The sequence below is a fragment of the Sphingomonas colocasiae genome, from assembly GCF_019880585.1.
GTDB lineage: Bacteria > Pseudomonadota > Alphaproteobacteria > Sphingomonadales > Sphingomonadaceae > Sphingobium_A > Sphingobium_A colocasiae.
Map to the genome: position 1 here is coordinate 337,098 of NZ_JAINVV010000004.1, position 54,825 is coordinate 391,922.

A 54,825-nucleotide genomic window follows, 5' to 3' on the forward strand; every position below is an offset into this window, starting at 1 on the left:
GCTTCCTCACGCTCGCGCTGCTGACGCACATGCTGCACGAAGCGGTCGGCACCGCGCCGGAGGCGGAACGGCGCGAGCCGGGGCATTTCCTCAACTACGGCTTCAATCGCGTGCGCTTCATCGCGCCCGTTCGCGCGGGCGACCGCGTTCGCGGCCATTTCCAGATGACCGACAAGGTGCTCGACGATCAGGGGCGCTGGCTCACCACATTCGCCTGCAGGATCGAGATCGAGGGCGGGGAGCGCCCGGCGCTGATCGCCGACTGGCTCTCGATCGCCATCCCGCCTGAAAAGGGCTGAGCGTGACCCCGAATGGAGGGTTCGACGGCCGCGAGACCAGTCTCTACGCGATCGGATCCTTCGGCACGGGCGCCTTTTCCACGGTGCCGAGCGTGCTGCTCCTCTATTTCTGCACGGAGATCGTCGGCATTTCCTCAGGGATGGCGGCGCTGATCGTGTTTCTCCCCAAATTATGGGCGCTGTTCTGGGATCCGTTCGTCGGTGGATGGTCGGACCGCACGGTGAGCCGCTTCGGCCGGCGGCGGCCCTTCCTCGCGTTCGGCGCGGTCGGCACGGGCCTGGCGTTCATTCTGCTGTTCGCGCCGCCCGCGATGGCGCCGGCGGGCCAGGCGCTGTGGGTGGGGCTGGGCTATTTCGCGCTCGTCACCTGCTACGCGCTTTTCGCGGTTCCCTATGTCGCGATCCCCGCCGAATTCGGGGGGACGCCGCTGGATCGGTCGCGCCTTGTCGGCTGGCGCATGGCCGCCGCCATGATCGGCGTGCTGGCGGGCGGCGCGCTCGCGCCCATGCTCGTCGCCGCGGCCGGCGGCGGGCGGACGGGCTATGCCGTCATGGCGCTCTGGCTGGGGGGCGCGTGCGCGGTTGCGATGCTGGCGCCGCTGTTCGTGCTGGGCGGCCGCGACGGGCCGGTGGCGGCGGTCGCGCGGGCGTCCCTGTGGGATCAGGTGGGGGCGGCGCTTCGCGACCGCGCCTTCCGGTGGCTGGTGATCGCCTATGTCCTCATGCTCGCGGCGGCCGGGCTGATCTCCGCCTCCGCGCCCTATCTGATCGTCCATGCGCTTTCCCGAAGCGAGGCGGACATCGGCGTCGCGCTGGGAATCATGCTGGTCGCCACCAGCCTGACCGCGCCCATGCTCGCCTGGGCCGGCCGCCGCTGGGGCGAGGCCCGCGCCCTGACCGTATCGATCATCGCCTATATGCTCGCCGCCGCGATCGTGGCGCTCGCCGCGCGGCATCATCACTGGCCCGCGATGCTGGCCGGGTTCGCGCTGGCGGGGCCGGCCTTCGCCGGGTTGCAGGTTCTGCCCTATACGATCGCGGCGCACCTGATCCATGCGCGCTCGGCGCTGGAGAGCGCGGCGGAAGGGGCGCTGACGGGCATATGGACCGCCGCGGAGAAGATCGGCCTCGCGCTCGGGCCGCTCGCCACGGCGCTCGCCCTCGCGATGGTCGATCGCGACTATGCGGGCGGGCTCGCGGGGTTCGTCATGCTGGCGACGGCGGCGCTCGGCATGCTCGCGATACCGGCGCTGCGGCGGGCGGCGCGGCCATGAGCGGCCTGCCGCCCGAACTGCTCCGCATCAGCGACTATGCCGGCTGGCACGCGCGGCGGCGGCCCGATGCCGTCGCGCTCACGCTGGACGGCCATGGCTGGACCTATGCCGAGCTGGCGGCGGCGGTGGACCGGCTGGCGCGCGCGCTGCTCGCCGCCGGCATCGGCAAGGGCGACCGTGTCGCGACGCTCCAGCCGCCGCACCCGGCCTATCTGGTCGATTTCCTGGCGACCGCGTCGATCGGCGCGATCTGGGTGGGGCTCAATCCGCGCTACCGGCTCGACGAGCTGCTGCATGTCCTCACCGATGCGGAGCCGGCCATCCTCCTGGCGCGCCGGCATATCGGCGATCGCCGCTATGACGAGGAACTGGCGGCGCTCGCCGCCGCCTGCCCCTCGCTCCGCCGCATCGTCCTCCACGACAGCGCCGATGGCCCGCCGGGCAGCGAGCCGATGGCGGCGTTCCTGCAATCGGGCGAGGCGATCGGGCAGGAAAGGCTGGAGCGCGCGCGCGCCGGCTGCGGCGGGCGCGATCCCTGCCTGATCGTCTACACATCGGGATCGACGGGCGCGCCCAAGGGGGCGTTGCTGCACCATGCGGGGCTGGCGCGGTTCAGCCTCGCGCAGAACCGCCTCTGGCCGCTTTCGCCGCTTCGGGTGATCAACTATTTCCCGATCAACCATGTCGGCTCCGTCGTCGATTGCAGCCTGCCGTGCCTCGTCGCCGGCGGGACGACGATCTTCATGGAGAAATTCGACCCGGCGGAATGCCTGCGGCTGATGGCGCGGGAACGCGTCACCCTGTGGGGCTCGGTGCCCAGCACCTTCCCGATGATCCTCGATCTTCCCGATTTCGCGGATCACGATCTTTCGGCGGTGGAACTGATCATCTGGGGCGGCGCGGCGATGGGCGAGGAGATGATCGCGCGCCTCGCGGCGTTGGGGCCGGCGCTCGCCACCAATTACGGGATGACCGAAACCACCAGCGCGATCACCGCCATCGCGCCGACGCGCGATCTGGAACGGCTCGCCAATTCGGTCGGCCCGGCGTTTCCGGGCGTCGAGATCAGGCTGAGCGGCGCTGATGATGCACCGGTCGGGCCGGGCGAGGTCGGCGAGGTGCAGACGCGATCGGCGCTCAATTTCCTGGGATATTGGCGCAGGCCCGATGCGACGGCGGAGGCGTTCACCAGCGACGGCTATTTCCGCACCGGCGATCTGGCGGTGCTGCGGCCCGACGGATGCTACCGGATCGTCGGCCGCATCAAGGAGATGTACAAGTCCGGCGGGTACAACGTCTATCCGCGCGAGGTGGAGGCGGTGCTCGAATCGCATCCCGCGGTGGAGGAGGCGGCGGTGGTCGCCATGCCGGATCCGATCTGGCAGGAAATCGGCGTCGCCTTCGTCACGCTCCGCGCGCCCGCCGATCCCGCCGATCTCTACGTCTGGTGCCGCGCGCGGCTTGCCAATTACAAGCTGCCCAAGCGCATCGAGATCGAACAGGACCTGCCGTTGCTGCCGATCGGCAAGATCGACAAGGCGGCGCTTCGGCGGCGGCTGGGCTGAGCGGGCCTCCGATTGCCCGCTCACATCTAACGTCATTCCGGCGAAAGCCGGAATCTCACTGCCTGTTCATCAGCACAGAAGAAGAAGTGAGATCCCGGCTTTCGCCGGGATGACGGGCAAAAGGACTCTATCGGGCACTCGCACCGCCCATCAGAAATTCACCCGATATTCCACGCCATAGGTGCGCGGTTCGCCCAGTGTGATCAGCTTCTGGCCGTTGAGCGTGTTGTCGTACAGGTCGAACAGCCTGGTCATATAGGTCTTGTCGGTGACGTTCTTGCCGAACAGCGAGACGCGCCAGCGATCGTTGCCGGAGGCCAGCGTCATCCGCAGGTTGAGCAGCCCATAGGCCCCGACGCGGCCGTCGGGATCGTTGTTGGTGGTCAGATAGCTGCGGCCGCGAAGCTGGTATTCCGCCTGGAACGCCAGCGGGCCGATGCCCGTGGGCACGCTGTATTCGGCGTTGACGTTGCCGGTATAGGACGGGGCGAAGGGAATGAAGCGCAGCGGCCGCCCGTTCGGCAGCAGCCCTTCCTCATATTTCGCGTCCTGCACCGCGAGGTTGCCGCCCAGCCGCAGCCGATCGCTGATCCGCGCGTCGATCTCGATCTCGATGCCCCGGCTATGGGCGCGGCCGGCGTTGAGGATGATCGGGTTGAAGAAGGTCGTCGCGGGATTCTGCGTGGTGATCTGGATGTCGTTCCAGCGCATCGCATAGACGGCGGCGTTGACCGAAACGCGGCGGTCGAACAATTCGGCCTTGAGCCCGGCTTCGTAGTTCCAGAGCGATTCCGGCCCGAACGCGATGCCGTTGGCGTCGCCCAGCGCATCGTTGAAGCCGCCGCTCTTGAAGCCCTTCGACGCGGTCAGATACGTCATCAGCGTCGGCGAGATGCGGAAGCGGATATTGGCGTTGGGCGTCAGCCGGCCCCAACTGTCCTTCGCGACGATCGTGGCGCTGCCGCCGAGGATCGAGAGCGGGTCCGTCTGGACATAGCGGATGCGCTTGCTGTCATGCGTGTATCTGGCGCCGATCGTGACGTCGATGCGGTCGCCCAGCGCCAGCGTGCCGCTGGCGAAGACCGCCTTGCTGATCGTCTTGAGCCGCCCGGTCGAGCCGATGATCGAGCCGGTCAGGCTGGGGTCGCCGAAAATGGCCGCGGTCGCGGAGCCGAGTTCGATGAAGCTCTGATTGTCGGTGTCCTGATCGAGATAATAGAGGCCGCCCAGCAGGCTGAGCCGCCCGATTTCGCCGCTGACGCGCAGTTCGTTGGAGAAGCGCTTCACCCGCTCCGGATCGCCGTCATAGGTGATGGCGAGCTGGCACCGGCACGTGTCCGTGCGGCTGTAATAATCATGTTCGCGATAGGCGGCGATGTTGACGATATCGATGCCGCCCAGCCGGGTCTTGAAATTCGCCGATACGCCCGTGGAATGCAGCCGTTCCTCGCTGGGCGCGTTGGCGATGACGCGCCGGTCGAACGGATCGGCGTTGAGCGCGTAGCCCTGCGCCTGGAGCAGTTGCGTCACCAGCGCCGCCGGATTGTAGCGCAGCGTTTCGAACACCAGCGTTTCCTGATGCGCTTCGGCATGGTCGACGCTCAGCAGCAATTCGGTATCGGGCGCGGGCGTGAAGAGGAGCTGCGCGCGGCCGGACCAGACGTCGTGATCGTTGACGTCGCGGTTGAGGAAGATGTTGCGTTCATATCCGTCGCGGACATCGCGGACCAAAGCGATCTTGGCGCTGAGCAGCCCCTCCACCAGCGGCCCGGAGAGCGAGCCGGCGAGCCGCATGCGATCGTAATTGCCGAAGATTCCGCCGAACGAGGCCTTGAGTTCGTCGCCCGGCCTTTCGGTGGTGATGTTGACGACGCCGCCGATCGTGTTGCGCCCGTACAGCGTGCCCTGCGGCCCGCGCAGCACTTCGACCTGCGCGATATCGTACAGGTCCAGATTGGCGCCCGCGCCCTGCCCGACAAAGACCTCGTCGACATAATAGCCCACGGCGGGATCGGCGCCCGCCGAGCCCGCCGAGCCGACCACGCCGCGCAACGAGGTGGGGGAGAGTTTGAGGTCTCCGAACTCGCCATAGTTCAGCCCCGGCGTGACCTTCGCCACGTCCGCCAGGCTGTCGATCCCGCGCCGTTGCAGTTCCGTGGCGGTCAGCGCGGTGATCGAGATCGGCGCATCCTGCAACCGTTCGCGGGTCTTGCGCGCGGTGACGATGATGTCCTCGTTCGCGTCGATCCCCGCCGCCTGATCCTGTCCCTCCTGCGCTGCCGCCGGTCCGCCGAGTGCGCAGGCCGTGGCGATGGCGGCGGTCGAAAACCAGAAGTGGCGCATGATCTTGGTCCTCCCATTTATAGAAGTTGAGATCATACTCATTTTTTCCTTGACTGAAAGCGGTAATCGCCGTTCCATTGCGCCCATGCCGAGCAGGGTTTCTCCCGGCCGACCGGAACCGCCGGCGGCTGCCGCTCGGATTGGGGGGGTTCAGACAATGAGGATCGCGAACATGGTGCGTTTGGGCGGAAGCTGCCTTGTCCTGGCCATCGCCATGACATCCGGGCCTGCGTTTGCGCAGGAACGGGCGGGGCTGGCCGGCGGCGCGGATAATGAGCTGGAAGAGATATTGGTGACCGCGCAGCGGCGCACCCAGGGCCTTCAGGATACGCCGCTTTCGATCAGCGCGCTCACCGCGAAGACGCTGGAGAATGCGGGCGTGGGGCGCGTCGAGGATATTTCGAACGCGCTGCCCAACGTCTATGTCGCGCCGCGCGAGCTGCGCACCACCGCGATCGCGATCCGCGGCATTTCCGCGGACCTCAACAATCCCGGGCTCGACCAGAGCGTGGGCGTCTATGTCGACGGCGTCTATATGGGGCGCGCCGCGACCATCAATTCGAACCTGTTCGATCTTGAGCGGATCGAGGTTCTGCGCGGGCCGCAGGGCACGCTTTACGGCCGCAACACCATCGCCGGCGCGGTCAATATCCTCACCCGCCGCCCGAATGCCGATGCGCGCGCGGCGGCCAGCATCAGCTATGGCGATTATGACGCGATCCGCGCGAACGCGGTGGTCAGCGGCCCCCTGTCCGGCGCGCTCTTCGCCAGCGCGGCGGTGTCGCTCGATCGCCGCGACGGCATGGTCCGCAACATCGCCACCGGCACGCGGCTCGACGATCTCGACGGCCTCGGCGGGCGGCTCACCCTGGTCTATGATCCGGGCGGCGACTGGGATTTCGCGCTGCGCGGCGACATCTCGCGCGATCGCACGCATTCCGGCGCCTATGATATCTACAATAATGGCGCCTTCACCGGCGCGCCCTTCGCCGATGCCGATCCCTTCGACCGCAGGGTCGCCCAATCGACCGACACCACGCAGAACCGCGACGTCCATGGCGCGTCGGGCGAGTTCAACCTGCGGACCGGCGGCGGCACGCTGACCTCGATCACCGCGATCCGGGGCTATAAGTGGAACAATATCCAGGACAATGACTATACCGTGCTCGACATGCTCGACACGGGCATCCGCGAGCGCCAGAGCCAGTTCTCGCAGGAACTGCGCTTCGCCAGCGATGTCGCGGATCGGTTCAGCTATGTGGCGGGCCTTTATTATTATCATCAGTCGCTCGACACGACGTCGCTGGTGGTGATCGGCCCCGATCTCGGCATCTATCCGGCGCGCACGAACGCGACGATCCAGGCCGATGTCGATACCGACAGCTATGCCGCGTTCGGGCGCGCGGTCTATCGCTTCACCGACCGGCTGAGCCTGGCGGCGGGCCTGCGCTACACGCACGAACGCAAGACGCTCGATTTCGAGCAGACCGGCGATCCGTTCGGCGTGATCGCCGCGAACATCGCGCCGCGCCGCCTGAAGCGCAGCGAAGGCAAGGTTTCGCCCTCCGTCAGCATGGAATGGCGCCCGCGCGAGAAGCTGCTCGCCTATGCGACGTTCAGCCAGGGCTATAAATCGGGCGGCTTCAACGTCTTTTCCGTCACGCCCACCAACAGCGCGGAATATCGGCCCGAATCGGTCAATAATTACGAACTGGGCCTGAAGAGCGAGTTTCTGGACAGCCGGCTGCGCGTCAACGCGTCGATCTTCTACATGGACTACACCGATCTCCAGCAGAACCAGCTCATCTCCACGGGCGGGGGGATCGCGCAGTTCCAGACCTCGAACGCGGCCAAGGCGCGCAGCAAGGGGTTCGAGATCGAGATTTCGGCGCTGCCGGTCCGCCAGCTTCAGTTGACCGCCAGCTACGGCTATGCCGACGCGGTCTTCAAATCCTATCCCAACGCGACCGCGGCGGGGGCGGACTATACCGGCAACAGGCTGCCGCTTGCGCCCAGGAGCACGATCAGCGGGGCCTTCGAATGGACGCAGCCGCTTGGCGGCGGCCTCCAGCTCTTCCTGCGCGGCGAGGCGAACCATCGCAGCCGGTTCTTCTTCGCATCGGACAACGCCTATGCCTCCGCCGCGCTGACCCTGCTCAATGCGCGGATCGGCATCGGCCCCGAAAGCGGCGCGTGGCGCCTGTCCGCCTGGGCGCGCAACCTGACCGACGAGACCTATGTGACCAACCGCTTCCGGGGCGCCGTGGTGCCCGGCCAGGTCGCGCAGTCGCTGGGGGCGCCGCGCACCTATGGCGCCGAAATGCTGGTCAAGTTCTGAAGGACCGAGACATGACATCAACGACAAGCGTCGCGGCCACGCTGGCCGCGGGCGAGGCGCCGGACCGGTTCAGGGATCCGCTCGCCGAACCGCGCCGGCTGGGGCTGGAGCGTCATGCCGCCGAACTCGACAGCTATGGCTTCACCATCGTCGAGCCGGACCGCGCCGCGCCGCCGGGCTTCGCCGATGCGCTGCTGCGCACGGTGCTGGCGATCGCCGGGCGGCGTGCCGGCCGGACGCTCGACCCCGCCAATGCCGAAAGCCATGCCGGCGGATCGGCCTGGGGCCAGCATCTCTTCTATCTGCTGCTCGAGGATCCGATCTTCGAACAGGCGATGATGAACGAGACGGTGCTGGCGCTGATCACCTATCTGCTCGGCGAAAGCTGCGTGCTGAGCAGCATGAACTCGATCCTCAAGGGGCCGGGCGCCGATCATCTGATCCTGCATTCGGACAGCGCGATGGTGCCCGCGCCCTATCCGGCCTATGCCCAGGTCGCCAACGCCACCTGGCTGCTGACCGACTATGATCGCGACCGGGGCGCGCTCGCCTTCTGGCCCGGCAGCCACAAATTCTGCCGTCCGCCCACCATGCGGGAGACGGCCGATATCGACCGGTTCGCGCCGGTGACCGCACCGGCGGGATCGCTCGTCATATGGCATGGCAACACCTGGCATGGCGCCTTTCCACGGCAGGTGCCGGGGCTGCGCGTCAACCTGATCCTCTATTTCTGCCGCATCTACATGCAGACCCAGGAATGGTATCGCGAACGGGTGAGCGAGGCGGCGCTGGCGCGCAACCCCGTGCGCTTCCGCCATCTGGTCGGGCTCGAAAATCCCTATCCCTTCGGGGCGGAGGGCGCGCCGATCGACCGGATCGGCCATTTCAATTCACGCGCGCGCACGCAGGGGGGCTGAATGGGCACGCTCGCCGGACAGATATGCCTCGTCACCGGGGCGACGCGCGGCATCGGCCTCGGGATCGCCCGCGCGCTTGGGCGCGAGGGCGCCCGCCTTGTCGTGACCGGGCGATCCGCCGAGGGCGCGGCGGAGGCCGAGCACGACTTGCGCGCCGACGGCATCGACGCGCTCGGCCTTGTCCATGATCTGGCGGATATCGACGGCGCGGAGGCGTTCGTCGCCGATATCGGCCGCCGCCTCGGCCCGATCGACGTGTTGTTCAACAATGCGGGCACGAGCTGGGGCGCGCCGGCCGAATCCTATCCGCTGGAAGGGTGGAACAAGGTCGTCCGGATCAACCTCACCGGAACCTGGGCGCTCACCCGCGCCGTCGCGGCGGGCGCGATGATCGATCGCGGCAAGGGCTCGATCGTCATGATCGGATCGATCGCGGGGCTGGGCGGGGTGTCGCCCGATGATGTGCCGACGGTCGCCTATAATGCGACGAAGGCCGCGCAGATCAATCTGGTCAAGAATCTCGCGGCCGAATGGGGGCCGTTGGGATTGAGGGTCAACGCGATCCTGCCCGGCTGGATGCCCACCCGGATGACGCATGCCACGCTGGCGGAACGCGGTGATGTGCTGACCGCGCGCGTGCCGATGCGCCGGCTGGGCGATCCCGACCGCGATATCGCGGGCCCGGCGGTTTTCTTCGCGTCCGATGCGTCCCGCTATGTCACGGGGCAGGCGCTCTGCGTCGATGGTGGCCTGTCGGCGCTGGTCGGCTAGGACCAATCGGCATTCAGCCCATACCGGCCTGCAAATGGCGCTTTTCCGTGCTTCCGGTGCTCACGTACGATAAGTACGCTGCGCTCCGGGTCACGAAAAATCACCATATTGACCGCATGAAGCGGTCGCCTGCGGCCCGACTCGGTCTGAACTGAATGTCGATTGGTCCTGGAAGACGCCTGCTCAGCCCAGCTTGACCGCCGTGCCGGACACCGAGACCATCAGCATCGATCCGTTCTGGCCGATCACTTCATAATCGATGTCGATGCCGATCACCGCGTCCGCGCCCAGATCGCGCGCTTCGGCCTTCAGCTCGCCGAACGCCTCGCGCCGGGCGTCGCGCAGCGCGCCTTCATAGGCGCCCGATCGGCCGCCCACGATATCGCGCACGCTGGCGAACAGATCCTTGAAGATATTGGCGCCGACGATGACCTCTCCGGTCACGATGCCGAGATAGGCGCTGACCGGCCGTCCCTCGATCGCGGTGGTGGTGCTGAGAATCATCGTCGGCTCCTTATGGCTTGGGTTCAGTCGAGCCCGAGCGCCGCCTTGTAGGTATCGAGCAGCGCTTCCATTTCCTGGCGGTCATGGGGCTGCATCTTACGCAGGCGGACGATCTGGCGCATGATCTTGCCGTCATAGCCGTTGCCCTTGGCTTCGGCATAGACGTCGCGGATATCGTCGGCGATGCCCTTCTTTTCTTCTTCCAGCCGCTCGACGCGTTCGATGAACAGCCGCAACTGATCGGCTGCGACATTGTCGCTCATGTGATTCTCCGGTTCGATTGAACGGTGCTGTTAGGCGAGCGCGGGGCCGGGCTCAAGAGTCGTGCGACGGCATCGTCATCGATGGCGGATCGCTGGCGGGAAAGCTGTCGTCCAGCGCCTCGTCCAGCATCTCCTCGCGGTGGTTGCGCTTCATGCTTTCCTCCATCCGCGCGATCTGTTCGGGCGTCGCCTCAAGCTGGTGCGTCGCCTTCCACTGGGCATAGGGCATGCCGTAGACCGCCTCGCGCCCGGCCGCCTTGTCGAACGCGCCGCCGCTCGCTTCCGCCAGCCAGTCGCCCAGGCAGTTGCGGCAGAAACCGCCCAGCCCCATCAGGTCCACATTCTGCGCGTCGGTGCGATGGCGCAGATGGCGCACCAGCCGACGAAACGCCTTGGCCGCCACCGCATCGTCGATTTCGTCGAGTGTCATCGTCTTTTCTCCGCTGTGGCCCATGGCGCGCCGAAACGGGGGCGGCGCGACAAGGGCGTTGATCTCTCGGACATAAGAGCTAAGCCCCATAGCGGACAATCCCGGAGCCCATGTGACCAGCATAATCGCCCCCCGCCAGCGCAAGGTTCGCGTGCTCGCGACGCTTGGCCCCGCCAGCAACACGCCAGAGATGATCCGCAGGCTCTATCTGGCGGGCGCGGACGCCTTCCGCATCAATATGAGCCATGGCAGCCATGACGGCCATGCGAAGGTGATCGCGGCGATCCGCGAGCTGGAGCGCGACCTGGGCCGCCCGATGACGATCCTGGTGGACCTGCAGGGGCCGAAGCTGCGCGTGGGCCGCTTCGCCGGCGGATCGACCATGCTGGAAACCGGCGCCGCCTTCATCCTCGATCGCGACAAGGCGGCGGGCGACGCGACGCGCGTGAACCTGCCGCATCCCGAGATCTTCGCGGCGCTGGAGCCCGGCGCGCGGCTGCTGCTGGACGACGGCAAGCTGGTGCTGCGCGTGCGCGCCGTGGAAAAGGCGCGGATCGAGACGGTGGTGGAAACCGGCGGCAAGCTTTCCGACAACAAGGGCCTGAACGTGCCCGACGTGATCGTGCCGATGGCCGCGCTGACCGAGAAGGACCGCAAGGACCTGAGCTTCGCGCTGGAACAGGGCGCGGACTGGATCGCGCTCAGCTTCGTCCAGCGGCCGGAGGACGTGGCGGAGGCGCGCCAGTTGATCGGCGGCAAGGCGGCGCTGCTCGCCAAGATCGAGAAGCCCGCCGCGATCGAGCGGCTGGACGGCATCTTGGAACTGGCGGACGCGGTGATGGTGGCGCGCGGCGACCTGGGCGTGGAGCTGCCGCCGGAGGAAGTGCCGCCGCTTCAGAAGCGCATCGTCGAATCCGCGCGGCGGCTCGGCCGGCCCGTGGTGGTGGCGACGCAGATGCTCGAATCGATGATCACCGCGCCCACGCCCACGCGCGCCGAGGTCTCCGACGTGGCGACCGCCGTCTATGACGGGGCGGACGCGGTGATGCTCTCCGCCGAATCGGCCGCGGGCGCCTGGCCCGAGGAATCGGTGGCGATGATGGACAAGATCGCGCGCGCGGTGGAGGCGGACCCCGCCTATGCCGACCGCATCCATTTCACCGAGACCCGGCCCGACCCCACCACCGCCGACGCGCTGGCGGAGGCCGCGGGCCAGATCGCGGCCACCGTCTCCGCTTCCGCCGTGATCTGCTTCACCAGTTCGGGCTCCACCCCGCGCCGCATCGCCCGCGAACGGCCGAGCGTGCCGCTGCTGGTGCTGACGCCCAAGACCTCCACCGCGCGGCGGCTGGGGCTGTTGTGGGGCGTGCACGCCGTGCGCACGCGCGACGTCGCCTCGTTCGAGGAGATGGTGGCGAAATCGAAGCGCATGGCGCTGCGCCAGGGCATCGCGGGCGCCGGCGACCGCGTGATCCTGATGGCGGGCGTCCCCTTCGGCACGCCGGGCTCGACCAATGTGCTCCATGTCGTGCGGCTGACGGGCGAGGAACTGAAGAACTACCGGCTCGCGGATTGAGGCGGGGGCGGGGGCGCCGGGCCTGTCGGGCCTGTCGGGATAAAGCGCCAGCCCTCATACTCCGTTCGGGCTGAGCCTGTCGAAGCCCTGTCCTTCTATTGCGGTGTTCAGGAAGGACAGGGGTTGGCCTGCGGCCGACTTCGTCCCGACAGGCTCAGCCCGAGCGGGTGTTGGCCATGGATGCCAATCCCATGCATCACCCACATGTCGCTCCAGCGAAAGCTGGAGCCCATGCGATCTCTCCGTTTCGGTGGCGTTGGCGGCATCGCATGGACCCCGGCTTTCGCCGGGGTGACGCGGGTGGTGGCTTTTGTGGCGGGATGACGGGGCGGGCGGATACCCCCCGACTCACTCCGCCGCTACCACCGCCGCCGCCGCGCGTTTCGGTTGCCGGACCACTTCGAACTCGACGCCGCTGGCCGCCGTGCGGGGGCGTTGGGTGGGGGCGGGCGGGGTGGCGTTCGCCTTGATGCCCGCCTTCGCCAGCGTTTCCACCGCATAGCGGGAGAGCGCGGCGGCGGTTTCCCTGTCCGCGTCCGACGCGTTGGCGCCCGCGAAGCCGGCGACGTTCAGGCCCTGCACGCCCCAGCGCTCGATCGCCCAGACCGCGTCGTCCAGCGCGGCGCCCGGCTGTGGCGCGCCGTCCTTCAGCGCGACGGGCACGGTGATGCGGGGCTGGACGGGCGGGATGACGCGCACGCTCCACCCGCCGCCCGCCTGCGCCGCCGCCTTCTCGATCTCGCGATAATCGCCGAAGCCCCAGCCTTCGGCGGCGAAGGGCACGATCTGGACGGTGCGTTCGGCGCGGTTGGTCCACAGCGCCTGGGTGGGCAGGCCGATCGCCTCGCGGATCGCGGTGAGCGGCGGCACGTCGCGCACGATGCCCGCGGCGGAGGTCTCCACGGCGGCGTCGACGATCGCGCGCGTCTGCGCCTGGAGATCGGCGGCGACCACCTGTTGCAGGTTCAGGCTCGGCCGCTCGCCCCATTCGGCTTCCAGCGCGCGCATCAGCCGATCCTCCGCGTCGTTGGCGTAGCGCGGGGCGACGATCACGGCATCGACCGAGGGGCTGCCCCGCAGCGGCCAGCGCACCTGCAATTGCGCGATATTCACGGGCTTGAGCTTCAGTTCCTGCGCGAGCAGGCGGCGCACCGTCGTCTGCGCCTTGGCCTCCGCCGTGACGCGGTAGAGCGTGACGCCCAGCGGGATCGCCAGCACCGCGAAGGCGGCGAGCCCCGCCAGCACATAGCGCGGCGTGATCTCCACCTTGGCGATCGGCCGCGCCGCGCCGCTCAGCCGCGCGATCAGCGCGAAGGAAAAGGCGATCGCGGCAAGGTTGGTGAGGAACAGCAGGAAGGCGCCGAACGCGAAGCTCATATTGGCGACGCCCAGGCCGTAGCCGACGGTCGCCAGCGGCGGCATCAGCGCGGTGGCGATCGCGACGCCGATCGCCGTCGCTCCCTTTTGCTGGACGGTGGCATAGGCCCCGGCGATGCCCGAAAGCACCGCCACGGCGAGATCGAGCAGCGTGGGTTCGGTGCGCGCGATGATTTCCGGCGTGGCGTTGCGGATCGGGCTGAGCCAGGTGAGCAGGATGCCGGTGAGGATGCCGATGGCGGCGCCCATCGCGATCACCTTCACCGAATCGCGGATCTGGCGGCCGTCGAGCGAGGCGAAGCCGAAGCCCATGCTGGCGATCGGCCCCATCAGCGGCGAGATCAGCATCGCGCCGATCACCACGGCGGTGGAGGATTGCAGCAGGCCGAGCGCGGCGATGCCGGCGGACAGGCCGCACATGAGCATATAGGATTTGGTGAGCTGCCCATCCTCGCGCACCGATTTGCGGAGCGCGCGGCCGGCCTCTCCCTTCAGATCCGGGAACAGGCCGGTCTTGTCGATCTGCGCGCGAAATGCGGCGACGGAGGCGCGCACGGCGCTCCAGCGGGTCTCGCCCGTGGCGGATTCCTGTGTCAACGCTTGCCCTCCCTTGGCGCCTGGCCCGCTATCGTGCCGCTTTGGGGCGCGATCGGGAACCGGTAATTTGCGTGGGGGGAATGACACTCCGTTCGGGCTGAGCGTGCCGGATCGGTGTTGCGGCCGATGACATCCGTTCGGGCTGCTGATGCCCATCCCGGCGGTCACCCCAACACGTCACCCCAGCGCAGGCTGGGGTCTGCCAACCAGATCGCGCTTTATCCTGTGGGAGATCCCAGCCCTCGCCAAAGGCGAGGCCTGTCCTGAGCGCCCGCCCTGGCGGGCAGTCGAAGGGCTGGGATGACGTGTTGGACGGAGGGGAATGGGCCGGTGCCCCCCGATTCGCATTCGGGTCAGGCCGAGTCGAAGATGGTGCCGCCTGAGAACCGGCGCGCAGCGTACTTCAGTCCGTGAGCACCGGAAGCGCAGGGCGGCGCCATTTGCAGACCGTCCTCACCCGAATGCAGGGCGCACAAACGCATCGAGCGCCCGACCCGGTGGGGTGGGGCGCTCGACGAGGATCAGGGACCGGGCGCCTGGGCGCCCGACCGATGCTTCAGCCCTGGCGGGCCTTGAAGCGGCGGTTGATCTTGTTGATCACATAGGTGCGGCCGCGGCGGCGAATCACGCGGTTGTCCCGGTGACGGTCCTTGAGCGACTTGAGTGAATTGCGGATCTTCATGGCGAAACGCTTCCGGCTTATCGATTTATCAGGAAAAACGAGGCGTCGCCCTATGTCGCGGTCAGGCGGAAGTCAAGTCTCGCGCGCGGCTTTTCGCGAGCCTGGCTTCCCAGGCGAGCGCATCGGCGACGATCCTGTCGAGCGAGTCGAAGCGCGGCTGCCAGCCCGCGCGTTCGACCAGCGCCGCGTTGTCCGCCACCATCATCGCGATATCGCCGGGGCGGCGCGCGACGATGCGGTGCGCGACCGGGCGGCCGCTGGCGCGTTCCACCGCCGCGATCACCTGCCGCACCGAATGGCCGCTGCCATAGCCGCAATTGAGCACATGGCTGCGCGCCGGATCCTCCACCAGCAGCTCCAGCGCGCGGACATGCGCGTCCGCCAGATCGCTGACATGGATGAAATCGCGCACGCCCGTGCCGTCCGGCGTGGGATAATCATCCCCGAACACGTCCAGCCGCGCGCGCGCGCCCGCCGCCACCTCGGTCGCGACCTTGATCAGGTTGGTGGCGCCCGCCGTCGACTGGCCGGCGCGGCCGTCCGGATCGGCGCCCGCGACGTTGAAATAGCGCAGTGCGCAATAGTTGATGGCGTGCGCGGCGGCGGTGTCCGCCAGCATCAGCTCCGTCATCAGCTTCGACGTGCCATAGGGATTGGCGGGCCGCGTCGGCCATTCCTCCGTCACCGGATGGTCCGACGGCACGCCATAGACGGCGGCGGTGGAGGAGAAGATGAAGTGCGGCACGGCTTCGGCCACCGCGCTTTCGATGAGCGCGCGGCTGTTGGCGGTGTTGTTGCGATAATATTTGAGCGGATCGGCCACCGATTCGGGCACGATGATCGATCCCGCGAAATGCATGATCGCCGCGATCTTGTGCCGGGCCAGCGTGGCGCGCGTCAGCGCGATATCGCCGACATCGCCCTGGACGAGGGCCGCGCGCGGATCGACCGCGTCGCGAAAGCCCGTAGAAAGATCGTCGAGCACCACCACCGGCCAGCCCGAATCGAGCAGCGCGAGCACGGCATGGCTGCCGATATAGCCCGCGCCGCCGGTCACCAGCACCGGCATGCGGCGCCGCGCCTTCCGCCGCGCGAGAAGCGGGGTCTGCATGTTCATGCCGCGACGCTAGCGGGATTTGGTAAGCAACCCGTGAACCGTTCCGGGCCATATTGGCGCGGCGGCGGGTTTTGAGGCAGAATCGCCGCGCCGTTCGTTGTGGTGGCGGCGAGTCGTGTAAAAAGGAATGCGAAATGACGGCACCGTTCTTCAAGGCCCCGGCGCGGAAGGCCCATATGGCCAAGGCCCTGATGATCGGCGCGGTGCTGGCGCTTTCGGGCTGCGCCACGGCGCTGCCGACGGTGCAGGTGACGCGCTTTCACCTGAACCAGCCGATCGCGCCCGGCGCGGTGCGCGTCGAGCCCTTCGTTGCCGACGACAGCATGGAATTCCAGACCTATGCCAGCGCGGTGCAGGGCGAACTGACGCGGCTGGGCTTTCCGGCGGCGGGCGCGGATGGCGGCCAATATGCCGCGGTGATCCATGTGACGCGCGACACGCGTGAGGCGATGGCGCGGCGTTCCCCCGTATCGGTGGGGATCGGCGGCGGCGGCGGCAGCTATGGCGGCGGCGTTGGCGTGGGCGTGGGCATCACGCTGGGCGGGCGGCCCAAGGGCAGCGTCGTCACCGAATTGCGCGTGCAGTTGAAGCGCCGCGCGGGCGGCGACGTGGTGTGGGAAGGGCGCGCGCAGCTCGACGCGCGCGAAAACGCCCCCGCCGCGCAGCCGGGCATCGCCGCGGGCAAATTGGCGGCGGGCCTGTTCAGGGACTTTCCCGGAGAGTCGGGGCGCACTATCACCGTCAAATGACGTTCAGCATCAGCAGCGATTTCGACGGCGGCAACATCAGGGTTGTCGCCATCGAGGGCGACCGGGCGGATCTCGAGATCGTGCCCGATCATATGTCCGACTTTTACCAATGGTTCTATTTCCGCGTCTCGGGCGCGGCGGGGCGCGATCTGACGCTGCGCATCGTGAACGGCGGGGGCGCCGCCTATCCGGGCGGCTGGCCCGATTACAAGGCGCGCGCCAGCCATGACGACGAGAGCTGGCATCAGGCGGATACCGATTATGCCGACGGGGTGCTGACCATCCGCGTCCGCGCGGAGGGCGACGCGCTGTGGCTCGCCTATTTCGCGCCCTATTCGAGCGACCGGCACGCCGCGCTGGTTTCACGCATGGCGGCGCTGCCCGGCGTTTCGCACAGGGTGCTGGGCCATACGATCGACGGGCGCGCGCTGGACCTGCTGCGCCTGGGCACGGGCGCGAAGCAGGTGTGGCTCTATGCGCGCCAGCACCCGGGCGAGACGATGGCGGAATGGTGGATGGAAGGCGCGCTGGAAAAGCTCGTCGATCCCGCCGATCCGGTGGCGGCGGCGCTGCGCGACAAGGCGACCTTCCATCTGGTGCCCAACATGAACCCCGACGGCGCCGCGCGCGGCCATCTGCGCACCAATGCGGTGGGCGTGAACCTGAACCGCGAATGGCACGCGCCCAGCGCGGAGCAGAGCCCGGAAGTGCTGGCGGTGGTGGCGGCGATGGCCGAAACCGGCGTGGATTTCGCGATGGACGTGCATGGCGACGAGGCGATCCCCGCCGCCTTCATGGCCGGGTTCGAGGGCATCCCTTCATGGACCGAGGCGCAGGGCGGGCTCTATTTCAAGTTCCGCGATACGCTGGCGGCGCGCACCCCCGATTTCCAGACGCGGCTGGGCTATGTGGTGTCGCGGCCCGGACAGGCGAACCTGTCGATGTCCACGCCCTATCTGGCGGAACGGTTCGGCGCGATCTCGATGACGCTGGAAATGCCGTTCAAGGACAATTTCGGCGCGCCCGATCCGGTGCAGGGCTGGTCCCCCGAACGCAGCAAGGCGCTGGCGCGCGCCTGCCTCGACAATCTGGCGGCGATGATCGACGAAATGGGGTGAGGGCCCGGGGGGGGCTGAGCGGGTGTTCGGGCTGAGCCGGTGGTCGGGATGGCGTATGCCATCAACACCGTTCGGGCTGAGCTTGTCGAAGCCCTGTTCTTCTCTTTCGGGGTCAAGGAAGGGCAGGGGTTGGCCTACGGCCGACTTCGTCCCGACAGGCTCAGCCCGAGCGGGTTTTGGGGTTGGCGGGGACTGGTTGAATCCTGTTCCGTCACCAACGCCGGGTGTGCCGGTTGCTTTCGGCCCGAACGGGCACCTCCCCCGGTCAGCCGAACAGTTCCTCCAGGAAATCGCGCATCGCCTTCCAGCTTCGCCGCGCCGAATCGGGCTGATGGACCACGCCGCGTTCGGGCATGTTGGCGGTTTCGTCGGTGAAGCCGTGGGCGGTGCGGCCATAGGCGTGGATCTGCCAGTCGGCGTCGCCGGCGCTGAGTTCTTGGGCCAGCGCCACCGTCGCGTCGGGCGGGGCGATCGGATCGTCCCAGCCGTGGCAGATGAGCAGCTTCGCGCGGATCGGCGAGACATTGGCGAAGGGTGGCGGATCATAGACGCCGTGGAAGCTGACGACGCCCAGCAGGTCCGCGCCGCCGCGCGCCAGATCGATCGCGCATTTGCCGCCGAAGCAGAAGCCGATCGCCGCGGTGCGCGCCGCGTCCACCTCGTCGAGCGCCTTGAGTTCGGCGAGCGAGCGGTGGAGCCGGTCGCGCAGCAGCGCGCGATCGGCGTTCATCTCGTCCATATATCGGGCGGGGGCGGGCGACTGGCGCGTGGTGCGCTTGCCCTGGCCGAAGACATCGGCGGCGAAACCGACATAGCCGAGCGCGGCGAGCCGTTCGGCCACGACGTTGTCCGCCTCCTTCTGGCCCAGCACATTGGGCAGCACCAGCACGCCGGGGCGCGGCGCGGTGGCGGCGTCGTCCCACGCCACCACCCCTTCGAACGGGCCGCCCGGCCCTTCATGAACAAGCGTGCGCCGCTGGATCGCCAAATGCCTTCTCCTCGATGGTGACGGGCGGAGGCTTCCCACGGCGGCGGGCGGCGCGCAACAACATTGCCCTTCGCGCGGCGATCGGTAGAAGGCGCCGGATCGATCCAAGGAGCCTCGTCCCAACATGCCCCAGCTCGTCCTTATCCGCCACGGCCAGTCCGCCTGGAACCTGGAGAACCGCTTCACCGGCTGGTGGGACGTGGACGTGACCGAGAAGGGCGCGGAGGAAGCGCGCGCCGCCGGGCGGCTGATGAAGGAGAAGGGGCTGGATTTCGACCAGTGCTTCACCTCGCTCCAGACCCGCGCGATCAAGACGCTCAACCTGGCGCTGGAGGAAATGGGCCGGCTGTGGCTGCCGGTGGAGAAGGACTGGCGCCTGAACGAGCGCCATTATGGCGGGCTGACCGGGCTCGACAAGGCGGAGACCGCCGCCAAGCACGGCGACGATCAGGTGAAGATCTGGCGCCGCAGCTTCGACGTGCCGCCGCCGCCGATGGAAGCGGGCTCGCCTTGGGATCTCTCGGCCGACCGCCGCTATGCCGGCATCGCCGTACCCGCCACCGAAAGCCTGAAGGACACGATCGCGCGCGTGCTCCCCTATTGGGACGCCCGCATCGCCCCCGCGCTGAAGGCGGGCGAGCGCGTGCTGATCTCCGCCCATGGCAATTCGCTGCGCGCGCTGGTGAAGCATCTTTCCGCGATTCCCGATGACGAGATCACCGGGCTGGAAATCCCGACGGGACAGCCGATCGCGTATGATCTGGATGACGATCTGGTGGCGCTGGACCGCTATTATCTGTCGGAGCGCTGAGGGGGCCGTCCAAGAGGGTTTTCGTTCGGGCATTTCTCGGGATATCAATATCCCTGTCGCTCCAGCGGAGGCTGGAGCCCATGCGATCTTTCCGTTTCGGTGGTGTTGACGGCATCGCATGGACCCCAGCTTTCGCTGGGGTGACGTGGGTTTTGGGGTTGGTGGGAATTCATTGGAATCCCGTCCGACACGTCACCCCAGCGTAGGCTGGGGTCTGCCAACCAGATCGCGCTTTATCCGATGGGAGACCCCAGCTTTCGCTGGGGTGACGGGCCGGCGCTGGCTTTACCCCCGATCGCGCGGATTTCCGCCGCGATGATTGCGTCCGTCGGCCGGCCCCGTTAAGGGGCTGTGCTTCGCGGGCTCTGGACGGGACGGGGAATGGCCGAAGCGCAGCCGATCATCGGCATCATCATGGGCAGTCGATCCGATTGGGAGACGATGCGTCACGCCGCCGAGACGCTGGAGGCGCTGGGCGTGGCGCATGAATGCCGCGTGGTTTCCGCGCACCGCACGCCGGACCGGCTCTATGACTATGCCAAGGCCGCCGCCGGGCGGGGGCTGCACGCGATCATCGCGGGCGCGGGCGGCGCGGCGCACCTGCCGGGTATGACGGCGGCGATGACGCGCGTGCCGGTGCTGGGCGTGCCCGTGGAATCCAAGGCGCTGAAGGGCATGGACAGTCTGCTCTCCATCGTCCAGATGCCCGCCGGCATCCCCGTCGGCACGCTGGCGATCGGCCGGGCCGGCGCGGTCAATGCCGCGCTGCTGGCCGCCGCGATCGTCGCCAATGGCGATGCGGCGCTCGCCGCCCGGCTCGACGCCTGGCGCGAAAAGCAGACCGCGAGCGTGGACGAAGCGCCCGAATGAATCCGCTGAAGCCGGGATCGACGATCGGGATCATCGGCGGCGGCCAGCTTGGCCGCATGCTGGCGATGGCGGCGGCGCAGCTTGGCTATCGCTGCCATATCTATGCGCCGGAGGCCGATTCGGTCGCCGCCGAGGTGGCGGCGCGCTTCACCCGCGCCCCCTATGAGGACGCGGCGAGCCTGGCGGCCTTCGCCGGCGCCGTCGACGTCGTCACCTATGAGTTCGAGAATCTGCCGGTTTCCGCGCTCGCGCCGCTGGCCGATCGGCTGCCCGTGCACCCCGGCTTCGCCAGCCTGAAGACCGCGCAGGACCGGCTCGCCGAAAAAACCTTCATGCGCGATCTGGGCGTGCGCACCGCGCCGTGGCGGGCGGTGTCCGACCAGGCGGACCTGGCGGCGGCGGCGGCGGAGATCGGCCTGCCCGCGATCCTGAAGACGCGCTTCCTGGGCTATGACGGCAAGGGGCAGGCGCGGCTGATGGCGGACGCGGATATCGCCACCGCGTTCGACGCGATCGGCCGCCAGCCCGCGATCCTGGAAGGGTTCGTCGATTTCGAGGCGGAATTCTCGATCCTGATGTGCCGCGCCGCCGACGGCGCCTGCGCCTTCTGGGACGCGCCGACCAATGTGCACAGGAACGGCATCCTCGCCACCTCCATCGTGCCGCCCGGCCCGCTCGTCGCCGCGCAGGCCGAACAGGCGCGGGAGATCGCGCGCCGCGCGGGCGAGGCGCTGGGCCATGTCGGCGTGCTGACGCTGGAATTCTTCGCTGCGCCCGACGGCCCGGTGTTCAACGAAATGGCGCCGCGCGTGCACAATAGCGGCCATTGGACGATCGAGGGGGCGCTGACCTCCCAGTTCGAGAACCATATCCGCGCGGTCTGCGGCCTGCCGCTGGGCGCAACCGATATCGTCGGCCGGCGCGTGACGATGGAAAATCTGATCGGCGCCGAGGCGGAGGGCTGGGCGGAGATCCTGGCCGATCCCACCGCGCATCTCCACCTTTACGGCAAGGACGAGATCCGCGCCGGGCGGAAAATGGGGCATGTGACGCGGCTGGAGGTTTAGGGGGCGGTTCCGTTCCCGCGACAGTCCTTTCTTTTGAATCCTCGTCCCGGTTCGTCACCCCAGCGCATGCTGGGGTCTGCCGACCAGATTGCGCTTTGTCCGGTGGAAGATCCCAGCCCTCGCCTTTGGCGAGGTTCATCCTGAGCGCCCGCCCTGGCGATCAGTCGATGGGCTGGGATGACGTGTGGGGTGGGCATTTTTCGGGATATCAACATCCCTGTCGCTCCAGCGGAGGCTGGAGCCCATGCGATCTTTCCGTTTCGGGGATGTTGGCGGCATCGCATGGACCCCAGCTTTCGCTGGGGTGACGTGCTGGACGGGCAGAGGGAAACCGGCGCGGGTTACGCCCCGCCGCGTTACCGGCCCTGCGAGCGCCAGCGCTTGATCACGCGGCCGAGGATTTCGGCTTCGCCGCCGCTCTGGCGCCAGAGGTTGGTGAAGACGGGGTCGCTGGAGGCCGGGCGGCGGACTTCCTCCAGCGTGTCGAGCGCGACGCGGATGGGGATGGCGACGCCTTCGCCGCAGATGATGCATTCGCGGTTGCGAAGCGCCGGGATGGTGTCGAGGAAACCCTTTGCGCCTTCCGGCATTGCGGCCTTCACGAAGGCCTGGTCGCGTTCGTTGTTCAGGCGCATCGCGATGATCGTGCCGCATTGGGAGAGCACGCCTTCGGCCAGATCGGACGGGCGCTGCGTGATCAGCCCCAGCGAGACGCCGTATTTACGCCCTTCCTTGGCGATGCGGCCGAGGATCTTGCCGACCGAGGAACCGTCCGCGTTCTTTTCGGACGGCACGTAGCGGTGCGCTTCCTCGCACACCAGCAGCACCGGGCGCTGCGGTTCGTTGCGCGACCAGATCGCATAGTCGAACACCATGCGGCTGAGCACCGCGACGACGACGGCGGTGATATCCGAAGGCACGCCCGACACGTCGATGATCGAGATCGGTTTGCCGTCGCCCGGCAGGCGGAAGATGCGCGCCAGGAAATCGGCCATGCTGTCCGCCACCAGCATGCCGGAGAACATGAAGCTGTAGCGCGGATCGGTCTTGATCTCGTCGATCTTGGTCTTCAGCCGCATATAGGGGGCGCTGTCGCCCGCCTTGTCGAGCTTGCCCATCTCGTTCTGGATCAGCGTGGTGAGATCGGAGAGCAGATAGGGGATGGGCGAATCCACCGTCAGCTTGGTGATGCCTTCGGCCGCTCGGTTCTTCATGCGCGCGGCGAGCAGGCACTTGGCCAGGATGTCGCGGTCGAGTTGGCCCTCGCTGCCCCTTGTGTGGACGAAGACCTCGCAATGCTCCTCGAAGTTCATCAGCCAATAGGGCATGGCCAGGTTGCCGACGTCGTAGAGCGCGCCGTTGGTCTTGAACGCCGCCGAATACTCACCGTGCGGATCGATCATCACGATATGGCCCTGCGGCGCCATGTCGCAGATCTTGTGCAGGATGAGCGCGGCAGAGGTCGACTTGCCGGTGCCGGTGGAGCCGAGCAGCGCGAAATGCTTGCCCAGCATCGCGTCCACGAACAGCGCGGCGCGGATATCCTTGGTGGGATAGACGGTGCCGACCTCGACATTCGGGATCTCGTCGGCCGCGTACATCTGCATCATGTCGTCGCTGGTGACGGGATAGACGCGTGTGCCGGGTACGGGATAGCGCGTGATGCCGCGCCGGAAATGGCTGAGCCGGCCAGTGAGGCGCGCCTCTCCGCCTTCGCCGAGGAAATCGATCTGCGCGATGATCAGGTCGCTGTCCGCGCTGTCCAGGCTGAGGTTGCGGACATTGGCGACGATCCAGAGCGGGCCGACCTTCATCTTGATCTGGCTGCCGACCTGGCCGGCCATCGCGATGCTGGGATCCTCGTCATTGCCCAGGCGGCGCAGGATCGGCGCGTCCAGCTCTATGCGCGCGCCGGAACCCGAAACCTCGAACACCTTGCCGATCTCGACGCCCTCGAAGCTTTTCGGACGCGCGGGCGCGCCGGCCTGCTCGTCATCCGCCGGCGCCCGGCCGGCCTGCGTCGCCGCGAAATCGGTCATGCGAAATCCTTTCCCCAAGGCGCAAGCGCCCCCCGCGCCGGCTGTAACGCGGGTGGGTAAAGAATTGTTTTACCGTGAGGCCGCTCAGCGGCGGCGGAACAGCGCGCCGGCCGCCCAGCCGAGCAGCACCGACATCGCCGTGGCGAACAGGCCATAGGCGACGGGGCTGTGTTCCGCCGCGTCGGCGACATAGCCTTCGAATCCGGTCTTGCGGATGGCGACGTCGCGGCTTGCGCCCGCGATGACGCGGCCGTCCTGGATCAGGAAGGTCTCGGCGGTATAGCGGCCCACCGGCACGCGCGCGGGGATGACGAGGCGGGCGCGATAGAGCACGCCGTCGGTGATCTCGACGCCGCTGGTGCGCTGCCCGTAGAGCAGGGTGCGGCGGCGCAGGTCGATCAACCCGTCCTCGAAGCGGCTGAGTTCGCCTGGCGAGCCGACATTGGCGGGCGAGAGCTGGAGATTGCCCAGCCCCAGTTCGAAGATCGCGGCGGTGCGCGCATCAACCATCTGGTCGAGCGGGCGCGACGAGGCGACCGCGTAGAAGGCGGGCGCGGAACGGAAGCGCACGCTTTCCGCGTTCACCCAGATCCCCGCCACCTTCTGCTTTTCGCGCACGACGATCGGCTGCACCGGGCCGCGCAGCACCACCGCCACCTCGGCGGGTTTCGCGGGCACCCTGCCGCCGGGATAGAGGATCGCGCCGAACAGCAGCAGCTCCGCGCCGGTGAAGCTGTAGCGGATCTCCACGTCGCGCTGCGACACGTCCGGGACGAGCACGGGCTTGTCGGCGGCCAGCAGCAGCGGCGCCAGCGCGAACAGCGAAAGGGCGGCGGCGCGTCTCATTCGACGATCACCGAATAGATCTCGTCCGGGCGCCAGCCCAGCCCCAGCGCCATGCGGATCGCGACGAGCAGCACGATCGCCGCGAGCACGCCGCGCAGATATTCGGGCTTCATCTTCTGCGCCAGCCGCGCGCCATATTGCGCGCCGATCACGCTGCCGATCAGCAATAGCCCGGCCAGCACGATGTCCACCGCCTTGGTCGTCGTCGCGTGCACCAATGTCGCCGCCATGGTGACGAACAGGATCTGGAACAGCGAGGTGCCGACCACCACCTGGGTCGGCATGCCGAGCAGATAGAGCATCGCCGGCACCATCACGAAGCCGCCGCCCACGCCCAGCAGCATCGTCAATATGCCCGTGCCGAAGCCGAGCAGCAGCGGCGCGAGCGGCGAGATGTAGAGGCCCGATCGATAGAAGCGCCAGCGCAAGGGAAGGCTGGCGACGAGCGGATGGTGGCGCCGCTTGCGCGCGGCGATCTGCGTGCCGGTGCGCATCGCCACCAATGTCCGCACCGCATCGCGCGCCATCATGCCGCCGATGCCGCCCAGCATCACGACATAGAGCACCGCGATCACCGTATCGATCTGGCCGCTCTCCTGGAGCAGGCGGAAAATGCCCGCGCCCGCGATCGATCCGAGCACGCCGCCCACCACCATCACCGCGCCCATATGGAAATCGATGCCGTCACGCCGGGCATGGGCGAACACGCCGGAGACGCTGGCGCCCGTCACCTGGGTGGCGGCGGAGGCGGCGGCGACGGTGGGGGGGATGCCGTAGAAGATCAGCAGCGGCGTGGTAAGGAAACCGCCGCCCACGCCGAACATGCCCGAAAGCAGGCCGACCAGGCCGCCCAGCCCGATGATGACCAGCGCGTTGACCGAAAGATTGGCGATGGGAAGATAAAGATCCATCTCCCGATCAGCGGGTAGACCGGAATCGTGGCGCGGAAAAGTCCGCAGCGCCGCCCCATAGCGATTTGCAGTTCGATGCAATCATCGAACGATTCGAAAATCGCGGCAAACCGAAGAGCGATTTGCAGTTCGATGGAATCATCGGACGACTCGAAAATCGCGGTAAACCGACTCAACAAAATCGCCGGTGTGGCGTGGCGCTTGGCGCGCATCGCCGCCAAGGGCTTGAATGGATTTCGGATATTCGCTGGATTCGGCGGCGGCTTCGCGTCAGTTTGGGGTGTCTCGCGAGGAGGGCGTTTATGTTGAGTCGGTCGTGGCGCTTCGCCGTGCTTGCCCTTGCGCTCGCGCCCGTCGCGGCGGTGGGCGACCAGACCGCGCAGGTGGTGCTGGCGACTCCGGGCACCGGCGACGGCGCGATCGAGCGGTTCACCATGCGCTTCTCGGACGATATGGTGGCGCTGGGCGATCCGCGCGCGACCGCGCCCGCCAAGGTCACCTGCCCGGTCGGCGGGCAGGGCCGCTGGATCGACACCAAGACCTGGGTCTGGGAATTCGCCAATGCGCTGCCCGGCGGCATTTCCTGCGCCTTCGCGCTCAACGACGACCTGAAGACGCTTGGCGGCGCGGCGATCGGCGGATCGCGCAATTTCACCGTCGATACCGGCGGCCCTTCGGTGCGCGCCGTGCTGCCCGGCAGCTATGACGGCGATATCGAGGAGGATCAGGCGTTCCTGGTCGCCACCAATGTGCGCGCCGATCCCGCCTCGGTCGCCGCCAACGGCTATTGCGCGGTGGACGGCGTCGGCGAGAAGATCGCGCTCGACGTGCTGAAGCCCGAAGTGGCGGGCGAGCTGCTCGCCGGGCTCGGGCCGGACCGGTACGAGGTCACCAATTTCTTGAGCGAGGCCGGCTTGCCGCAGGCGCTGCCCGCCAATGCCGCCGAACGCACCAGGGCGCTGTCGACGGTGATGGCGGTCAAGTGCCGCCGCCCGCTGCCGCCGGGCCGCGACATGGCTTTGGTCTGGGGCCAGAACATCTCCGGCGTGGGGCGGCTCGCCGGGCGCGACCAGCGCTTCGACTTCACGGTGCGCAAACAGTTCGAGGCGCGCTTCGAATGTTCGCGGGTCAATCCGCAGGCCGGGTGCAGCCCGGTGCAGAAGGCCTTTGTCCGCTTCTCCGCGCCGATCGCGAAATCGGCGGCGCAGGCGATCCGCATCACCCTGGCCGACGGCAAGGTGCTGAAGCCCGAAGTGGAGAAGGGCAGCGCGCAGACCGTGTCGCAGGTGAGCTTCGCGCCGCCGCTGCCCGCCGCGACCACGGCGAAGGTGACGCTGCCGGAAAGCCTGAAGGACGAAAGCGGCCGTCCGCTCGTCAACCAGCAGCGCTTCCCGCTCGACGTGCGGTTCGACGCGCCGCCGCCGCTGGTGAAGTTCGCCGCCAATTTCGGGATCATCGAGGCGGGCGACGCCGCCGCGCTGCCCGTCACCGTGCGCAATGTCGAGCCCGAGCTGCAGGGGCGCAACCTGGGCGTCACCGGCGCCACGCTGCGCGTCGCCGGATCGGACGGCCAGATCGCCCGGTGGCTGCGCGACATCGAAAAGGCGAGCGAGACCGAGATCCGCACCGAGAAGCGGGGCGGCGAGGATGTCGACGTCAACTATACCGGCACCAAGCCGCTGATCGCGGGGCAGGGCGCCGCGATGAAGCTGCCGCTGCCCGGCAAGGGCAAGGATTTCGAGGTCGTCGGCATCCCGCTCGCCAGGCCCGGCTTCTATGTCGTCGAGCTGGCGAGCCCCACGCTGGGCCGCGCGCTGCTCGGCCGGAACACGCCGCGCTATGTGACGGCGGGCGCGCTCGTCACCAATATGAGCGTCCATTTCAAATGGGGCCGCGCGGCCTCGCTCGCCTGGGTGACGTCGCTCGACAGCGGCAAGCCGGTGGCCGGGGCGGCGGTGCAGGTGACCGATTCCTGCTCGGGCGCGGTGCTCGGCAAGGGGCAGACCGACGCGCAGGGGCGGCTGCTGATCAAGGGCGGGCTGCCATCGCCCGAAACCTATGGCAGTTGTGAGGGCAGCGGCGATTCGCCGCATCCGCTGATGGTCTCGGCGCGCAAGGGCGACGATTTCAGCTTCACCCTCACCCAATGGGGCAGCGGCATCCGCCCCTATGATTTCGACTTGCCCTATGGCTGGCAGGAGAATGCGGACCTGTTCCACACCATCTTCGATCGCACGCTGCTGCGCGCGGGCGAGACGGTGAACATGAAGCACATCCTGCGCAAGCCGGTGGCGGAGGGCTTCAGCTATGCCGGCGGCCTCGCCGGCACGCTCAAGCTCAGCCATCGCGGATCGGGCACCGAGTTCGAACTGCCGCTCGCCATCGGCGCGGACGGCATCGGCGAAACGACATGGACGGCGCCGCAGGGCGCGCCCCAGGGCGACTACGACATATCGGTGGTCGCCAAGGACCGGACGATCTGGACCAACCAGTCGATCAAGGTCGACGAATTCCGGCTACCGACGATGCGCGCGACGATCGACGCGCCGAAGACGGCGGCGGTGCGGCCCAAACAGGTGCCGCTGGACCTGTTCGTCGGCTATCTCTCCGGCGGCGGCGCGGGCGGCCTGCCCGTGCGCGTGCGCAGCGCGTTCAACCGCAGCGGCGGCGCGCCCAAGGGCTGGGAGGGCTGGAGCTTCGGCGGGCGCGACATGGTCGAGGGCACGGTGCCGCTGAACGGCGACGGAGAGGCGATCGAGAAACCGCTGCCGCCCGCGCAGACATTGCCGATCACGCTGTCGGGCGAGGGTACGGCCAAGGCCACGGTCGAGGTGCCGATGGCGGTGGACGACATCACCGACATGACGGTGGAGATGGATTATGAGGACGCCAATGGCGAGATCCTGACCGCGTCGCGCACCATCGCGCTCTACCCCTCCGCCGTCCGGCTGGGCATCAAGACCGACGGCTGGATGATGAAGGACGACGATCTCCGGCTGAAGCTGGTCGCCGTCGATACCGAGGGCCAGGCGCTCAAGGGCAAGCGGATCAAGGTGGCGCTCTACAGCCGCGAGGTGCTGACCGCGCGGCGGCGGCTGATCGGCGGCTTCTACGCCTATGACAATCAGGCGCGGACGACCCGGATCGACGCGAACTGCTCGGTCACCACCGATGCGCAGGGACTGGCCGAATGCCAGCTCGATCCCGGCGTCTCGGGAGAGGTCTATGCGGTGGCGACTGCCGAGGACGATGACGGCAACGTCGCGCGCGCGGTCACGTCGGTATGGCTGGCGGGCGAGGACGACTGGTGGTTCGGCGGCGACAATGGCGATCGCATGGACGTGATCCCCGAACAGAAGGACTATAAGGCGGGCGAGACCGCGAAGTTCCAGGTGCGCATGCCCTTCCGCTCCGCGACCGCGCTGGTGACGGTGGAGCGCGAAGGCGTGCTGTCCAGCTTCGTCACCGAATTGTCGGGCAAGGATCCGGTGGTCGAGGTGAAGATGCCCGGCGCCTACGCCCCCGACGTGTTCGTATCGGTGATGGCGGTGCGCGGCCGCATCGGCGGCTTCAAGCTGTGGCTGGCCGATCTCGCGCGGCGCTGGAACCTGCCCTTCTTCTCGCGTGAGGGCGCGCGGCCGACCGCGCTGGTCGATCTCGCCAAGCCGAGCTACCGGCTGGGCATCGCCAAGGTGAATGTCGGGTGGGAAGGCCATCGGCTTGGTGTCGAGGTGAAGGCGGACAAGGCCAAATACGCGGTCCGCGACACCGCCAATGTCGATGTCGCGGTGACGCGGCCGGGCGGCAAGCCCGCGACCGAGGCCGAAATCGCCTTCGCCGCGGTGGACGAGGCGCTGCTCCAGCTTTCGCCCAATGAAAGCTGGAAGCTGATCGACGCGATGATGGGCGAACGCCCGCTTTCGGTGCTGACCTCGACCGCGCAGACCCAGGTGGTCGGCAAGCGGCATTTCGGCAAGAAGGCGGTGGAGGCGGGCGGCGGCGGCGGCGGCGATCTCTCCGCGCTCAACCGTGAGGATTTCCGCCCGGTGCTGCTGTGGAAGGGGCGGGTGAAGCTCGACGCGGCCGGTCATGCGAAGATCCCGGTCCAGCTTTCGGACTCGCTCTCGTCGTTCAAGCTGGTCGCGATCGCGACCGACGGGCCCAACCTGTTCGGCACGGGCGATGTCTCGGTCCGCACGACGCAGGATCTGACGATCTTCTCCGGCCTGCCGCCGCTGGTGCGCACCGGCGATTATTACGGCGCCAGCTTCACGCTGCGCAACGCGTCGGACAAGCCGATGACGGTGACGGCGAACGTGTTCCTCAATCCGGACGTGGCGAAGGGCGCGCCGCTCACCGTCACGCTGCCGGCGGGCGCGGCCGCGCCGGTGACGTGGAACCTGCCCGCCCCCGCCGGGATCGACAAGCTCGACTGGACGGTGGAGGTGCGCGACGCCGCCGGCAAGCCGCTCGACCGGATCAGCGTCAGCCAAGTGGTGGCGCCGGCGGTGCCCGTCGAAACCTGGGCCGCATCGATCTTCCGGATCGGCGAGGCGGGCACGCAGATCCCGATCGCGGCGCCGGCGGGCGCGCTGCCGGGGCTGGGCAGCGTCGATGTGCGGCTGGCCGATACGCTGGCGCCGCCCATGGCGGGCGTGCGCGACTATATGACCGCCTATCCCTACAACTGCTTCGAACAGCAATTGTCGCGCGCGGTGGTGCTCGGCGATCTGGGCGTGTGGGGCAGGCTTTCGGGCGAGATCCCGGCCTATCTCGATAGCGACGGGCTGTTGCGCTACTTCCCCGTGGACCGCCTTCAGGGATCGGAGGCGCTCACCGCCTATGTGCTGTCGCTGACCGCCGAGGCGGGCTGGGCGATCCCGGAGGGCGCGAAGGCGCGGATGGTGCAGGCGCTGACCGCGGTGATCGACGGGCGGCTGCGGCGCGAGACGCCGTGGTCTGGCGACGATCGGCTCCAGCGGATCGCGGCGCTCGCGGCGCTGGCGCGCAACGGCGCGGCGACGCCGCAGATGATCGGCCAGATCGGGCTGGCGCCGCAGGACATGCCGACGAACGCGCTGGTCGACTGGATGGTCGCGGTGGATCGCACCGCCGGCCTGCCCAATGCCGCGCAGCTCCGCGCACAGGCGCAGCAGGTGCTGCGCCAGCGCATGGTGTATGAAGGCACGCGCATCGACATGGCCGACGCCAGGAGCGCGCCGTGGTGGATGATGTCCTCGGGCGACGAGATGGTGCTGAAGGCGCTGATCGCGACGCTGGGCAAGCCCGGCTGGCAGGACGAGACGCCGAAGATGATGGTCGGCGCCGCCGCGCGCCAGCAGCGCGGCCATTGGGATACCACCCCGGCCAATGCCTGGGGCGCGGTGGCGGTGCAGAAATTCGCCGCGCTGTATCCGGCGACCGCGATCGCGGGCACGACGACGGCCACGCTTGGCGGCCAGAGCCTCAGCCGGGGCTGGCCGCAGGCGGTGGGCGCCGCGCCGCTCAGCCTGGCGCTGCCCGCCCAGCGCACGCCGCTGACGCTGCGTCAGGCGGGCGGGGCGGGGCCATGGGCCTTTGTCTCGGTGCGCGCGGCGGTGCCGCTCACCCAGGCGCTGTTCGCGGGCTACCGGATGACCAAGTCCGTCGCCTTCCTCGAACAGAAGGTGAAGGGCCGGGCGACGCGCGGCGACGTGATCAAGGTGACGATCACCGTCGACGCCACCGCCGATCGCAACTGGGTGGTCGTCAACGATCCGGTGCCGCCGGGCGCCACGATCGTTGGCAATCTCGGCGGCCAGTCCGGCATGTTCGCGCAGGCCGGGGCGGAAGGCGGAGAGGGCGTCCAGCCCAGCTATGTCGAACGCGGCAAGGATGCGTGGCGCGGCTATTTCGAATGGGTGCCGCGCGGCCGCTTCACCGTGTCCTACGCGATGCGGCTCAACGGCATCGGCCGCTTCGGCCTGCCGCCGACAAAGGTGGAAGCGCTCTATTCACCCGAGATTCGCGCGGCGATCCCGAACCAGCCGATGGCGGTGGCGCCGAAGTGATGGTCGGCCCTTGCGGTGTCATCCCCGCGCATGCGGGGATCCAGCTATTCCGTGAAGTGTCCGGAAGAGAAGAAGAAGCTGGATCCCCGCATGCGCGGGGATGACACCGAGAGGAATGCGAACCCGCGCAAAGCTCCCGCCGCCGGCATGATGCGCATGCGAATGCCAGCGTTTCGAGGATCGCATCTCTGGTGGGGGCTGGCGGCGGTCGTCTTCGCCGCCTTCACCGCGCTCTGGTTCCTCACGCTGCCGCCGCCCTTGCCCGATTATGCGACGGTCAAGGCGCGCTGGCGGCCGAGCGAGGCGTGGCTCTACGATCGCGATGGGCGGCTGCTCGACAGCATCCGCGTCGATTTCGCGGCGCGGCGCCTCGCCTGGACGCCGCTCGACCGGATCGCGCCGGTGGTGCGCGACACGCTCGTCGCGGCCGAGGATCGCCGTTTCGCCGCGCATGGCGGGGTGGACTGGCTGGCGGTGGCGGGCGCGATCCGCGACCGGATCGAGCGCCGCCGCGCACGCGGCGCCAGCACGCTTTCGATGCAGGTGGCCGCTTTCCTCGCCCCCGGCCTCGCCGCGCCGGGCTCGCGCGGCTGGCGGGAAAAGGCGCGGCAGATGCGCGCCGCCTGGGCGCTGGAGGATCGCTGGAGCAAGGATCAGATCCTGGAGGCCTATCTGAACCTGGCAGGCTATCGCGGCGAAGCGCAAGGCATCGGTGCCGCCGCTTTGTCGCTGTTCGGCCGCACGCCCGATGCGCTCGGCCGGCAGGAAGCGCTGTTGCTGGTGGCGCTGCTGCCCGATCCGCGCGCCGGGCCGGGCGCATTGGCGCGGCGCGCCTGCGTGCTGGCCGGGGGCGGGGACTGTACCGCGCTGGATGCGGCGGCGCGCGACATGCTGGGGCCGGCCCGGCGGCTCGCGCTCGATCCGGGGCTGGCGCCGCACCTCTCCATTCGGCTGCTGACCGAACCGGGCATGAAGGTGACGACGACGCTCGACACGCGCGTCCAGCGGATCGCGGCGCAGGCGCTGGCCCGCCAGCTCCAGGGGCTGGGGGCCGAACGCGCGCGCGACGGCGCAGTGGTGGTGGTGGACAATGCCAGTGGCGACGTGCTCGCCTATGTCGGCGGGGTCGGCGGCGGATCGACCGCCGCGCAGGTCGATGGCGCCAACAGCTATCGCCAGGCGGGATCGACGCTCAAGCCCTTCCTCTACGCGCAGGCGATCGAGCGCGGCTACCTCACGCCCGCCTCGATCCTCGACGATTCGCCCGTCCAGCTCGACACCGCCTCCGGCCTGTACGTGCCGCAGAATTACGATCGCGACTTCAAGGGGCCGGTCTCGGTGCGCAGCGCGCTCGCCGGATCGCTCAACGTGCCGGCGGTGCGCACGCTGCTGCTGGCGGGGGTCGATGCGTTTCGCGACCGGCTGTGGGACACGGGCTATCGCGGGCTTACCGAGGACGGGCAATATTACGGCTTCTCGCTGGCGCTCGGCTCGGCGGAGGTCACCCTGCTCGAACAGGCGGCCGCCTATCGCGCGCTCGTGCTGGCGGGGCGCTGGTCGCCGCTGCGCATCCGCGAGGGCGACAAGCACGAACGCGCACGCACCGTGTTCAGCCCGCAGGCGTCGTGGATGGTGGCGGACATGCTGGCCGATCCTGACGCGCGCGCCCGCGCCTTCGGCATGGACAGCGCGTTGCGCCTGCCCTTCTGGGCGGCGGTGAAGACGGGCACGTCGAAGGCGATGCGCGACAATTGGTGCGTGGGCTTTTCGGACCGGTTCACCGTGGCGGTGTGGATCGGCAATCTGGAGGGCGATTCGATGCGCGCCGTCTCCGGCACCAGCGGCGCGGCGCCGGTGTGGCGCGACGTGATGCGCGCGCTCCATGCCGAACGGCCGGGATTGGCGCCGCCACGGCCATCTGGCATCGAGCAGCGCGTGATCCGCTTCGCCGACGGGATCGAGCCGCCGCGCCGCGAATATTTCCTGACGGGCACGGGGCAGGCGGTGATCGGCGGCGCGCCCGCCGCGTCGCGCCGCCCGCGCATCGTCAGTCCGGTCGGCGGCAGCGTCTATGCGCTGGACCCCGATATCCCGATCGAGCGCCAGCGCATGGCGGTGCAGGTGGCGGGCGAGGTGCTGGGCCACCGGCTGACGCTCGATTCGCGCGACCTGGGCGATGCCGGGGCGCGGCCGCTGGTGCTGGCGGGGCCGGGCGCGCACCGGCTGAAGCTGGTCGACCCCGGCGGAAAAGTGGTGGACAGCCTGATATTCACGGTGCGGTGACGGGGCGGGCGGGGGCGTGGCCGCGCCGCTTCCGGCTCGCCGGAATCCGAATCCGCCGCCCGGTTGACCCTTTTCGACTCCATCGTTATAGGCCGCCCCTGCCTGCGGGCTGGTGGTGGAGTCCATCCAGACGCTGTCCTTATGCAGGCACGCTTGAACATTGCTGATGCGTGGGAAGGCCTGGGGGGCCATTTTGGCCGCCGGGGTCCTTTTTGCATTTCGCGTGCGTCATGCAGCGGCAAAGTAACTGAGAAGGTGAAGGCTTCATGCCAACGATCAACCAGCTGATCCGCAAGGGTCGCGAACCGCAGAAGGCCAAATCGAAGGTCCCTGCGATGGATGCCAACCCGCAGAAGCGCGGCGTTTGCACCCGCGTCTACACGACGACTCCGAAAAAGCCGAACTCGGCGCTTCGCAAGGTGGCCAAGGTCCGCCTGACCAACCAGCGCGAAGTCATCACCTATATCCCGGGTGAGGGCCACAACCTTCAGGAGCACTCGGTGGTGCTGATCCGTGGCGGCCGCGTTCGCGACCTTCCCGGCGTTCGCTACCATGTTCTGCGCGGCGTGCTCGACACGCAGGGCGTCAAGGATCGCAAGCAGAGCCGTTCGAAGTACGGCGCGAAGCGTCCCAAGTAAGAAGGATCGGCTGAAATGGCACGTCGTCGTCGTCCCGAGAAGCGGGAAATCCTCCCTGATCCCAAGTTCGGTGATCAGATCCTTTCGAAATTCATGAACAGCGTGATGCTCGACGGCAAGAAGTCCGTCGCCGAAGGCATCGTCTATGGGGCGCTGGATACCGTCGAGGCTCGCGCCAAGAAGGATCCGATCGGCGTGTTCCACGAAGCGCTGAACAATGTGAAGCCGGGCATCGAGGTCCGCAGCCGCCGCGTCGGCGGTGCGACCTATCAGGTTCCGGTCGAGGTGCGCCCCGAGCGCGCCCAGGCGCTCGCCATCCGCTGGCTCATCACCGCCGCGCGCTCGCGCAGCGAGACCACGATGGCCGCGCGTCTTTCGGGCGAGCTGCTCGATGCGTCGAACAACCGCGGCAACGCGGTGAAGAAGCGCGAAGACACGCACCGTATGGCCGAGGCGAACCGCGCCTTCAGCCATTATCGCTGGTAAGGCTGGCGAACGGTAATCAACACCACCATATGATGGGGAGCCGGACGGTCCGGCTCCCCACATTGCTAAGGAACTGACGATCATGGCCCGCAGCCATCCGCTCGAGCGCTACCGCAATATCGGCATCATGGCGCACATCGACGCCGGTAAGACCACGACGACGGAGCGCATCCTCTATTACACCGGCAAGTCCTACAAGATCGGCGAAGTGCACGAAGGCACGGCGACGATGGACTGGATGGAGCAGGAGCAGGAGCGTGGGATCACGATCACCTCGGCGGCGACCACCTGCAAGTGGCGCGCTGAAGAGGGCAAGGGCGAAGAGCACCTGATCAACATCATCGACACGCCCGGCCACGTCGACTTCACCATCGAGGTCGAGCGTTCGCTGCGCGTGCTCGACGGCGCGGTGGCCTGCTTCGACGGCGTCGCCGGCGTTGAGCCCCAGTCGGAAACGGTGTGGCGCCAGGCGGAGAAGTACAAGGTTCCCCGCATGTGCTTCGTCAACAAGCTCGACCGCACCGGCGCGAGCTTCGAGCGCTGCGTCGACATGATCAAGGACCGCCTGGGCGCGCGTCCCGCCGTGCTGTATCTCCCGATCGGCATCGAGGGCGGCTTCAAGGGCCTGGTCGACCTGGTCGAGAACCGCGCGATCATCTGGCTCGACGAGTCGCTGGGCGCGAAGTTCGAATATCAGGCCATTCCCGAGGATCTGCAGGACGCCGCCGCGACCGCGCGCGCCGAGCTGATCGAGATGGCCGTCGAGCAGGACGACGACGTGATGGAGGCGTATCTGGAGGGCAACGAGCCCGACGTCGCCACCCTCAAGAAGCTGATCCGCAAGGGCACGCTGAACTTCTCGTTCGTTCCGATCGTCTGCGGTTCGGCGTTCAAGAACAAGGGTGTGCAGCCCCTGCTCGACGCGGTCGTCGATTATCTGCCCTCGCCGCTGGACATCCCCGACGTGCAGGGCGTGAAGCTCGACGGCGAGACGCCGGACACGCGTCCGCCTTCGGACGACGCGCCGCTCTCGCTGCTGGCGTTCAAGATCATGAACGATCCCTTCGTGGGCTCGCTCACCTTCGCGCGCATCTATTCGGGCACGCTGTCCAAGGGCAGCTACCTGAACTCGGTGAAGGACAAGAAGGAAAAGATCGGCCGTATGCTCCTCATGCACGCGAACTCGCGTGAGGACATCGATGAAGCGCGCGCCGGCGACATCGTCGCGATCGCGGGCCTCAAGGAAACGACGACCGGCGACACGCTGTGCGACGCCGCGAATCCGATCATCCTGGAGCGCATGGAGTTCCCCGAGCCCGTGATCGAGCTGTCGGTGGAGCCGAAGACGAAGGCCGACCAGGAGAAGATGGGCATCGCGCTCAACCGCCTGGCCGCCGAAGATCCCTCGTTCCGCGTCTCGACCGATCACGAATCGGGCCAGACCATCATCAAGGGGATGGGCGAACTCCACCTCGAGATCCTGGTCGACCGCATGAAGCGTGAGTTCAAGGTCGAGGCCAATGTCGGCGCGCCGCAGGTGGCCTATCGCGAGTATCTGAAGAAGCCCGTCGATATCGACTACACCCACAAGAAGCAGTCGGGCGGCACCGGTCAGTTCGGCCGCGTGAAGGTCAAGCTTCAGCCGGGCGAGCGCGGTTCGGGCATCATCTTCAAGGACGAGATCAAGGGCGGCAATATTCCCAAGGAATATATCCCCGCGATCGAAAAGGGCTTCCGCGAAACGGCGGCGACGGGCTCGCTGGTCGGCTTCCCGATCATCGACTTCGAGATCCTGCTGTATGACGGTGCGTACCACGACGTCGACTCGTCGGCGCTGGCGTTCGAAATCTGTGCCCGCGGCGCGATGCGCGAAGCGGCCCAGAAGTCGGGCATCACGCTGCTCGAGCCGGTGATGAAGGTGGAAGTCGTCACGCCGGAGGATTATCTGGGCGACGTGATCGGCGACATGAACAGCCGTCGCGGCCAGATCCAGGGCACCGATACGCGCGGCAACGCGCAGGCGGTGACCGCGATGGTGCCGCTGGCGAACATGTTCGGCTATGTGAACTCGCTCCGCTCCTTCACCCAGGGCCGTGCGCAGTACAGCATGCAGTTCTCGCACTATGACGAGGTTCCGCAGAACGTCGCGGATGAAGTGAAAGCAAAGCTGGCATAATTCGAGAATCGCCGCTATGGGGCCACGCTTCGAGCACGCCCTTGGCGGTCGGCGATCGAATTCAGAGAGAAGAAGGTAGGAAAGAAATGGCGAAAGCTAAGTTTGAGCGGACGAAGCCGCACTGCAACATCGGCACCATCGGTCACGTCGACCATGGCAAGACCTCGCTGACCGCGGCGATCACGAAGGTGCTGGCCGAAACCGGCGGCGCGACGTTCGTCGACTATGCCAACATCGACAAGGCTCCTGAAGAGCGCGAACGCGGCATCACGATCTCGACCGCTCACGTCGAGTACGAGACCGGCGAGCGCCACTATGCGCACGTCGACTGCCCGGGCCACGCCGACTATGTGAAGAACATGATCACCGGCGCCGCTCAGATGGACGGCGCGATCCTGGTGGTTTCGGCCGCTGACGGCCCGATGCCGCAGACCAAGGAGCACATCCTGCTCGCCAAGCAGGTCGGCGTGCCCACCATGGTCGTCTTCCTGAACAAGGTCGACCAGGTCGATGATCCCGAGCTGCTCGAGCTCGTTGAGCTCGAAATTCGCGAGGAGCTTTCCAAGCGCGACTTCGACGGCGACAATATTCCGATCATCGCCGGTTCGGCGCTCGCCGCTCTGGAAGACAGCAACACGGAAATCGGCCGTGACGCCATCCTGAAGCTGATGGCCGCCGTCGACTCGTGGATCCCGCAGCCGGAGCGTCCGCTGGACCGTCCGTTCCTGATGCCGATCGAAGACGTGTTCTCGATCTCGGGTCGCGGTACGGTCGTCACCGGCCGCGTCGAGACCGGCATCGTCAAGGTTGGCGAGGAAGTCGAGATCGTCGGCATCAAGGACACCAAGAAGACGACCGTCACCGGCGTCGAAATGTTCCGCAAGCTGCTCGACCAGGGCCAGGCTGGCGACAACATCGGCGCGCTGATCCGCGGCGTCGGCCGTGACGAAGTGGAGCGTGGTCAGGTTCTGGCCAAGCCCGGTTCGATCACGCCGCACACCGAGTTCACTTCGGAGGTCTATGTCCTCTCGAAGGACGAAGGCGGCCGTCACACGCCGTTCTTCGCGAACTATCGTCCGCAGTTCTACTTCCGCACGACCGACGTGACCGGCGAAGTCGTCCTCCCCGAGGGCACCGAGATGGTCATGCCGGGCGACAACGTCCAGCTCAGCGTCAAGCTGATCGCCCCGATCGCGATGGATCCGGGTCTGCGCTTCGCAATTCGCGAAGGTGGCCGTACCGTCGGCGCAGGGGTTGTCGCGACGATCACGAAGTAATATAGGCACCGCAGCCGCCCGATTCTCTCTGGGGAGTCGGGCGGCTCGCATTTTACAGTTACGGCTCTTTCGCATCGGTAGTGGACATGGAAACGCAGAATATACGGATTCGCCTTAAGGCGTTCGATCACCGCGTGCTCGACCAGGCAACTGGCGACATCGCTGATACGGCTCGCCGCACCGGCGCTCTCATTCGCGGTCCTATTCCGCTGCCGACGCGCATCGAGAAGTTCACCGTGAACCGCGGCCCGCACATCGACAAGAAGTCGCGCGAGCAGTTCGAGGTGAGGACGTACAAGCGGCTGCTCGACATCGTGCAGCCCACGCCGCAGACCGTCGACGCGCTGATGAAGCTCGACCTCGCGGCCGGCGTGAACGTCGAAATCAAGTTGGCCTGAGCCAATAACCTTTTTCCCCGCTTCGGCGGGGCGTCGAGGGGTTTCGGCCCCTCGGAGACGAAAAGGGATACCGCACGGTTCGCCGTGGACTGCGTCCCCCGTCTTCCCTCTCGCGAGGGAAACCAGCCCGGACGGGGCGACGCATGAATTTCAGGGCTGACACGCCCCCCGGAAATGGTTCCGTGGGGCCTCTGTTAAAGGAGTCTTGATCATGCGCACTGGCGTGATCGCCAAGAAGATGGGGATGACCCGCCTGTTCCAGGGCGACGGTCGTCATGTTCCCGTCACTGTCCTGTCCCTTGAGGGGTGTCAGGTCGTCGCGCGCCGTGAGGCCGATCGCGATGGCTATGTCGCCGTCCAGCTCGGTGCCGGCACAGCGAAGGCGAAGAATGTTTCGAAGCCCGTCCGCGGGCATTTCGGCAAGAACGAAGTCGAGCTGAAGGCGCGTGTCGCCGAGTTCCGCGTCGCTGACGACGCGCTGCTCGATGTCGGCGCGACCATCGCCGCCGACCATTTCGTGACCGGCCAGCTCGTCGACATTGCCGGCCAGACGCAGGGCAAGGGCTTCGCCGGCGCCATGAAGCGCTGGGGCTTCGGCGGTATGCGCGCCACCCACGGTGTTTCGATCTCGCACCGTGCGCACGGTTCGACGGGTAACCGTCAGGATCCGGGCCGCGTGTTCAAGAACAAGAAGATGGCCGGCCATATGGGCGCCCGTCAGCGCACCCAGCAGAATCTGGAAGTCGTCGGCACCGACGTCGAGCGCGGCCTGATCTTCGTGAAGGGCTCGGTGCCCGGTTCGAAGGGCGCATGGCTCCTCGTCAAGGACGCCGTCAAGGTCGCCCGCCACGCGGAAGCGCCGTATCCGGCCAGCCTGAAGCAGGCGGCCAATTCCAACAATGACAGTGCTCCCGCTGACATCCCGGCCGAAGCCGAGGCTGCGCCCGCGGAAGTCACCGAAGGCCAGGAGGGCTGAACGTGAAGGTCAAGGTTCAAACCCTCGACGCCAAGGGCAAGGGCGATATCGAGCTCAATGATGCCGTGTTCGGCGTCGAGCCGCGCGCCGACATCCTGCACCGCGTCGTCACCTGGCAGCTCGAAAAGGCCCGCGGCACCGCCCGTGGCGCCCGCGAGCGCTCGGATGTCGCGCGCACCGGCAAGAAGTTCGGCCGCCAGAAGGGCGGCGGCACCGCCCGTCACGGCGATCGCCGCGCTCCCGTCTTCATCGGCGGTGGTAAGGCTCACGGTCCCCGCGTTCGCGACTTCAATCCGTCGCTGAACAAGAAGATCCGTGCGCTGGGCCTCAAGATGGCGCTGTCGTCCAAGGCGAAGGCCGGGCAGCTCATCGTGATGGAAAGCCTGGAAGTGAAGGACGGCAAGACCAAGGCGCTGGCCGCCGATCTGGCGAAGCTGGGCTTCGGCAAGTCGGCGCTGGTGATCGACGGCGAAAGCGTCGAGCGCAGCTTCGCGCTGGCTTCGGCCAACCTGCACGAGATCAACGTGCTCCCGGCGATCGGCGCGAACGTCTACGACATTCTTAAGGCCGACACGCTGGTGCTGACCCGTGCCGCTGTCGAAAAGCTGGAGGCGCGCTTCAATGGCTAAGAACAAGAACGCCGTCGACAACCGTCATTATGACGTGATCGTCGCGCCGCACATCACCGAGAAGTCGACCCTGCTGAGCGAGCACAACGCGCTTGTGTTCAAGGTGGCGCCCAACGCGACCAAGACGCAGATCAAGGCCGCGATCGAGGCGATCTACGACAAGAAGGTCGCGAGCGTGAACACGCTGGTCGCCAAGGGCAAGACCAAGCGCTGGAAGGGCAAGCCCTACACGCGCTCGGACGTGAAGAAGGCGATCGTGACGCTTGCCGCAGGCGAGTCGTCGATCGACGTGACCGAAGAGGTTAAGGCGTAATGGCACTCAAGCATTACAACCCGACGAGCCCGGCCCGACGCGGCCTGATTCTCGTCGACCGCTCCGCGCTGTACAAGGGCAAGCCCGTCAAGGCGCTGACCGAAGGCAAGCGCAAGACGGGCGGCCGCAACAACAAGGGTCACGTCACGTCGCGCGGCATCGCCGGCGGCCACAAGCAGCGTTATCGCATCGTCGATTTCAAGCGCCGCCTGTGGGACGTCGAGGGCACCGTCGAGCGGATCGAATATGATCCCAACCGCACCGCCTTCATCGCGCTCGTCAATTACGGCGCCGACGAAGCCGGCAAGGATCGCATTGCCTATATCATCGCGCCGCAGCGCCTGGGCGTTGGCGACAAGGTGATCGCGGGCAAGAAGACCGACGTGAAGCCGGGCAACGCCATGGAGCTGGGCCAGATGCCGGTCGGCACCATCGTCCACAATGTGGAGATGAAGCCGGGCAAGGGCGGCCAGATCGCGCGTTCGGCGGGCACCTATGTCCAAGTCGTCGGTCGTGACCGTGGCCTCGTCATCGTCCGCCTGAACTCGGGCGAGCAGCGCTACATTCGCGGCGAGTGCATGGGCACTGTGGGCGCGGTGTCGAACCCCGACAACGCCAACCAGAACTTCGCCAAGGCCGGCCGCAACCGCTGGCTGGGCAAGCGCCCGCTGACCCGCGGCGTCGCCAAGAACCCGGTCGACCACCCGCACGGCGGTGGTGAAGGCCGGACCTCGGGCGGCCGTCATCCGGTCACCCCGTGGGGCAAGCCGACCAAGGGTGCGCGCACCCGTCACAACAAGGCGACGGACAAGATGATCATCCGTTCTCGCCACGCCAAGAAGAAGAGGTAAGCCATGGCCCGTTCCGTCTGGAAAGGTCCGTTCGTCGACCTGCATCTGCTGAAGAAAGCCGAATCCGCTCAGGACTCGGGTGGCCGCGCGCCGATCAAGACCTGGTCGCGTCGTTCCACCATCCTGCCGCAGTTCGTTGGACTGACCTTCAGCGTCTATAACGGCCGCAAGTTCGTTCCCGTCTCGGTGAACGAGGACATGGTCGGCATGAAGCTCGGTGAATTCGCGCCCACGCGCTACTTCCCCGGCCACGCCGCCGACAAGAAGGGCAAGCGCTGATGAGCAAGGAAAAAGCCCCCCGTCGCGTTGGCGACAAGGAAGCGCTTGCCGTCGGCACGCAGATCCGCGGTTCGGCGCAGAAGCTGAACCTGGTCGCGGCGCTGATCCGCAACAAGAAGGCCGGCGATGCGCTGAACATCCTCTCCTTCTCGAAGAAGGGGATGGCGGTCGACGTCCGCAAGGTGCTCGCCAGCGCGATCGCCAACGCGGAGAACAACCACAATCTCGACGTCGACGCGCTGGTCGTGTCCGAGGCGAGCGTGGGCAAGAGCATCTCGATGAAGCGTTTCGCCGCCCGCGCCCGCGGTCGTTCGTCGCGCATCGTGAAGCCCTTCAGCCGCGTGCGCATCGTGGTCCGTGAGCAGGAAGAAGCATAATGGGTCAGAAGAGCAATCCGATCGGGCTCCGCCTCCAGATCAACCGGACCTGGGACAGCCGCTGGTTCGCCGAAGGCGCCGATTATGGCCGTCTGCTGCTGGAGGATCTCAAGATCCGCCAGTATGTGATGAAGGAACTGCCGCAGGCCGCGATCTCGAAGGTCGTGATCGAGCGTCCCGCCAAGCTGTGCCGCGTGTCGATCTATGCCGCCCGTCCGGGCGTCATCATCGGCAAGAAGGGCGCCGACATCGAGAAGCTTCGCAAGAAGCTGGGTTCGATGACGTCGTCGGACGTCAGCCTGAACATCGTCGAGATCCGCAAGCCGGAAATCGACTCGCGCCTCGTCGCGCAGTCGGTCGCCGATCAGCTTGAGCGTCGCGTCGCGTTCCGCCGGGCGATGAAGCGCGCCGTGCAGTCGGCCCTCCGCCTTGGCGCGGAAGGCATCCGGATCACCTGCGGCGGCCGTCTCGGCGGCGCCGAGATCGCGCGTACCGAATGGTATCGCGAGGGCCGGGTTCCGCTGCACACGCTGCGCGCGAACGTCGACTATGCGGAAGCCGAAGCCCACACCGCCTATGGCGTGTGCGGCATCAAGGTGTGGATCTTCAAGGGCGAGATCCTCGGCCACGATCCCATGTCGCAGGATCGGCTCATGCTGGAGGCACAGACCTCCGGCGTGCGTCCGGCACGCTGAACGAATTGAGGTAGGCTCCAATGCTGCAACCCAAGAAGACCAAGTTCCGCAAGGCGTTCAAGGGCCGCATCCACGGCGACGCCAAGGGCGGTACGGCGCTGAACTTCGGTTCGTTCGGCCTGAAGGCGCTCGAGCCCGACCGGATCACCGCGCGCCAGATCGAGGCGGCCCGCCGCGCGATCACGCGTCACATCAAGCGCCAGGGGCGTTTGTGGATCCGCGTGTTCCCCGACGTGCCGGTTTCGAAGAAGCCCGCCGAAGTCCGCCAGGGCAAGGGCAAGGGTTCGAACGAATATTGGGCGGCGCGCGTCAAGCCCGGCCGCATCCTGTTCGAGCTGGACGGCGTTCCCGGCCCGCTGGCCCGCGTCGCTTTCGAGCGTGCGATGGAAAAGCTGCCGATCAAGACCAAGGTGGTCGCCCGCCTTGGCGAATCGATGCACTGAGGAATTTGAGAGATGGCCAAGCAATCCAAAGCCGCTCCGAAGGACGACCTGACGGTGAAGACCGATGACGAGCTGTCGACGCAGCTCGGCGAACTGAAGCGTGAGCAGTTCAACCTGCGCTTCCAGGCCGCCACCAACCAGCTCGAGAAGCCGAGCCGTGTGCGCGAGGTGCGTCGCACGATCGCGCGGATCAAGACCCTCCAGACGCAGCGCTCCGCTGCGGCTGGCAAGTAAGGAGTCTCAGCGATGCCGAAGCGCGTGCTGACCGGGACGATCGTCTCGGACAAGACCGACAAGACCGTGGTGGTCAAGGTGGAGCGCCGGGTTAAGCACCCGCTCTACGGAAAGATCATCAAGCGGTCGAAGAAGTATCATGCCCATGACGAGGGCAATGAGTTCAAGGAAGGCGAGACCGTGCGCATCGAGGAGACCGCGCCGATCTCGAAGCTCAAGACGTGGAAGGTGCTCGACCGGGTGAATGCCCAGGCGACGCCGGCAGCGGCCGAGGGCTGATCACAGTTTCGGAACTACCGGGGCATCCCGGCAAGCCAAGTGAGAAGGAAGCGGATCAATGATCCAGATGCAGTCAAATCTTGACGTCGCGGACAACAGCGGCGCCAAGCGAGTCCAGTGCATCAAGGTGCTCGGCGGCTCGAAGCGCCGTACCGCTGGCGTGGGCGACGTGATCGTCGTCTCCGTCAAGGAAGCGGCGCCGCGCGGCAAGGTTAAGAAGGGTGACGTCCATCGCGCCGTCATCGTGCGTACGGCGAAGGACATCCATCGTCCCGACGGTTCGGTGATCCGTTTCGACGGCAACGCCGCGGTTCTGGTCAACAAGAACGAGGAGCCGATCGGCACCCGTATCTTCGGCCCGGTGGTTCGTGAGCTGCGCGCGAAGAACTTCATGAAGATCATCTCGCTCGCGCCGGAGGTGCTGTAACATGGCTGCCGCCAAGATCCGCAAGGGTGACAAGGTCGTCGTCCTGTCCGGCAAGGACAAGGGCCGCACCGGTGAAGTCACCAAGAGCATTCCCAAGGAAGGCAAGGTGATCGTGTCCGGCGTGAACGTCGCGACCCGCCACCGCAAGCCCACCCAGGCGAACCCGCAGGGCGGGCTCGAGCGCTCGGAAGCGCCGCTTCACGTCTCCAAGGTCGCGATCGCCGATCCCAAGACGGGCAAGGCGACGCGCGTCCGCTTCGAAACCAAGGACGGCAAGAAGGTCCGCGTGGCCGTGAAGTCCGGGGAGGTCATCAATGGCTGACAAATATCAGGCCCGACTTCGCAAGCTGTATGACGAGACCATCGTCAAGGCGATGACGGAGAAGTTCGGCTACGCGAACCCGATGCAGGTACCCAAGCTCGAGAAGATCGTGCTGAACATGGGCGTCGGCGAGGCGACGCAGGACAAGAAGAAGGTCGACACGGCGGCTGCCGAGCTCGAACTGATCGCGGGCCAGAAGCCCGTCATCACCAAGGCGAAGAAGTCGATCGCGCAGTTCAAGCTGCGTGAAGGCATGCCGATCGGCGTGAAGGTGACTCTGCGCCGCGAGCGCATGTACGAGTTCCTCGATCGCCTGGTGACGATCGCGCTGCCGCGCGTTCGCGACTTTCGCGGTCTGAACCCGAAGAGCTTCGACGGTCGTGGCAATTATGCCATGGGCCTGAAGGAGCAGATCGTGTTCCCCGAGATCAACTATGACCGCATCGAGAAGGTGCGCGGCATGGACGTGATCGTGACCACCACGGCGAAGACCGACGAGGAAGCGCGCGAGCTGCTTCGCCTGTTCGGTTTCCCGTTCCCGATTGAAGAGCAGAAGCAGGCGGCCTGAAGGCCGGACCTGCCTGACAGAAGGAAGAGAACTTAAGTCATGGCGAAACTGAGTTCGATCAACAAGAATGACCGTCGCAAGAAGCTGGTGAAGAAGTATGCCGGCCGTTATGCGAAGCTGAAGGCTGTGGCCGCGGACACGTCGCTCGACGAGACCGAGCGCCTGATCGCGCGTCTGAAGATGGCTGAGATCCCCCGCAACGGCAATCCGACCCGGATTCGCAACCGCTGCGAGCTCACCGGCCGTCCGCGCGCCTATTACCGTAAGTTCCGTCTCTGCCGCGTGCAGCTTCGCGATCTGGCCAACAAGGGCCTGATCCCGGGCGTCACGAAGTCGAGCTGGTAAGGATCAGAAGATGGCATTGACCGATCCCCTGGGTGATTTGCTCACCCGCATCCGCAACGGCCAGCGGGCCCGCAAGGACAGCGTGGTTTCCCCCGCGTCCAAGCTGCGTGCGCGCGTCCTCGACGTGCTTCAGCGCGAGGGCTATATCCGCGGCTATAAGGAAGAAGACCTTGCCGGCCACGACGGCCTGCGCATCGAGCTGAAATATTTCGAGGGCCAGCCCGCGATCCAGCACGTCGCGCGCGTCTCGAAGCCCGGTCGCCGCGTCTATTCGGGTTCGAAGGACCTGCCGCGCGTGCGCAACGGCCTCGGCATCACGATCGTTTCGACGCCGAAGGGCGTTCTCTCGGACGCGGAAGCGCGCGAGCAGAATGTCGGCGGCGAAGTGCTGGCGGAGGTGTTCTGATGAGCCGCATCGGTAAAGTACCGGTTCCCGTCCCGGCTGGCGTCAGCGCCAGCATCGAAGGCGGCATCCTGTCGGTCAAGGGACCGAAGGGCACGCTGAGCCTGTCGCTGGCTGATGACATCAGCTACGACATCGAGGATGGCCGCATCGTCGTGAAGCCCGCGAACGAGAGCCGTCGCGCTCGCTCGTTCTGGGGCATGCACCGCACGCTCGTCCAGAACCTGGTCACCGGCGTGACCGACGGTTTCTCGAAGGTGCTGGAAATCACGGGCGTCGGCTATCGCGCCAACGCGCAGGGCCGCAAGCTCAAGCTGCAGCTCGGCTACAGCCATGATGTCGATATCGACGTGCCGGAAGGCATCGAGGTGAAGACGCCTGATCAGACCACGGTCGAGATCAGCGGCATCGACAAGCAGAAGGTCGGCCAGCTCGCCGCCGAGATCCGTCGCTGGCGCAAGCCGGAGCCCTACAAGGGCAAGGGCATCAAATATCGCGGCGAGTTTATCTTCCGCAAAGAAGGCAAGAAGAAGTAAGCCATGGCGAAACTCTCTCTCTTCGATCGCCGCCGTCGGCGCGTCCGCACCGCTCTCAAGGCGCGTGGCGGCCTCCGCCCCCGGCTCTCGGTCCATCGCTCGGGCCGCCACATCTACGCTCAGGTCATCGACGATGCCCAGGGCCGTACCGTGGCGTCCGCTTCGACCCTCGACAAGGATGTCCGCGGCAAGACCGGCGCGACGGCCGAAGCGGCTGCCGATGTCGGCAAGCGCGTGGCCGAGGCCGCCAAGAAGGCCGGCGTCACCCAGGTGGTGTTCGACCGTGGCGGCTTTCTGTTTCACGGACGCGTCAAGGCGCTGGCGGAAGCCGCGCGTGAAGGCGGATTGGAGTTCTGATTATGGCTGACGAAACCGAAAACCAGGGCGTCGAAGCCACTCCCGCGACCGAAGGCGCCGCCCCCACCGAGGGTCGCGGCCCGCGCGGTCCGCGTGGCGGCCGTGGCGGCAATCGCGGCGGCAACGATCGCGGTGGCCGTGGTGGCCGGCGCGACGATCGTCGCGGTGGCCAGAACCAGGACGAAGGCGGCGAAGAGCTGATCGAGAAGCTGGTTCACATCAACCGCGTCTCGAAGACGGTGAAGGGCGGTAAGCGCTTCGGCTTCGCTGCGCTCGTCGTCGTCGGCGACGGCAAGGGTCGCGCGGGCTTCGGCCACGGCAAGGCCCGCGAAGTGCCCGAGGCGATCTCGAAGGCGACCGCGGCCGCCAAGAAGGCGATGATCCGCGTGCCGCTGCGCGAGGGTCGCACGCTGCACCATGACGGCAACGGCCATTTCGGCGCCGGCAAGGTGACGCTGCGTTCGGCGCCTGCCGGTACCGGCATCATCGCGGGTGGCCCGATGCGCGCCATCTTCGAGAGCCTCGGCGTTGCCGATGTGGTGACCAAGTCGGTCGGCACGTCCAACCCGTACAACATGATCCGCGCGACCTTCGCGGCGCTCGGCGAGCAGACCTCGCCCAAGAGCGTGGCGCAGCGTCGCGGCAAGAAGATCGCCGACCTGCTCGGCCGTGGCGGCTCGCAGACCGCCCAGGCCGACGCCGAAGCGATCGTGGAGTAAACGACATGGCGAAGATCAAGATCAAGCAGATCGGTTCGCCGATCCGCCGCCCCTCCAGCCAGCGTGCGATCCTGACCGGCCTCGGCCTGGGCAAGATGCACCGCGAGGTGGAGCTGGAGGATACCCCCGAAGTGCGCGGCATGATCAAGAAGCTGCCGCACATGGTCGAGGTGATCGGCTGAAATCTCTCTGGCTCCTTCCCTTCGGGGGAGGGGCCGGATTTTTCAGGGGACTTCCGGGGTTCTTGTCGATATCCCCGCCCCTGGCCTCGCTCCCGAACGGGAGCGGGAATTGGCGCGACAAAAGCGAAAGCGAGTGCAACACATGAAACTGAACGACATCCGCGACAATGAAGGCGCCCGCAAGGGCCGCATGCGCGTGGGCCGGGGCATCGGCTCCGGCAAGGGCAAGACCGCCGGTCGCGGCCAGAAGGGTGCCAAGGCACGCTCGGGCGTCTCGATCAACGGCTTCGAGGGCGGCCAGATGCCGCTCCACATGCGTATTCCGAAGCGCGGCTTCAACAACATCTTCGCCAAGGACCATGCCGAGGTGAACCTGGGCGCGATCCAGAAGCTGGTCGACGCGGGCAAGCTGGCCAAGGACGGCGTGATCGATCACGCCGCGCTGAAGGCCGCCGGCGTCGCGCGTGGCGGCAAGGATGGCGTGCGTATCCTGGGCAAGGGCGAATTCTCCGCCAAGCTCTCCTTCAAGGTGGCCGGCGTCTCGAAGGGCGCGAAGGACGCCATCGAGAAGGCGGGCGGCTCGGTCGAGGTGATCGAGGTGGTTCCGGCCGCCGAGAAGGCCGCGGCCAAGAAGGGCAAGACGCTCGCCGCGAAGAAGGCAAAGGCGGCGGGCTGAATCAGCCCCTCGCGTGATCAGGCTTAGACAAAGCCGGATCGACCACTATATGGGGCGGCGGAGTGCGGATACGCGTTCCGCCGCTCATATTTTCTGGGTCTAAGGACGATCATGTCATCCGCAGCCGACAATCTGGCATCCAACCTCAACCTGTCGAAGTTCGCGCAGGCCACGGAGCTCAAGAAGCGCCTGTGGTTCACGCTGGGCGCGCTCATCATCTTTCGATTGATGAGCCACGTCCCGCTGCCCGGCATCGACCCGCGCGCGCTCGCGACGCTCTATGCGACAACGCAGGGCGGCGTGCTCGATTTCTTCAACACCTTTTCGGGCGGTTCGCTCGAGCGGATGAGCGTCATCGCCCTGGGCGTGATGCCGTACATCACCGCCTCGATCGTCGTGCAGCTCGCGACCGCGCTGTCGCCCACGCTGAGCGCGATCAAGAAGGAAGGTGAAAGCGGCCGCAAGCGGCTGAACCAATATACCCGCTACGGCACGGTCGGCCTGACCGCGATCCAGGGCTATTTCATCGCCGTTGGCCTTGAGAACTGGGGCGCCTCGCAAGGGGTGGTCGCGGTGGTCGAACCCGGCATCGCCTTCCGCGTCGCGGCGGTGATCTCGCTGGTCGGCGGCACGATGTTCCTGATGTGGCTGGGCGAGCAGATCACCAGCCGGGGCGTCGGCAACGGCGTGTCGCTCATCATCATGGCCGGCATTGTCTCGCAATTGCCGCGCGCGCTGGTCAACCTGTTCGAAGGTGGCCGTACTGGATCGATGCAGCCGCTGATGATCCTGGGCATCATCGGCCTGGCGCTGGGCCTGATCGCCTTCATCTGCTTCATGGAACGCGCGCAGCGCCGGGTGCTGATCCAGTATCCCAAGCGACAGACGCAACGCGGGCTGATGCAGGCGGAAAAGAGCCACCTGCCGCTGAAGATCAACACTGCGGGCGTGATCCCGCCGATCTTCGCCTCGTCGCTGCTGCTGATGCCGCTCACGCTCGTCCAGTTCGCCGGCCAGCGCGCCGCGGGCGAGAGCGCCTGGGGCGACTTCATGATCTCGGTCACGACGTCGCTGCAGCATGGTTCGCCGCTCTACATGTCGCTCTACGCGGCGGGCATCATCTTCTTCTGCTTCTTCTACACCGCGGTCGTCTTCAATCCGGAGGAAACGGCGGACAATCTGAAGCGCTATGGCGGCTTCATCCCCGGCATCCGTCCGGGCAAGAACACCGCCGACTATCTGGATTTCGTGCTCACGCGTATCACCGTGATCGGCGCCGCCTATCTGACGGTGATCTGCCTGGTGCCCGAATATCTGATCGCGACGGCGGGCATCCCCTTCTATCTGGGGGGCACCAGCCTGTTGATCGTGGTCAATGTGACGATGGACACCGTCACGCAGATCCAGAGCCACTTGCTGGCGCATCAATATGGCGACCTGATCAAGAAGGCGAAGCTGAAGGGCGGTCGGCCGCGCTGACCGGTCCGGAGCGATTTGCGGTTCGATCGCATCGAACGACTCGAAAATCGCGACAAAACGAATATCCAGATAAGGCCGCGTGATTCCGATTGTCACGCGGCCTGATCGGGAACGATACGCGGAGAGACTGCGCACATGAATATCATCCTGTTGGGACCCCCGGGGGCGGGGAAGGGGACACAGGCGAGCCGGCTCGTCGAGGAGCGCGGCATGGTCCAGCTCTCGACCGGCGACATCCTTCGCGCCGCGGTGAAGGAGGGGACCGAGGTCGGCAAGATGGCCGATGAGATCATGAAGGCGGGCAAGTTCTTCCCCGACGAGCTGATGGCGCAGATCCTGGGCGAGCATATGGACAAGCTCGATCCCGAAACCGGCATCATCTTCGATGGCTATCCGCGCACCGCGCGCCAGGCCGAGCTGCTCGACGAGCTGATGGCGGCGCGTGGCCGCACGCTCGATCATGTGATCGAGCTGGCGGTGGACGAGGACGCGCTGGTCGAGCGCATCACCGGCCGCTTCACCTGCGCCAAGTGCGGTGAAGGCTATCACGACCGCTTCAAGCAGCCCAAGGTCGAGACTGTCTGCGACGTCTGTGGCAGCACCGAATTCAAGCGCCGGCCCGACGACAACGCGGAAACCGTCCGCACGCGCATGGCCGAATATCGCGCCAAGACCGCGCCGATCCTGCCGATCTACGAGGAGCGCGGGCTGGTGAGCCGCGTGGACGGCATGGCCGACATCGCCGAGGTGACCGAGTCGATCGAGAAGATCCTGAAGTGATTTCGCGGCAGGTGGAATCACCTGCCGTCCCGGCAATCACGGCAAGCAGGAAACCGGTCCGGCCTGAATCGGTTACCGCCTCTTCGTCATCAACTCGCCAGCACCCGGGTTGATGACGATGGAGTAAGCCCGGTCAGCCGATCAGCGCGGCGAAGAAGGCCGGTTTCATCGCGATCAGCAACGCGATCATGCCGCCGATGGCCAGGCCGATCAGCGTGCCGGCGGCGACGCCGCGCATCACCAGCTTCTGTTCTCCGTTCGTCATGCCGTTCTCCATTGGCCGCGTCATGTTCGCGCCTGGCACTGATAGTGTCACGCGCGCGGACTTTCTTACAGCGTGAATCGCATATTCGCGCGCGCCCGCGAATCCGGCCGCCGCGTGTTGCGGAAAACCGGTTCCCACCTGCCTCGAAATCACTCTAATATCCCATGACGGGGTTGGAGATGGAGGGGGCATGCGCGGAATCTGTGCGATCGCGGGGCTGGCGCTGGTCGCGGCCGCGCCGGCGGCGGCGGAGGTCAAGTCGGCGAGCGACACCGGCTTCGATCTGGTCTTCAGCGAAACGGTGAGCAAGCCGCCCGAGGCGGTGTGGGCCGCGCTCAAGGCGCCCGCCAAATGGTGGAACAAGGACCACACCTATAGCGGCGACGCCGCCAATCTGTGGATGGACGCGCAGGCCGGCGGCTGTTTCTGCGAGAAGCTGGCGGGCGAGGGCGGCAGCCGGGGCAGCATCGAACATGCGCGCATCCTTTATGCGCAGCCGGGCAAGGTGCTGCGCCTGCAGGGCGCGTTCGGCCCGCTCCAGGCGCATCCGGTGATCGGCATCATGACCTTCGTGCTCAAGCCCGCCGAGGGCGGCGGCACGACCATCGCTGTCAGCTATGTGCTGGGCGGCCATGTCGCGGGCGAGGGCGGCACCGCCGGCATGGCGCCGCTGGTGGACAAGGTGCTGGGCGAGCAGGTCGCGGGCCTGAAGGCGTTCGTCGACGCCGAACCCGCGCAATAGGATCGGGAATATAGGATTCGGGGGACGGGAGGTCTAACCTCCCGTCACGGACGGCCGCCGACTCGAGCGCGCCGCCGACGGGGTCGCCTGTGCTGCGTTTGGAACGAACGGCAGGGGCGAAGCAAATGGCGATAACCGATCATGTCGATCTGCCCACCTTCATGGAGGGGGTGAGGAAGCGCAATCCCGGACAGCCCGAATTCTGCCAGGCGGTGCAGGAGGTGTCCGAGGACATATTCGACTTCATCGAGGACAAGGAAGCGTATCATTCGCAGCAGATCCTCCGCCGCATCGCGGAGCCGGACCGGATCATCTCGTTCCGCGTCTGCTGGGAGGACGACGCCGGCAATATCCGCGTCCAGCGCGGCTGGCGGGTGCAGAACAACAATGCGATCGGGCCGTACAAGGGCGGCATTCGCTTCCATCCCTCGGTCACCGAAAGCGTGCTCAAGTTCCTCGCCTTCGAACAGACCTTCAAGAACGCGCTGACCGGCCTGCCGATGGGCGGCGGCAAGGGCGGCGCGAACTTCAATCCCAAGGGCAAGAGCGACCGCGAGGTGATGCGTTTCTGCCAGAGCTTCATGACCGAGCTTTACCGCCATGTCGGCGCCGATGTGGACGTGCCGGCGGGCGATATCGGCGTGGGCGCGCGCGAGATCGGCTATATGTTCGGCCAGTACAAGCGCATCACCAACCAGTTCACCGGCGTGCTCACCGGCAAGGGGCTGGAATATGGCGGCTCGCTGATCCGGCCGGAGGCGACCGGCTATGGCGCCACCTATTTCCTCCAGAACATGCTGGCGACCCGGGGGCGTGACCTGACCGGGCTGAACGCGGTGATCTCCGGATCGGGCAATGTCGCGACGCACGCGGCGGAAAAGGTGACGCAGCTTGGCGGCAAGGTGCTCACCCTGTCGGACTCGGCGGGCTTCATCCATGATCCCGACGGCATCGATCTGGAGAAGATCGACTGGGTGAAGCACCACAAGACCCACACGCGCGGCCGCATCTCCGATTACGTCGCGCAATATCCGCGCGCCAGCTTCACAGCGGGCAAGACGCCCTGGGGCGTGCCGTGCGACGTCGCGCTCCCCTGCGCCACGCAGAACGAGCTGCTGGGCGACGACGCCCGCGCGCTCGTCGCCAATGGCTGTTTCGCGGTGTCCGAAGGGGCGAACATGCCCACCGATCTGGCGGGCGTGCACGTCTTCAAGGATGCGCGCATCCTGTTCGCGCCGGGCAAGGCGGCCAATGCCGGCGGCGTGGCGGTCTCCGGGCTGGAGATGAGCCAGAATTCGGAGCGTCGCTCGTGGAAGGAGGCGGAACTGCAACAGCTCCTGCTCGACATCATGGCGGGCATCCATGAAAGCTGCCTGCGCTATGGCCGGGTGAGCGACGATTATGTCGACTATGTGAAGGGCGCGAACATCGCGGGCTTCAAGAAAGTGGCCGATGCGATGCTCGCTTACGGGGTGGTGTAGCGGCGGCCGGATCGTGGCCGGCTCGGATCCCTCCTGCCGTTCAAGCCAGCGCGGCCTTCAAGGCGGGCCGGTCCGCCATCCGCCCCGCGCATGACAATTTCTTCATCCGCCCGTCACCGGGGCGAGCGCCGCGCGCTGTTAGATCGGATGTCGAACCGGGCGACGGTCGCCCGGCCGATGGAGAAAACAGGATGCGCAAGACCCTCATCGCCTCGCTCGTCATGGCCGGCCTCGTCGCCGCGCCGACGATCGCCGCCGCCAAGACGACGAGCAAGCCGGCCGCCCACAAGGTGGTGAAGCACGAGAAGAAGGCGAAGAAGGCAACCGTCGCGAAGACCAGCTGAACCCCTGATACTCCTCAGATGATCCTCCCGGCGGGCCCGGCGGAGTTTCCTCTTCTCCGCCGGGCCAACCGCGCACGCCGGGCGCCGGGCATGACTGGACGGGCGCCATGAGCCGCAAGATCCTGATCATGGAAGACGATGCGGCGACCGCCGACTATGTCGCGCGCGGGCTGGGCGAGGCCGGCTACGTCACCGATCGCACGGGCGACGGCCGCGAAGGCTTCTTCCTCGCCAGCGAAGGCAGCTACGATCTGCTCGTCGTCGACCGGATGATGCCGGGCATGGACGGGCTCTCCGTCATCCGCGCGCTGCGCGCCGCCAATATCGGCACACCCTCCATCATCCTGTCGGCGCTCGGATCGGTCGAGGACCGGATCGACGGGCTGCGCGGCGGATCCGACGATTATGTCACCAAGCCTTTTTCGCTCGCCGAACTGATGGTGCGCGCCGAAGCGCTGCTGCGCCGCGCCGATCGCGCCGCCGCCGCCGCCAACGAGGCGCGGCTGATCATCGGCGATCTGGAGATCGACCTGCTCGCGCGCGCGGTGCGGCGCGGCGGGCGGCCGATCGCGCTGGTGCCGCGCGAATTCAGCCTGCTGGTGTTCCTCGCCCGCCATGCCGGCCATGTCGTCACCCGCACGATGATGCTCGAAAAACTATGGGGCTATCATTTCGATCCGGGCACCAATGTGATCGACGTCCATATCGGCCGGCTGCGCCGCAAGATCGACGAAGGCAGCGATCATTCGCTGCTCCACACCGTGCGCGGCGCCGGCTACCGCCTGTCGACCGAGCCCTGACGGCGATGCGGATCTCCACCACCGCCCGGCTCGCCGCGCTCGCGGCGCTGCTGGTGTTCGCCTCGAACCTGGCGGTGATCGGCTATGTCCGCACCCAGACGCATGACGACACGGTCGCGCAGCTCGAAAGCGAGGTCGCCGAACAGGCGGACGCGTTGCAGGCGGTCTATCGCTCGGGCGGGGAGGGCGCGCTCGCCCGCGCCGTCTCCGCGCTGGCTGCCTCGGGCGACGAGGATCTGGTGGTGGCGCTGGCGGGGGCGGACGGGCGCGTCCGCCAGGGCAATCTGAAGGGGCCGCTCGCGATCGGCCGGCCCGCATCCTTCCGCATCGCGCCGCCCGCGCGCGACGCCGCGCCGTCGGGCTATGTGGTGCGCGCGGTGGGCGGCGGCTGGCTGCTGAGCGGCCGCCGCGCCGATGAAAGCCTGCTGCTCCAGCGCGCGCTGGAACGCGCCTTGCTCGTCTCGGGCGCGCTGTCGCTGCTGATGGGCGCGCTGGGCGGCGTCATCATCGCCTATTTCGTCGGGCGGCGGCTGCGCGTGATCGCGGGCGTGGTCGACGCCGTG

At 67.1% G+C, this 54,825-nt stretch carries 58 protein-coding genes (2 of these 58 running past the window's edge); 46 read left to right on the top strand and 12 right to left on the bottom strand.

All coding sequences use genetic code 11. The features are described 5' to 3' along the window. The 3 genes in view from K7G82_RS08040 to K7G82_RS08050 are tightly spaced (at most 2 nt apart) and all read left to right on the top strand, a layout consistent with a single transcriptional unit that may run on beyond the window. On the top strand, positions 1-299 hold the 3' portion of the coding sequence (locus tag K7G82_RS08040; RefSeq protein WP_222989336.1) for a MaoC/PaaZ C-terminal domain-containing protein. Its footprint begins 193 nt before the window's first position; 299 of the gene's 492 nt are visible here — the last part of the coding sequence; its start codon lies off the left edge, out of view; its stop codon occupies positions 297-299. A gap of 2 nt (positions 300-301) precedes the next feature. Next, positions 302-1,573 carry an MFS transporter gene (locus tag K7G82_RS08045; RefSeq protein WP_222989337.1) on the top strand — a complete coding sequence of 424 codons (1,272 nt, stop codon included), beginning with the start codon at positions 302-304 and terminating at the stop codon, positions 1,571-1,573. Beyond that, entirely contained in the window at positions 1,570-3,138 is a 1,569-nt protein-coding gene (locus tag K7G82_RS08050) for a class I adenylate-forming enzyme family protein (protein ID WP_222989338.1), read from the top strand. Before K7G82_RS08045 ends, K7G82_RS08050 begins: the two co-directional genes overlap by 4 nt. A gap of 150 nt (positions 3,139-3,288) precedes the next feature. Here the strand turns inward: K7G82_RS08050 and K7G82_RS08055 are convergent, their stop codons facing one another. Then, positions 3,289-5,481: a TonB-dependent receptor gene (locus K7G82_RS08055; protein ID WP_222989339.1), complete on the bottom strand. Its 2,193-nt coding sequence runs from the start codon at positions 5,479-5,481 to the stop codon at positions 3,289-3,291. A 172-nt stretch (positions 5,482-5,653) separates the two neighbouring features. Here K7G82_RS08055 and K7G82_RS08060 point away from each other — a divergent pair, with 172 nt between their 5' ends. Genes K7G82_RS08060 through K7G82_RS08070 form a run of 3 tightly spaced genes read left to right on the top strand, consistent with a single transcriptional unit; the run spans position 5,654 to position 9,507 of the window. Beyond that, a complete protein-coding gene (locus K7G82_RS08060) occupies positions 5,654-7,819 on the top strand; it encodes a TonB-dependent receptor (protein ID WP_222989340.1) in 2,166 nt (721 codons plus the stop codon). A gap of 11 nt (positions 7,820-7,830) precedes the next feature. Then, positions 7,831-8,736, top strand: a complete 906-nt coding sequence (locus K7G82_RS08065) for a phytanoyl-CoA dioxygenase family protein (protein ID WP_222989341.1) — start codon at positions 7,831-7,833, stop codon at positions 8,734-8,736. After that, positions 8,737-9,507, top strand: a complete 771-nt coding sequence (locus K7G82_RS08070; RefSeq protein ID WP_222989342.1) for an SDR family oxidoreductase — start codon at positions 8,737-8,739, stop codon at positions 9,505-9,507. A gap of 183 nt (positions 9,508-9,690) precedes the next feature. Here K7G82_RS08070 and K7G82_RS08075 read toward each other — a convergent pair whose 3' ends face one another. From K7G82_RS08075 to K7G82_RS08085, 3 genes are read right to left on the bottom strand one after another with little or no spacing between them, the layout of a single operon-like run. Further along, entirely contained in the window at positions 9,691-10,011 is a 321-nt protein-coding gene (locus K7G82_RS08075) for a heavy metal-binding domain-containing protein (protein ID WP_222989343.1), read from the bottom strand. A 23-nt stretch (positions 10,012-10,034) separates the two neighbouring features. Further along, positions 10,035-10,274 carry a DUF2312 domain-containing protein gene (locus tag K7G82_RS08080; RefSeq protein WP_222989344.1) on the bottom strand — a complete coding sequence of 80 codons (240 nt, stop codon included), beginning with the start codon at positions 10,272-10,274 and terminating at the stop codon, positions 10,035-10,037. Between the two features lie 52 nt (positions 10,275-10,326). Then, the gene (locus tag K7G82_RS08085; RefSeq protein WP_222989345.1) at positions 10,327-10,704 is read right to left on the bottom strand and encodes a DUF1244 domain-containing protein; all 378 of its coding nucleotides are present in this window, start codon (positions 10,702-10,704) and stop codon (positions 10,327-10,329) included. A gap of 112 nt (positions 10,705-10,816) precedes the next feature. On the opposite strand from K7G82_RS08085, the gene pyk reads away from it, so the two are divergent. Further along, positions 10,817-12,280 (top strand): pyruvate kinase, encoded by a 1,464-nt coding sequence (pyk, locus tag K7G82_RS08090; protein ID WP_222989346.1) that lies wholly within the window; start codon positions 10,817-10,819, stop codon positions 12,278-12,280. 348 nt (positions 12,281-12,628) lie between these two features. Here the strand turns inward: pyk and K7G82_RS08095 are convergent, their stop codons facing one another. From K7G82_RS08095 to galE, 3 genes are all read right to left on the bottom strand, one after another. Next, positions 12,629-14,254: a DUF389 domain-containing protein gene (locus K7G82_RS08095; protein WP_246623377.1), complete on the bottom strand. Its 1,626-nt coding sequence runs from the start codon at positions 14,252-14,254 to the stop codon at positions 12,629-12,631. A gap of 556 nt (positions 14,255-14,810) precedes the next feature. Further along, positions 14,811-14,936, bottom strand: a complete 126-nt coding sequence (gene ykgO / locus K7G82_RS08100; protein WP_222989348.1) for a type B 50S ribosomal protein L36 — start codon at positions 14,934-14,936, stop codon at positions 14,811-14,813. A gap of 61 nt (positions 14,937-14,997) precedes the next feature. Next, a complete protein-coding gene (gene galE / locus K7G82_RS08105) occupies positions 14,998-16,053 on the bottom strand; it encodes a UDP-glucose 4-epimerase GalE (protein WP_246623378.1) in 1,056 nt (351 codons plus the stop codon). A gap of 134 nt (positions 16,054-16,187) precedes the next feature. On the opposite strand from galE, the gene K7G82_RS08110 reads away from it, so the two are divergent. Together K7G82_RS08110 and K7G82_RS08115 are read left to right on the top strand one after the other, a co-directional pair. After that, the gene (locus K7G82_RS08110; protein ID WP_246623379.1) at positions 16,188-16,802 is read left to right on the top strand and encodes a hypothetical protein; all 615 of its coding nucleotides are present in this window, start codon (positions 16,188-16,190) and stop codon (positions 16,800-16,802) included. After that, positions 16,799-17,920: a M14 family metallopeptidase gene (locus tag K7G82_RS08115; protein ID WP_222989349.1), complete on the top strand. Its 1,122-nt coding sequence runs from the start codon at positions 16,799-16,801 to the stop codon at positions 17,918-17,920. Before K7G82_RS08110 ends, K7G82_RS08115 begins: the two co-directional genes overlap by 4 nt. 265 nt (positions 17,921-18,185) lie before the next feature. On the opposite strand, the gene K7G82_RS08120 is transcribed toward K7G82_RS08115, so the two are convergent. Beyond that, positions 18,186-18,908, bottom strand: coding sequence for a dienelactone hydrolase family protein (locus tag K7G82_RS08120; RefSeq protein WP_222989350.1), 723 nt, complete (start codon positions 18,906-18,908; stop codon positions 18,186-18,188). A 124-nt stretch (positions 18,909-19,032) separates the two neighbouring features. Between K7G82_RS08120 and gpmA the strand changes: the two genes are divergently transcribed. From gpmA to K7G82_RS08135, 3 genes are all read left to right on the top strand, one after another. After that, on the top strand, positions 19,033-19,719 hold the full coding sequence (gene gpmA / locus K7G82_RS08125; protein ID WP_222989351.1) for a 2,3-diphosphoglycerate-dependent phosphoglycerate mutase: 687 nt from the start codon (positions 19,033-19,035) through the stop codon (positions 19,717-19,719). A 381-nt stretch (positions 19,720-20,100) separates the two neighbouring features. Further along, the gene (purE, locus tag K7G82_RS08130) at positions 20,101-20,589 is read left to right on the top strand and encodes a 5-(carboxyamino)imidazole ribonucleotide mutase (RefSeq protein ID WP_222989352.1); all 489 of its coding nucleotides are present in this window, start codon (positions 20,101-20,103) and stop codon (positions 20,587-20,589) included. Beyond that, entirely contained in the window at positions 20,586-21,656 is a 1,071-nt protein-coding gene (locus K7G82_RS08135; RefSeq protein ID WP_222989353.1) for a 5-(carboxyamino)imidazole ribonucleotide synthase, read from the top strand. Before purE ends, K7G82_RS08135 begins: the two co-directional genes overlap by 4 nt. Positions 21,657-22,012: 356 nt before the next feature. Here the strand turns inward: K7G82_RS08135 and K7G82_RS08140 are convergent, their stop codons facing one another. The 3 genes from K7G82_RS08140 to K7G82_RS08150 all read right to left on the bottom strand — a co-directional run bounded on the left by K7G82_RS08140 (position 22,013) and on the right by K7G82_RS08150 (position 25,452). Further along, the gene (locus K7G82_RS08140) at positions 22,013-23,695 is read right to left on the bottom strand and encodes an ATP-binding protein (RefSeq protein ID WP_222989354.1); all 1,683 of its coding nucleotides are present in this window, start codon (positions 23,693-23,695) and stop codon (positions 22,013-22,015) included. Positions 23,696-23,779: 84 nt separating this feature from the next. Then, a complete protein-coding gene (locus K7G82_RS08145) occupies positions 23,780-24,541 on the bottom strand; it encodes a TIGR02186 family protein (RefSeq protein ID WP_222989355.1) in 762 nt (253 codons plus the stop codon). Then, positions 24,538-25,452 carry a sulfite exporter TauE/SafE family protein gene (locus K7G82_RS08150; RefSeq protein WP_222989356.1) on the bottom strand — a complete coding sequence of 305 codons (915 nt, stop codon included), beginning with the start codon at positions 25,450-25,452 and terminating at the stop codon, positions 24,538-24,540. The genes K7G82_RS08145 and K7G82_RS08150 overlap by 4 nt, the downstream gene beginning before the upstream one ends. Positions 25,453-25,754: 302 nt before the next feature. Here K7G82_RS08150 and K7G82_RS08155 point away from each other — a divergent pair, with 302 nt between their 5' ends. From K7G82_RS08155 to K7G82_RS08295, 29 genes are all read left to right on the top strand, one after another. After that, positions 25,755-31,502, top strand: coding sequence for an alpha-2-macroglobulin family protein (locus K7G82_RS08155; protein ID WP_222989357.1), 5,748 nt, complete (start codon positions 25,755-25,757; stop codon positions 31,500-31,502). A gap of 162 nt (positions 31,503-31,664) precedes the next feature. Then, the gene (gene pbpC, locus K7G82_RS08160; protein ID WP_222989358.1) at positions 31,665-33,785 is read left to right on the top strand and encodes a penicillin-binding protein 1C; all 2,121 of its coding nucleotides are present in this window, start codon (positions 31,665-31,667) and stop codon (positions 33,783-33,785) included. 266 nt (positions 33,786-34,051) lie between these two features. Further along, complete coding sequence (gene rpsL / locus K7G82_RS08165) at positions 34,052-34,423, top strand: 30S ribosomal protein S12 (protein ID WP_222989359.1); 372 nt, start codon at positions 34,052-34,054, stop codon at positions 34,421-34,423. A gap of 15 nt (positions 34,424-34,438) precedes the next feature. Further along, complete coding sequence (gene rpsG / locus K7G82_RS08170) at positions 34,439-34,909, top strand: 30S ribosomal protein S7 (protein ID WP_222989360.1); 471 nt, start codon at positions 34,439-34,441, stop codon at positions 34,907-34,909. Between the two features lie 82 nt (positions 34,910-34,991). Continuing rightward, entirely contained in the window at positions 34,992-37,085 is a 2,094-nt protein-coding gene (gene fusA / locus K7G82_RS08175) for an elongation factor G (RefSeq protein ID WP_222989361.1), read from the top strand. 86 nt (positions 37,086-37,171) lie between these two features. Continuing rightward, positions 37,172-38,362 (top strand): elongation factor Tu, encoded by a 1,191-nt coding sequence (gene tuf / locus K7G82_RS08180; RefSeq protein ID WP_222989362.1) that lies wholly within the window; start codon positions 37,172-37,174, stop codon positions 38,360-38,362. Between the two features lie 86 nt (positions 38,363-38,448). Further along, a complete protein-coding gene (rpsJ, locus tag K7G82_RS08185; protein WP_222989363.1) occupies positions 38,449-38,760 on the top strand; it encodes a 30S ribosomal protein S10 in 312 nt (103 codons plus the stop codon). A 211-nt stretch (positions 38,761-38,971) separates the two neighbouring features. After that, a complete protein-coding gene (gene rplC / locus K7G82_RS08190) occupies positions 38,972-39,736 on the top strand; it encodes a 50S ribosomal protein L3 (RefSeq protein WP_222989364.1) in 765 nt (254 codons plus the stop codon). Between the two features lie 2 nt (positions 39,737-39,738). After that, complete coding sequence (rplD, locus tag K7G82_RS08195; RefSeq protein WP_222989365.1) at positions 39,739-40,365, top strand: 50S ribosomal protein L4; 627 nt, start codon at positions 39,739-39,741, stop codon at positions 40,363-40,365. Continuing rightward, positions 40,358-40,678, top strand: a complete 321-nt coding sequence (locus K7G82_RS08200; RefSeq protein ID WP_222989366.1) for a 50S ribosomal protein L23 — start codon at positions 40,358-40,360, stop codon at positions 40,676-40,678. Before rplD ends, K7G82_RS08200 begins: the two co-directional genes overlap by 8 nt. Next, positions 40,678-41,529 carry a 50S ribosomal protein L2 gene (gene rplB, locus K7G82_RS08205; RefSeq protein ID WP_222989367.1) on the top strand — a complete coding sequence of 284 codons (852 nt, stop codon included), beginning with the start codon at positions 40,678-40,680 and terminating at the stop codon, positions 41,527-41,529. The genes K7G82_RS08200 and rplB overlap by 1 nt, the downstream gene beginning before the upstream one ends. Before the next feature lie 3 nt (positions 41,530-41,532). Continuing rightward, positions 41,533-41,808, top strand: coding sequence for a 30S ribosomal protein S19 (rpsS, locus tag K7G82_RS08210; protein WP_222989368.1), 276 nt, complete (start codon positions 41,533-41,535; stop codon positions 41,806-41,808). After that, entirely contained in the window at positions 41,808-42,185 is a 378-nt protein-coding gene (gene rplV / locus K7G82_RS08215; protein WP_222989369.1) for a 50S ribosomal protein L22, read from the top strand. The genes rpsS and rplV overlap by 1 nt, the downstream gene beginning before the upstream one ends. Continuing rightward, positions 42,185-42,880 (top strand): 30S ribosomal protein S3, encoded by a 696-nt coding sequence (gene rpsC, locus K7G82_RS08220; protein WP_222989370.1) that lies wholly within the window; start codon positions 42,185-42,187, stop codon positions 42,878-42,880. The genes rplV and rpsC overlap by 1 nt, the downstream gene beginning before the upstream one ends. Before the next feature lie 20 nt (positions 42,881-42,900). Then, entirely contained in the window at positions 42,901-43,323 is a 423-nt protein-coding gene (gene rplP / locus K7G82_RS08225) for a 50S ribosomal protein L16 (RefSeq protein ID WP_222989371.1), read from the top strand. A gap of 12 nt (positions 43,324-43,335) precedes the next feature. After that, the gene (rpmC, locus tag K7G82_RS08230) at positions 43,336-43,557 is read left to right on the top strand and encodes a 50S ribosomal protein L29 (protein ID WP_222989372.1); all 222 of its coding nucleotides are present in this window, start codon (positions 43,336-43,338) and stop codon (positions 43,555-43,557) included. 12 nt (positions 43,558-43,569) lie between these two features. Continuing rightward, positions 43,570-43,836 carry a 30S ribosomal protein S17 gene (gene rpsQ / locus K7G82_RS08235; protein ID WP_222989373.1) on the top strand — a complete coding sequence of 89 codons (267 nt, stop codon included), beginning with the start codon at positions 43,570-43,572 and terminating at the stop codon, positions 43,834-43,836. Positions 43,837-43,894: 58 nt separating this feature from the next. Continuing rightward, positions 43,895-44,263 carry a 50S ribosomal protein L14 gene (rplN, locus tag K7G82_RS08240; protein WP_119765380.1) on the top strand — a complete coding sequence of 123 codons (369 nt, stop codon included), beginning with the start codon at positions 43,895-43,897 and terminating at the stop codon, positions 44,261-44,263. 1 nt (position 44,264) lies between these two features. After that, positions 44,265-44,585 carry a 50S ribosomal protein L24 gene (gene rplX, locus K7G82_RS08245; protein ID WP_222989374.1) on the top strand — a complete coding sequence of 107 codons (321 nt, stop codon included), beginning with the start codon at positions 44,265-44,267 and terminating at the stop codon, positions 44,583-44,585. After that, entirely contained in the window at positions 44,578-45,153 is a 576-nt protein-coding gene (gene rplE, locus K7G82_RS08250; protein WP_222989375.1) for a 50S ribosomal protein L5, read from the top strand. Before rplX ends, rplE begins: the two co-directional genes overlap by 8 nt. A 39-nt stretch (positions 45,154-45,192) precedes the next feature. Continuing rightward, a complete protein-coding gene (gene rpsN, locus K7G82_RS08255) occupies positions 45,193-45,498 on the top strand; it encodes a 30S ribosomal protein S14 (protein ID WP_222989376.1) in 306 nt (101 codons plus the stop codon). 10 nt (positions 45,499-45,508) lie between these two features. After that, positions 45,509-45,904, top strand: a complete 396-nt coding sequence (rpsH, locus tag K7G82_RS08260) for a 30S ribosomal protein S8 (protein ID WP_222989377.1) — start codon at positions 45,509-45,511, stop codon at positions 45,902-45,904. Next, on the top strand, positions 45,904-46,437 hold the full coding sequence (gene rplF, locus K7G82_RS08265; RefSeq protein WP_222989378.1) for a 50S ribosomal protein L6: 534 nt from the start codon (positions 45,904-45,906) through the stop codon (positions 46,435-46,437). Before rpsH ends, rplF begins: the two co-directional genes overlap by 1 nt. Positions 46,438-46,440: 3 nt before the next feature. After that, a complete protein-coding gene (rplR, locus tag K7G82_RS08270; RefSeq protein WP_222989379.1) occupies positions 46,441-46,794 on the top strand; it encodes a 50S ribosomal protein L18 in 354 nt (117 codons plus the stop codon). Positions 46,795-46,796: 2 nt separating this feature from the next. Beyond that, on the top strand, positions 46,797-47,513 hold the full coding sequence (gene rpsE / locus K7G82_RS08275; protein ID WP_246623380.1) for a 30S ribosomal protein S5: 717 nt from the start codon (positions 46,797-46,799) through the stop codon (positions 47,511-47,513). A 5-nt stretch (positions 47,514-47,518) separates the two neighbouring features. Continuing rightward, positions 47,519-47,695, top strand: a complete 177-nt coding sequence (rpmD, locus tag K7G82_RS08280) for a 50S ribosomal protein L30 (RefSeq protein ID WP_222989380.1) — start codon at positions 47,519-47,521, stop codon at positions 47,693-47,695. Between the two features lie 142 nt (positions 47,696-47,837). Then, the gene (rplO, locus tag K7G82_RS08285; RefSeq protein WP_222989381.1) at positions 47,838-48,371 is read left to right on the top strand and encodes a 50S ribosomal protein L15; all 534 of its coding nucleotides are present in this window, start codon (positions 47,838-47,840) and stop codon (positions 48,369-48,371) included. 111 nt (positions 48,372-48,482) lie between these two features. Beyond that, positions 48,483-49,850, top strand: coding sequence for a preprotein translocase subunit SecY (secY, locus tag K7G82_RS08290; RefSeq protein ID WP_222989382.1), 1,368 nt, complete (start codon positions 48,483-48,485; stop codon positions 49,848-49,850). A gap of 135 nt (positions 49,851-49,985) precedes the next feature. Beyond that, positions 49,986-50,630 carry an adenylate kinase gene (locus K7G82_RS08295; RefSeq protein ID WP_222989383.1) on the top strand — a complete coding sequence of 215 codons (645 nt, stop codon included), beginning with the start codon at positions 49,986-49,988 and terminating at the stop codon, positions 50,628-50,630. Between the two features lie 133 nt (positions 50,631-50,763). Here the strand turns inward: K7G82_RS08295 and K7G82_RS30025 are convergent, their stop codons facing one another. Then, entirely contained in the window at positions 50,764-50,895 is a 132-nt protein-coding gene (locus tag K7G82_RS30025; RefSeq protein WP_281422980.1) for a hypothetical protein, read from the bottom strand. Between the two features lie 190 nt (positions 50,896-51,085). On the opposite strand from K7G82_RS30025, the gene K7G82_RS08300 reads away from it, so the two are divergent. The 5 genes from K7G82_RS08300 to K7G82_RS08320 all read left to right on the top strand — a co-directional run. Further along, positions 51,086-51,637 carry an SRPBCC family protein gene (locus K7G82_RS08300; RefSeq protein ID WP_222989384.1) on the top strand — a complete coding sequence of 184 codons (552 nt, stop codon included), beginning with the start codon at positions 51,086-51,088 and terminating at the stop codon, positions 51,635-51,637. 125 nt (positions 51,638-51,762) lie between these two features. Further along, a complete protein-coding gene (gene gdhA, locus K7G82_RS08305; RefSeq protein ID WP_222989385.1) occupies positions 51,763-53,118 on the top strand; it encodes an NADP-specific glutamate dehydrogenase in 1,356 nt (451 codons plus the stop codon). 191 nt (positions 53,119-53,309) lie between these two features. Then, complete coding sequence (locus K7G82_RS08310) at positions 53,310-53,462, top strand: hypothetical protein (RefSeq protein WP_222989386.1); 153 nt, start codon at positions 53,310-53,312, stop codon at positions 53,460-53,462. A gap of 107 nt (positions 53,463-53,569) precedes the next feature. Next, positions 53,570-54,262, top strand: coding sequence for a response regulator transcription factor (locus K7G82_RS08315; RefSeq protein ID WP_222989387.1), 693 nt, complete (start codon positions 53,570-53,572; stop codon positions 54,260-54,262). 5 nt (positions 54,263-54,267) lie between these two features. Beyond that, positions 54,268-54,825 carry the 5' portion of a sensor histidine kinase gene (locus K7G82_RS08320; RefSeq protein WP_222989388.1) on the top strand. Its footprint extends 798 nt past the window's final position, so 558 of the gene's 1,356 nt are visible here — the first part of the coding sequence; its start codon is at positions 54,268-54,270; its stop codon lies off the right edge, out of view.

Excerpts from the sequence above, each read along its gene's own strand:
- K7G82_RS08310 (WP_222989386.1), top strand. The coding sequence starts at position 53,310 with ATGCGCAAGACCCTCATCGCCTCGCTCGTCATGGCCGGCCTCGTCGCC.
- rpsH (WP_222989377.1), top strand. The coding sequence starts at position 45,509 with ATGGCATTGACCGATCCCCTGGGTGATTTGCTCACCCGCATCCGCAAC.
- rplV (WP_222989369.1), top strand. The coding sequence starts at position 41,808 with ATGAGCAAGGAAAAAGCCCCCCGTCGCGTTGGCGACAAGGAAGCGCTT.
- K7G82_RS08060 (WP_222989340.1), top strand. The coding sequence starts at position 5,654 with ATGGTGCGTTTGGGCGGAAGCTGCCTTGTCCTGGCCATCGCCATGACA.
- gdhA (WP_222989385.1), top strand. The coding sequence starts at position 51,763 with ATGGCGATAACCGATCATGTCGATCTGCCCACCTTCATGGAGGGGGTG.
- K7G82_RS08050 (WP_222989338.1), top strand. The coding sequence starts at position 1,570 with ATGAGCGGCCTGCCGCCCGAACTGCTCCGCATCAGCGACTATGCCGGC.
- K7G82_RS08145 (WP_222989355.1), bottom strand. The coding sequence starts at position 24,541 with ATGAGACGCGCCGCCGCCCTTTCGCTGTTCGCGCTGGCGCCGCTGCTG.
- K7G82_RS08135 (WP_222989353.1), top strand. The coding sequence starts at position 20,586 with ATGAATCCGCTGAAGCCGGGATCGACGATCGGGATCATCGGCGGCGGC.
- pbpC (WP_222989358.1), top strand. The coding sequence starts at position 31,665 with ATGCCAGCGTTTCGAGGATCGCATCTCTGGTGGGGGCTGGCGGCGGTC.
- K7G82_RS08070 (WP_222989342.1), top strand. The coding sequence starts at position 8,737 with ATGGGCACGCTCGCCGGACAGATATGCCTCGTCACCGGGGCGACGCGC.
- K7G82_RS08055 (WP_222989339.1), bottom strand. The coding sequence starts at position 5,481 with ATGCGCCACTTCTGGTTTTCGACCGCCGCCATCGCCACGGCCTGCGCA.
- rplB (WP_222989367.1), top strand. The coding sequence starts at position 40,678 with ATGGCACTCAAGCATTACAACCCGACGAGCCCGGCCCGACGCGGCCTG.
- galE (WP_246623378.1), bottom strand. The coding sequence starts at position 16,053 with ATGAACATGCAGACCCCGCTTCTCGCGCGGCGGAAGGCGCGGCGCCGC.
- rplF (WP_222989378.1), top strand. The coding sequence starts at position 45,904 with ATGAGCCGCATCGGTAAAGTACCGGTTCCCGTCCCGGCTGGCGTCAGC.
- rpsL (WP_222989359.1), top strand. The coding sequence starts at position 34,052 with ATGCCAACGATCAACCAGCTGATCCGCAAGGGTCGCGAACCGCAGAAG.
- K7G82_RS08140 (WP_222989354.1), bottom strand. The coding sequence starts at position 23,695 with ATGACCGATTTCGCGGCGACGCAGGCCGGCCGGGCGCCGGCGGATGAC.
- gpmA (WP_222989351.1), top strand. The coding sequence starts at position 19,033 with ATGCCCCAGCTCGTCCTTATCCGCCACGGCCAGTCCGCCTGGAACCTG.
- rplR (WP_222989379.1), top strand. The coding sequence starts at position 46,441 with ATGGCGAAACTCTCTCTCTTCGATCGCCGCCGTCGGCGCGTCCGCACC.
- K7G82_RS30025 (WP_281422980.1), bottom strand. The coding sequence starts at position 50,895 with ATGACGAACGGAGAACAGAAGCTGGTGATGCGCGGCGTCGCCGCCGGC.
- rplN (WP_119765380.1), top strand. The coding sequence starts at position 43,895 with ATGATCCAGATGCAGTCAAATCTTGACGTCGCGGACAACAGCGGCGCC.
- rpsJ (WP_222989363.1), top strand. The coding sequence starts at position 38,449 with ATGGAAACGCAGAATATACGGATTCGCCTTAAGGCGTTCGATCACCGC.
- K7G82_RS08295 (WP_222989383.1), top strand. The coding sequence starts at position 49,986 with ATGAATATCATCCTGTTGGGACCCCCGGGGGCGGGGAAGGGGACACAG.
- tuf (WP_222989362.1), top strand. The coding sequence starts at position 37,172 with ATGGCGAAAGCTAAGTTTGAGCGGACGAAGCCGCACTGCAACATCGGC.
- secY (WP_222989382.1), top strand. The coding sequence starts at position 48,483 with ATGTCATCCGCAGCCGACAATCTGGCATCCAACCTCAACCTGTCGAAG.
- K7G82_RS08065 (WP_222989341.1), top strand. The coding sequence starts at position 7,831 with ATGACATCAACGACAAGCGTCGCGGCCACGCTGGCCGCGGGCGAGGCG.
- rplX (WP_222989374.1), top strand. The coding sequence starts at position 44,265 with ATGGCTGCCGCCAAGATCCGCAAGGGTGACAAGGTCGTCGTCCTGTCC.
- rpsG (WP_222989360.1), top strand. The coding sequence starts at position 34,439 with ATGGCACGTCGTCGTCGTCCCGAGAAGCGGGAAATCCTCCCTGATCCC.
- K7G82_RS08110 (WP_246623379.1), top strand. The coding sequence starts at position 16,188 with ATGACGGCACCGTTCTTCAAGGCCCCGGCGCGGAAGGCCCATATGGCC.
- rplO (WP_222989381.1), top strand. The coding sequence starts at position 47,838 with ATGAAACTGAACGACATCCGCGACAATGAAGGCGCCCGCAAGGGCCGC.
- rplC (WP_222989364.1), top strand. The coding sequence starts at position 38,972 with ATGCGCACTGGCGTGATCGCCAAGAAGATGGGGATGACCCGCCTGTTC.
- K7G82_RS08315 (WP_222989387.1), top strand. The coding sequence starts at position 53,570 with ATGAGCCGCAAGATCCTGATCATGGAAGACGATGCGGCGACCGCCGAC.
- rplP (WP_222989371.1), top strand. The coding sequence starts at position 42,901 with ATGCTGCAACCCAAGAAGACCAAGTTCCGCAAGGCGTTCAAGGGCCGC.
- K7G82_RS08155 (WP_222989357.1), top strand. The coding sequence starts at position 25,755 with ATGTTGAGTCGGTCGTGGCGCTTCGCCGTGCTTGCCCTTGCGCTCGCG.
- rpsE (WP_246623380.1), top strand. The coding sequence starts at position 46,797 with ATGGCTGACGAAACCGAAAACCAGGGCGTCGAAGCCACTCCCGCGACC.
- rpmC (WP_222989372.1), top strand. The coding sequence starts at position 43,336 with ATGGCCAAGCAATCCAAAGCCGCTCCGAAGGACGACCTGACGGTGAAG.
- K7G82_RS08075 (WP_222989343.1), bottom strand. The coding sequence starts at position 10,011 with ATGATTCTCAGCACCACCACCGCGATCGAGGGACGGCCGGTCAGCGCC.
- fusA (WP_222989361.1), top strand. The coding sequence starts at position 34,992 with ATGGCCCGCAGCCATCCGCTCGAGCGCTACCGCAATATCGGCATCATG.
- K7G82_RS08150 (WP_222989356.1), bottom strand. The coding sequence starts at position 25,452 with ATGGATCTTTATCTTCCCATCGCCAATCTTTCGGTCAACGCGCTGGTC.
- rpmD (WP_222989380.1), top strand. The coding sequence starts at position 47,519 with ATGGCGAAGATCAAGATCAAGCAGATCGGTTCGCCGATCCGCCGCCCC.
- ykgO (WP_222989348.1), bottom strand. The coding sequence starts at position 14,936 with ATGAAGATCCGCAATTCACTCAAGTCGCTCAAGGACCGTCACCGGGAC.
- K7G82_RS08085 (WP_222989345.1), bottom strand. The coding sequence starts at position 10,704 with ATGACACTCGACGAAATCGACGATGCGGTGGCGGCCAAGGCGTTTCGT.
- K7G82_RS08115 (WP_222989349.1), top strand. The coding sequence starts at position 16,799 with ATGACGTTCAGCATCAGCAGCGATTTCGACGGCGGCAACATCAGGGTT.
- rpsN (WP_222989376.1), top strand. The coding sequence starts at position 45,193 with ATGGCGAAACTGAGTTCGATCAACAAGAATGACCGTCGCAAGAAGCTG.
- purE (WP_222989352.1), top strand. The coding sequence starts at position 20,101 with ATGGCCGAAGCGCAGCCGATCATCGGCATCATCATGGGCAGTCGATCC.
- rplE (WP_222989375.1), top strand. The coding sequence starts at position 44,578 with ATGGCTGACAAATATCAGGCCCGACTTCGCAAGCTGTATGACGAGACC.
- rpsQ (WP_222989373.1), top strand. The coding sequence starts at position 43,570 with ATGCCGAAGCGCGTGCTGACCGGGACGATCGTCTCGGACAAGACCGAC.
- K7G82_RS08200 (WP_222989366.1), top strand. The coding sequence starts at position 40,358 with ATGGCTAAGAACAAGAACGCCGTCGACAACCGTCATTATGACGTGATC.
- rpsC (WP_222989370.1), top strand. The coding sequence starts at position 42,185 with ATGGGTCAGAAGAGCAATCCGATCGGGCTCCGCCTCCAGATCAACCGG.
- rpsS (WP_222989368.1), top strand. The coding sequence starts at position 41,533 with ATGGCCCGTTCCGTCTGGAAAGGTCCGTTCGTCGACCTGCATCTGCTG.
- K7G82_RS08300 (WP_222989384.1), top strand. The coding sequence starts at position 51,086 with ATGCGCGGAATCTGTGCGATCGCGGGGCTGGCGCTGGTCGCGGCCGCG.
- K7G82_RS08080 (WP_222989344.1), bottom strand. The coding sequence starts at position 10,274 with ATGAGCGACAATGTCGCAGCCGATCAGTTGCGGCTGTTCATCGAACGC.